This is a genomic window from Xanthobacter albus, from assembly GCF_043194895.2.
GTDB lineage: Bacteria > Pseudomonadota > Alphaproteobacteria > Rhizobiales > Xanthobacteraceae > Xanthobacter.
The window spans coordinates 1142481-1198669 of the sequence record NZ_CM195532.1 but is presented as its reverse complement, the minus strand read 5'-3'; the positions used below and the strand labels follow the sequence as shown (position 1 = coordinate 1198669).

The following is a 56189-nucleotide window of genomic DNA, read 5'->3' as shown; positions in this document are numbered from 1 at the left end:
GGGGAGGTTCCTTTTGCCCCATCGGGCCCATCGCGATATGCTGGATGTGCATTGCATCGCACGCCGCCCCGCGGCGCCCATTGCTCGACCATCCACAGGCCCGGCGCATTGGACGAAGGGACCGATTTCATGACCACCAAGGACGACCTGATCTCCGATTTCGAATTCCTGGACAATTGGGAAGACCGCTACCGCCACGTGATCGAGCTGGGCAAGGCGCTTCCGCCCTTCCCCGAATCCGAGCGCAACGAGACCAACAAGGTGCAGGGCTGCGCCAGCCAGGTGTGGCTCATCGGCGCCCTGAAGACGACGCCCAAGGGCACCGTGCTCGAATTCCAGGGGGATTCCGACGCCCATATCGTGAAGGGCCTCGTGGCGGTGCTGCTCACCCTCGTCTCCGGCCACAGCCCCCAGGAAATCCTGGAAACCGACATTCTCGGCATCTTCCGCCAGATCGGGCTCGAAGGGCATCTGACGCCCCAGCGCTCCAACGGCCTGAGGTCCATGGTGGAGCGCATCCGCGGCCACGCGCGCGCGGCCCTCGCCACCGCCTGATCCGGAGCGAAAGGCGGCGGGCGCATCGGTGCCCGCGCCCGGTTCCCGCCTCGCCACCCTCGCCCGCCCGGCCGCGATGATGCTATCCACGCGGCTCGGCCGCCGCAGCGCCTGCGCGCCGCAACCGGACGAGGGAGGACAAGCCGTGCATCATCCGCGTCGTGCCCTCCTTTTCGGCCCCGCGCGGAAGCCGCGGCCCGCGCCGTTCGATCCCGGACGAACGGCGCGATGAGCGAGGTGCCGACGGCGGAGACCGCCGCCCGGAGCGGCGCAACGCGCGGAAGACGGCGGCGGTGGGCCCTGGGCCTCGGCGCCATCGCCCTGGCGGCGAGCCCGCTGCTGGCGCTCGCGCTGCGGCCGCCGCCGGCCGCGACCGGCCCCGCTCTCGCACCTGCTTTGGCGCCGGGCGTCATCGCCCGGCAGAACGCGCCCGCCGGAACAGTGGCCGAGACCGCCCCCGCGCCGGAAGCCGAAGACCTTGCCGGAGCCGCCGCGCCGGCCGGCCCCTGCCCGCGCGATGCGTTGCCGGCGGACCAGCGCAGCCGCTGCCTGCATGAAACCATCCGCGCCAGCGAGCAGGCGCTGGAAGCCGGGATGGCGAACGCCCTGCGCGCCATCGACGCGCGCTCGGATCTCGCCCCGGTGCAGCGCAACCGCTGGAAGGACCTGCTGGAGGAAGCCCAGTCGCGCTTTCTCCTCTACCGAAACTTCGACTGCCAGAGCGTCGCGCCCTTCGAGGGGCGGCGGGGAATCGGCAATTTCGAGGAGCGGGCGCTATGCCTCATCGGCGCCAACACGCGCCGGGCGGAGGCGCTCGCCGCCCGCTACCCGCCTCCGGCCGCCGCGCCTGCGGGCACTGCCCCGGCGGACGGCCCGCAGCCGAGGCCCGCCAGCTGGACCCACCCCTCCCCGCCGCCGCTCGACTGATCCTCCGGCACCGGGCCCGCGGAGGAACCACGAGAAAAGCCCAAGACCCTTCGGCGCGCCCCGCGCCCGGCCGGAAAGGGAGCCCAAACGAAAACGTCCCCGCGCCTGCGACAGGCACGGGGACGCTCGCGAGAACGAATGACGATGGGCCCGACCGAAGCCGGACTCATGAAGGCACCGCGCGCAAGCCCCCTTGGCCTCAGGCGGCCACGAGGTCCTGCTTCTCCGCCACGGTGGAATCGGCATTGAGGCGGTAGACGATGGGCGCGCCGGTGGCCAGCTCGCGCTTCAGGATGGTGTCGGGCGTGTGCCGTTCCAGCACCATGATGAGGGCGCGCAGCGAGTTGCCGTGGGCGGTCACCAGCGTGCGGTTGCCGCGCAGCACGCTCGGCAGGATCTCCTGCACGTAATAGGGCAGCACGCGGGCCACCGTGTCGCGCAGGCTCTCGCCGCCGGGCGGGGGCACGTCGTAGGAGCGGCGCCAGGCGTGCACCTGCTCCTCGCCCCACTTGGCGCGGGCGTCGTCCTTGTTGAGGCCGGAGAGGTCGCCGTAATCGCGCTCGTTGAGGGCGAGGTTCCGCACCGGCTCCAGCGCGCCCTGGCCCATCTCGCCCAGGATGAGGGCGCAGGTGGTCTGGGCGCGGGTAAGCGCGGAGGTGAAGGCGGCGTCGAACACGAGGCCCTGCGCCTTGAGCAGGGCGCCGGCGCGCTTGGCCTCCACCACGCCCTGCTCGGTCAGCGCCGGATCGCGCCAGCCGGTGAACAGGTTCTTGAGGTTCCACTCGCTCTGTCCGTGGCGGACGAGCACGAGGATACGGTCGGACATCAAAAGCTCCGAAGGCGTTCAGAAGTCGGAAAGGCCGAGCACGTCGGCCATGGAATGAAGGCCCGGTGCGCGGCCCTTCACCCAGCGCGCCGCCACCAGCGCGCCATGGGCGAAGATCATGCGGTCCTCGGCCTTGTGCACCAGCTCGATGCGCTCGGCGGGCCCCGCGAAGATGACCGCGTGCTCGCCCACCACCGAGCCGCCGCGCAGGCTGGCGAAGCCGATGGCGCCGCTCTTGCGCGCGCCGGTCTGCCCGTCGCGGCCGCGCTCGGACCATTCGTCGAGATCGCGATGGCGGCCCGCGGCGGCGGCCTCCCCCAGCAGCAGGGCGGTGCCAGAGGGCGCATCCACCTTCTTGTTGTGGTGCATCTCCAGGATCTCGATGTCGAAGCTCTCGTCGAGGGTCGCCGCCACCCGGCGGGTGAGGGCCGCGAGCAGGTTGACCCCGAGGCTCATGTTGCCGGACTTCACGATGGGAATGCGCCGCGCGGCCTCCACCAGCACCGCCTGGTCGGCGGCGGAAAAGCCGGTGGTACCGATCACCATGGCCACCCCCGCCTCGGCCGCAGCGCCGGCGAGCCGCACGGAAGCGGCGGGCGAGGAGAAGTCCACCACCACATCGGCATGGGCGAGCACCGCGGCGAGGCCCTCGGCATCGCTCGCCACCGGCAGGCCGAGGGCGGGAAGGCCCGCCACCACCCCGGCATCCGAACCGATATGAGCACTTCCAGCGTGCTCCAGGGCGCCGGCCAGCGCCAGCCCCTTCTGCTCGCCGATGGCCTTGATGAGGGTGCGGCCCATGCGGCCGCCGGCTCCGGCGATGACGATGCGCAGATCGGTCACGGGCATGCTCCCAGGAAAGGCGCCGGCCGGCTCACAGGGACGGCTGCTTGCCGGCGTGGCCGGAGATGATGATGAAGTCACCCTCGGCCGCGAGCCTGCGACGGGCGAAGGCCTGCTGATAGGCGAAGGAGTGGTAGCACGCCTTCGCGCTGGCGAGGTCGGGGAAGGCGATGACGATGTACAAAGAGCGCCCCTTGCCCTCCACCACCGTGCTGCGGCCGCCGCGCGCCAGGAACCAGCCGCCGAACTCCGCCAGTGCCTTCACATTGGCGGCGCGGTACGCCTCGTAGGCGACGGGGTCGGTCACGTCCATGCGCACCATCCAGTAGCCGCGGGGGAACTGGGGGCTGCTCGGGGCGGGCGGCTCGGCGCCCGGCTGCTCGCCGTCATAGCCTTCGACGATGGCGAGATCGGTGATGGCGCAATCGCCCCGCAGGGCGGCGACGCGCTGGTATTCCGGAGAACGGTAGGCGGCCAGCGCCGCCTCGTAGGAGGGCCATTCCACGAGCACGTTGCGGTGGCGCTTGATGCCTTCCATGTGCTCGAAATCGCCGCCGGCGACCAGGATCTTGGCCTTGTGCCCGGCCAGAAAGGTCACGTTGGCGTGGGCATAGGTGATGAAATCGACCGGATCGATCGCGTCCACGTTGATGAACCAATATCCCTTGGCCATGCCTGCCCCCCTCTCCCTCATCACGCCCCGGCGAGCTCGGACAGGATCTGAATCGCAGCTTCCCGAGGGTCGGGAGCTGCGATGATCGGCCGGCCCACCACGATCATGTCCGCCCCGGCGGCCAGCGCCTCGGCCGGGCTCGCGATGCGCTTCTGGTCGCCCACGTCGGCGCCGCGCGGGCGCACGCCGGGGGTCACCACGAGGCGGTCGGCCCCCAGGACGGCGCGCACCATGGCGGCATCGGTGGGGGCGCAGATGACGCCGGCCACCCCGGCCGCCCGCGCATCCCCCGCGCGGCGGCGCACGGTGTCGCTCACGCCCGCGGCATAGCCGGCGGCGGCGAGGTCGGCGTCGTCATAGGAGGTGAGGACGGTCACGCCCAGCACCTTCAGCGGGCTGCCGGCGGCGCCGCGGGCGGCGGCGGCCAGCGTCTGCGGATAGGCATGGACGGTGAGCAGGCTGATGCCGCGGGCGGCGGCGGCGGCGGTGGCGCGCTCCACCGTGTTGCCGATGTCGTGCAGCTTCAGGTCCAGGAACACCTTCTTGCCGGAGCCGATGAGGTCGGCGGCGAGATCGAGCCCGCCGGCGATGGTGAGCTCCAGCCCGATCTTGTAGAAGGAGACGTCGTCGCCGAGCTGCCACACCAGCGCTTCGGCGGCGCCCACGTTGGCGTAGTCCAGGGCCACGATGAGGCGCTCGCGCGCCGCGGCCAGACCGGCCCCGCCGCCCTGCTGATCCTCGCCTGAAAGCGCTGCGCTCATGGCCTCTCCTCAATGGCGCCGGCGGGCCCCGCGCGGCGGGGCGCCGCCGCGTCGCCCGATCCTTCTACCGGTTGCAGGAGGCGTAGCCGCCGAAACGGCGGGAGGCAAGCGGCCGCGCCGGAAATCCGGCGCGCGCGGCCTCACGGCCGGTGGTAGACCCACACGCGCGCCGGCGGGATGTTCATCCACACCCGCGGCGAAACCTTGCCCTCGATCCGCCCCGGCACCAGCGGCACCGGAGTGACGACCGCATAGGTGAACTGGACGAAGGGCGCGCCGGGCACCGAAAGGTCGAACGCCTCGTTGACCATGCGGTGGCGCTCGGGCTGCGGCATGGTGAACAGCGGCAGCGAGGAAATGGTGCCCACCGCCTTGCCGGGAAGCTGGTCACCCAGGGTCTTGCGCATGGCGTAGGCATCGCCGTGGATGACCGTGACGCCGGGGTAGCGGCGGCGCAGCAGGGCGCAGAACTCGGGATTGTACTCGATCAGGAACAGCCGCTCGGGGGCGAAGCCGCGCGCGAGCAGCGCCTTGGTGACCGGCCCCGTGCCCGGCCCGAGCTCGATCACCGGGCCGTCCTGGCGGGGATCGAGATAGCTCGCCATCATCTTGGCGAGGCCTGGGCTGGAGGGGGAAACCGCGCCGGTCTTCAGCGGGTTGCGAAACCACGACTGCAGGAAGCGAACCTCGTCGTTGAGGCCCGGCTTGAAGGCGGATTTGCGCGGCTCTCGGGAATGCAGCATCAGTGGCACCTCTGGCGCCCGGTCATCGAAGGAATGTCAGGCGATTAGACGGGAAAGGGAGAATGGTCAAGGCTGGCTGCCGCGGCGCAGCACCCCATGGAGCAGGCTGTCGAGCGCCGATTCCAGAAGCTCCTCTTCCGGAAGCTGCAGGAAGGCGGAGCAGGTGAGGCGCAGGCTGACGATGCCGTGCAGCAGCACCCACAGGTTGATGGTGAGCGCCGCCGGATCGCCCTCCGCACGCAGGCGTCCGGCCGCGGCAAGCTCGCCGAACACCCCGGCCAGAAGCGCGAAGGCGGAAGCCCCCGCCTCGTCCTTGCCGCCCAGCGCGCTGGCCGCGAAGCCCGGTTCCATGAAGATCAGGCGGTAGGTTTCCGGCTCCTCGCGGCCGAAGGTGATGTAGGCCCGCCCCAGCGCCGCGAGCCGCGCCAGCGGGTCCTTCTCCGCTGCCGCCCGCTCCAGCCGGGCATGAAGGGAGCGCATGCCAGCCCCGCCCAGCTCGCGGGCGATGGCCTCCCGGCTCTCGAAATGCAGGTAGAGCGCGGCCGGAGAATAGCCCACCTCGGTGGCGATGCGCCGCATGGTGAGCGCCGGAAACCCCTCCTCCAGCACGATATGCCGCGCCGCCGCCAGGATGCGCGCGCGCGCATCCTCCTTGCGCCGGGCACGCGGGCTCGCGCACGGGGCCGCCGGGTCGCATGCTGGGGATTCGCTCGCCCGGGTGTCATTCACCACGAGGTCCTTCGCCACGGGCTCCTTCACAAAAGGCTCCTTGGACTGCTTGACATAAACGACGTTCATATTATGAACAGTGTTCAGTGAACGTTGTTCAGGAGATGGTTTATGCCTGCCGCCGCCCTCACGCAAGCCGACGCTCCCGCCCCTCTCGCGCGCACGGCCCTCCTGGGCGCCACCGGAGCCATCGGCGCCAGCATCGCCACCGCCCTGTCCGCCGCCGGCACGCCCTTCGCGGCGGTGGGGCGCGATGCCCCCGCCCTCGCCGCCCGTTTCGGCGGCCTCGCCGGCGCCGAAACGCGGGTATGGGACCCCGCCGACGTGGCAGGCATCCGCGCCGCCGTGCGCGGCATGGACACGCTGGTCTACCTCGTGGGCGTGCCTTACGATTCCTTCCAGCTTCACCCGGAGCTGATGCGCCGCACGCTGGAGGCGGCTGAGGCGGAGGGCGTGCGCCGCCTGCTGCTCATCGGCACCGCCTATCCCTTCGGCCGCCCGCGCGCGGCGCGGGTGGACGAGAGCCACCCGCGCGAGCCGCACACCTTCAAGGGGCGCATGCGCAGGGAACAGGAGGACCTGGTGATGGAAGCCGGGGCGCGCGGCCGCATCGCCACCACCATCCTGCGCCTGCCGGATTTCTACGGGCCGGGCGTGGAGCGCAGCTTCCTCGCCGACATCTTCGCCGCCGCCGCGAGCGGACGCCGGGCCAAGGTGGTGGGGCCCATCAACACGCCCCACGAATTCGTCTTCGTGCCGGATGTGGGGCCGGTGGTGTGCGCGCTGCTGGAAACCGGGGGCGCGTTCGCGCCCGCCTACAACCTCGGCGGTGCCGGGACCATCACCGTGCGCGCCGTCGCCGAGCAGGCCTTCATGCTGGCGCGGCGCAACCCGAGCCTGTTCGTGGCGAACAGGACGCTGCTGCGCCTCGCCGGCCTGTTCGATCCGGTGATGCGCGAGCTGGTGGAGATGCACTATCTGGTGAGCGACCCGGTCGTCCTCGACGACACCGCGCTCGAAGCGCGCATCGGGCCGATCCGCAAGACGTCGTATGCGGAGGGCATCGCCCTTTCCATGGACGAAGCCCGGCGCGCCCGGCGCCGGGCCTGAGGGGCGTTCAGGCGCCCTCGCCGGTGGTCCCGGTGGCGCTGCCGGTCGCGCCCTGGAAGAACTCCTTCACCTTGGCGAAGAAGCCGGTGGACTCCGGATGGGTCTCCCCCGAGCACTCCTTGTCGAACTCCGCGAGCAGCTCCTTCTGGCGCTTGGTAAGCTTCTGCGGGGTTTCCACCACCACCTGCACATACATGTCGCCGAAGTTGCGCGTGCGCAGGATGGGCATGCCCTTGCCGGTGAGGCGGAAGCGCTTCTGCGACTGGGTGCCCTCGGGGATCTTCACCTTGGTCTTGTCGCCGTCGATGGTGGGCACCTCCACCTGCCCGCCGAGGGCGGCCGTGACCATGGAGATGGGCACGCGGCAATAGAGGTCCGCCCCCTCGCGCTGGAAGAAGGGGTGCGGCTCCAGCGAAAGGAAGATGTAGAGGTCGCCCGCCGGCCCACCGCGCACGCCGGCCTCGCCCTCGCCGCCGAGGCGGATGCGGGTGCCGTCCTCGACGCCGGCCGGGATCTGCACCGAGAGGGTGCGCTCGCGCGTCACGCGGCCCGCGCCGCCGCAGGCGCCGCACGGGTCCTCGATGACGGAGCCGCGGCCCTGGCAGCTCGGGCAGGTGCGCTCCAGGGTGAAGAAGCCCTGGGCGTGGCGGATCTTGCCGGCGCCGCCGCAGGTGCGGCAGGCCTTGGGCGCGGTGCCGGGCTTGGCACCGGAGCCGTTGCACGCCTCGCAGGTGATGGAGGTAGGGATCTTGATCTGCGCGGCCTTGCCGGAGAACGCCTCCTCGAGGGTGATCTCCATGTTGTAGCGCAGGTCCGCCCCGCGCCCGCGCGCCTGGCCGGGGCGCGCGCCGCCGCCGCCACGGCCCATGGCGCCGCCGAACAGGTCATCGAAGATGTCCGCGAAGGAAGAGGCGAAATCGGAGCCGAAGCCGGGGCCCGCCCCGCCGCCATTCTCGAAGGCGGCATGGCCGAAGCGGTCATAGGCGGCGCGCTTCTGGGGGTCCTTGAGGATCTCGTAGGCCTCGTTGACCTCCTTGAAGCGGATCTCCGCGTCCGCATCGCCCTGGTTGCGATCCGGGTGCCACTTCATGGCCAGCTTGCGGTAGGAGGCCTTGAGCACCGTCTCGTCGGCGCCGCGGTCGCAGCCGAGAATCTCGTAAAAATCGCGCTTGGCCATGCTCACTCTTCACCCGCCGCAACCGGCACTGGGCCGCGGTCCGTCCCGCAGGTCCGCCGGGCCTCGAACGAGGGCGGGGCGGAAGCGGGGAGGCGCCGGAGCAGGGCGCCGCGGACCGGCGGTCACGTTCTCATCGGTCGCTGCGGCCCGGCGCCGGTCGAAGCACGGGGCGGCACAGGGGCCGTGCCGCAGCGGTTGAAACAACAGTCCCCGCCCCCTTGCGAGGGCGGGGCGGCGGCGGGCGCGGACGCCCGCCATTCCCATCGTCAGGCCGACTTCTTCTTGTCGTCGTCCACTTCGGTGAACTCGGCATCCACCACGTCGTCCTGGGGCTTGGAGGCGCCCGCCTCCTCGCCGCCGCCCTGCTGGGCCGCGTACATGGCCTCGCCGAGCTTGAGGGAGGCCTGCGCCAGGGTCTGGGTCTTGGCCTCGATGGCCTCGACATCCTCGCCCGAGAGCACGCCCTTCAGGTCTGCGATGGCGCTCTCGATGGCGCCCTTCTCGGTGGCGCCGATCTTGGTGCCATGCTCGGAGAGCGCCTTCTCGGTGGAGTGCACCAGCGCCTCGCCGTGGTTCTTGGCCTCGGCCAGGGCCTTGCGCTTCTTGTCCTCGGCCGCGTGGGCCTCGGCATCCTTGACCATCTTCTCGATGTCGACGTCATTCAGGCCGCCCGAGGCCTGGATGCGGATCTGCTGCTCCTTGCCGGTGCCCTTGTCCTTGGCGGAAACCTGCACGATGCCGTTGGCGTCGATGTCGAAGGTCACCTCCACCTGCGGCACGCCGCGGGGCGCCGGCGGAATGCCGACGAGGTCGAACTGGCCGAGGATCTTGTTGTCCGCCGCCATCTCGCGCTCGCCCTGGAACACGCGGATGGTCACCGCGGTCTGGCCATCTTCCGCCGTGGAGAACACCTGGCTCTTCTTGGTGGGGATGGTGGTGTTGCGGTCGATGAGGCGGGTGAACACGCCGCCGAGCGTCTCGATGCCCAGCGACAGCGGGGTCACGTCGAGCAGCAGCACGTCCTTCACATCGCCCTGGAGCACGCCGGCCTGGATGGCGGCGCCGATGGCGACCACCTCGTCCGGGTTGACGCCCTTGTGGGGCTCCTTGCCGAAGAACTGCTTCACCACTTCCTGGACCTTGGGCATGCGGGTCATGCCACCCACCAGCACCACCTCGTCGATCTGCCCGGCGGAAAGCCCGGCATCCTTGAGGGCGAGCCGGCAGGGCTCGATGGTGCGCTGGATGAGCTCTTCCACCAGCGCCTCGAACTTGGCGCGGGTGAGCTTCATGGTCAGGTGCTTCGGCCCGGAGGCGTCGGCGGTGATGAACGGCAGGTTGATCTCGGTCTGGGCGGCGGACGAGAGCTCGATCTTGGCCTTCTCGGCGGCTTCCTTCAGCCGCTGGAGGGCGAGCTTGTCGCCGCGCAGGTCGATGCCCTGCTCCTTCTTGAACTCGTCGGCCAGGTAGTTCACCAGCCGCATGTCGAAGTCTTCGCCGCCGAGGAAGGTGTCGCCGTTGGTGGACTTCACCTCGAACACGCCGTCGCCGATCTCCAGCACCGACACGTCGAACGTGCCGCCGCCGAGGTCATAGACCGCGATGGTGCCGGCCGACTTCTTGTCGAGGCCATAGGCGAGCGCGGCCGCGGTGGGCTCGTTGATGATGCGCAGCACCTCGAGGCCGGCGATCCTGCCGGCGTCCTTGGTGGCCTGGCGCTGGGCATCGTTGAAGTAGGCGGGGACGGTGATGACCGCCTTCTCCACCTTCTCGCCCAGGTACGACTCGGCGGTCTCCTTCATCTTCTGCAGGATGAAGGCGGAGATCTGCGAGGGCGAATACTTCTTGCCGTCGGCCTCCACCCAGGCGTCGCCGTTGTCGGCGCGCACGATGTGGTAGGGCACGAGGCCCTTGTCCTTGGCCACGGTGGGATCATCGAAGCGGCGGCCGATGAGGCGCTTCACCGCGAAGAAGGTGCGCTCCGGATTGGTCACGCCCTGGCGCTTCGCGGGCTGGCCGACGAGGCGCTCGCCGTCCTCAGTGAAGGCGACGATGGACGGCGTGGTGCGCGCGCCCTCGGCGTTCTCGATGACTTTCGGGGACGAGCCCTCCATCACCGCAACGCACGAATTGGTGGTGCCGAGGTCGATACCGATGATCTTGGCCATATAGTTTCTCCTTGCCGGCAGACCGGCCGGGCCCTTGCGGCACCCGCCTGGGACGGCCGCGGGCCCCTCCCGCAACCAGTCCGCCGGCCCCCTTTCGCTTGAAATTGGGGTTCGTCGCGAAAACGACGATCGAGGCGGATATAGGGGGGGTGATTTGGCGCCGCAAGGCGTGGTAGCAGGCCGATGCGCCCTTTTTCACGCTCCCGCGAGGATGATGCCCCGATGCCGCCCGCGTCCGCTTCCCGCCCTGCCGGAATCCCGCCCCGCGCCGCCGCCGACCGCGCGGTTCTCCTCGCCGTGGACCTGCAGGTGGACTTCCTGCCGGGCGGTGCCCTGGCGGTGCCCGGCGGCAACGAGGTGGTGCCCCTGGCCAACCACGCCGCGCTCTCCTTCCGCAATGTCGTGCTGACCCAGGACTGGCACCCGGCGGACCATGTCTCCTTCGCCGCCAGCCACCCCGGCAAGGCGCCCCACGACACCATCACCCTGCCCTACGGCGAGCAGGTGCTGTGGCCGGTCCACTGCGTGCAGGACAGCATCGGCGCCCGCTTCGCCACCCGGCTGGAGATTCCCCACGCCCAGCTCATCATCCGCAAGGGCCACCACCGGGACATCGACAGCTACTCCACCTTCTACGAGGCGGATCGCACTACCCCCACCGGCCTCACCGGCTACCTGCGCGAGCGGGGTATCGACACGGTGTATCTGATGGGCCTCGCCACCGACTTCTGCGTGGCGTGGTCGGCGGTGGACGCGGCGCGTCACGGCTTCACCACCTATGTGGTGGAGGACGCCTGCCGCGCCATCGACGTGAACGGCTCCCTCGCCCGCGCCTGGGCGCAGATGAACGCCGCCGGCGTCAGGCGCGCCCGCCTCGACGAGATCGCGGCCTGATATCCCCGGCCCGGTCCCTGACCGGCGCCGGGTGCGGTTCGCGCACAGGCGTTCTTCGTTTCGACGCCGCGCAGCCCTGCCCCAAGGGCCCGTGAGATCGGGCCCATCGGAAAGGCTCGCGGGCCTTTGGAAGGAGCGCCCGCGCCCTCACATTTCGGCGGCGGTCATCCAGCCCATGGCGGCACCGGTGGCATCGGTGACGATGGCGATGCGCCCCACGCCGGGGATCTCGAACGGCGGGCGGATCACGTGGCCGCCATTCTCCTCCAGCAGCTTCAGCCGGGTGTCGAGATTGTCCACGTTGATGTAGGGAAACCAGTGGGGCGGCACTTCCGGCGGCAGGATGTCGGTCTTGTCCATGAGGCCGGCCACAGGCTCCTCGCCGAGGTGGGCCACATAGTAGCTGTGCGGTCCGTCGGTCGGCATCTCGGTGAACGACCAGCCGAGCGTGGCGGAATAGAAGGCCTTGGCCTTCTCCACGTCGTCGGTCATCAGCTCGTTCCAGTAGAATTTGCCGTGCTGGGCCATGGGCGTGTTCCTCCTTGTGGCCAGCCTCCTCTTTACAGTATCGCAGCGGCGGCGGCTTCACCCCATTTCGAGCGTCCACGGGCGCGTGTAAGTTCTTCGGCCAGCAAAGGCACCCCATCCGCCCACCGGAGGACGCAGTGGCCGCACCTCTCGCGCTCGCGCCCGGCGCGCTCTGGTTTCCCGGCGCCTTCGGGCCGGCGGAGCAGGAGGCGCTGCTGGCCGATGTCCGCGCGGTAATTGCTCAGGCGCCCCTGTTCACCCCCACCATGCCGCGTACCGGCCAGGGCTTTTCCGTGCGCATGAGCAATTGCGGGCCGCTCGGCTGGGTCTCGGACGCGAGCGGCTACCGCTACCAGGCCTTCCACCCGGATACCCGCGCCCCCTGGCCGGCCCTGCCCGCGCGGCTCCAGGAAGCCTATGCCCGGTTCGGAGGCCACGGCGCCCCGGCTGAGGCTTGCCTCATCAATTATTACGCCCCCGACGCCCGCATGAGCCTGCACCAGGACCGCGACGAGGCGGACCTCACGGCGCCCGTGGTCTCCATTTCCCTGGGGGACACCGCCTTGTTCCGCCTGGGCGGTGCCGCGCGCTCCGGGCCCACGCGCTCCATCCGCCTCGCCTCGGGCGACGTGTTCGTCCTTTCGGGGGAGAGCCGCCTCGCCTTCCACGGGGTGGACCGCATCCTCGGCGGCTCCTCGCGGCTGCTGGCGGAGGGCGGGCGCTTCAACCTCACCCTGCGGCGGGTCACCTGCCCGGCGTGAGCGGCGGCCGCCCGGGCAGCGGATGGCGGGATTTGGCCATTCGTGCCACCCTGGCGCGAAATCCCGCCGGGCCGATTCGCCCCGTCCGCGCGCCCGGCCGTCTGAAGGGGAGCCTTTGCCATGCTTCGTGGCCTGCTGCGCCGTGGACCCAGGGGGCTCGCCGCCCTGAGCCTCTCGGCCCTGATGCTCGCGTTCGCCGCCGCCACCGCCCTCGCGGGGGAGGTGCTGTTTCCGCGTGGCGCCGTGGTGGGGCTCGCCCCGCCCGCCGGCATGGTGGAAAGCTCCACCTTCTCCGGCTTCGAGGACCGCGCCCGCAACGCCTCCATCCTGATCGTGGACATGCCGGCGGAGGCGTACGAGCAGCTTGAGAAGGGCTTCACCGACGAGGCGCTCGCGGCCAAGGGCATCACGGTGGAATCCCGCGGGCCCTTCACGCTCCAGGGCGCCAAGGGCTACCTCGTCACGGGCACGCAGACCGCCGGCCCCTTCCGCGTGCGCAAGTGGATCCTGCTCGCCGGCAATGACATCGCCACCGCCCTCGTCACCGCGCAGGTGGCCGAGACCGATTCCGCCGCCGTGCCCGACGCGGACGTGCGCGCCGCCCTCGCCACCCTCTCCTTCCGCACGCCGGAGGCGCAGGTGGCGGCGCTGCCCTTCACCCTCACCGATCTCGCCGGCTTCCGGGTGGTGCGCACCTTCGGCGGCGCCACGGTGATGCTCACCGACGGGCCGAAGAATGTGGTGGAGGGCGCGGAGCAGCCCTATTTCGTGGTCTCCGTGGCCCCCGGCGCCCCGCGCGAGGACGAGCGGCGCCAGTTCGCCATGCGCGCCCTCTCCACCCTTTCGGGGCTGAAGGACATGCGCCTGGAGCGGGCGGAGCCGCTGCGCATCTCCCAGATTCCCGGCTTCGAGGTGATGGCCCAGGCGGTGGACATCAAGACCGGCGAGCCGGTGAAGATCGTGCAGTGGCTACGCTTCGGCCAGACCGGCCACATGCGCATGGTGGGCATCGCCAAGCTCGACGCCTTCCCCGAAGCCTATACCCGCTTCCGCGCCATCCGCGACGGCATCGACGCGCGATAGATCGTTTCCGTGTTTCAGGGAGACACGGAAACGATCTATCCTCTTGCGATTATGGGCCGCCTTCACGCGATCCGGGATCCGCTTCGCTCGGAAACACCCTGAGCGCGCGCCGCCCCACCCTCAGGCCACCTTGATGTCGGCGAGGAACTTGCGCACCTCGCCGTTCAGCACGTCGAGCTGGCTGGCGAGATCGGAGGCCGCCGCGAACACGCGGGTGGCGGCGCTGTTCGATTCGGTCATGGCGTCGGTGACCCGGTGGATGCTGGAGGAAACCTCCGTGGTGCCCTGGGAGGCATCGTGGATGTTCCGCGCGATCTCGCGGGTGGCGTTATCCTGCTGGCGCACCGCGGCGGCGATGGATTCGGTGACCTTGTCGATGGTGCCGATGGTGCTGGAAATGCCCTCTATGGTGATGAGGGTGGCCTCGGTATCGGCCTGGACGGTCTCGATCTGGGAGCGGATGTCGGCAGTGGCCCTGCCGGTCTGCTCGGCGAGCTGCTTCACCTCGTCCGCCACCACCGCGAAGCCGCGGCCCGCCTCGCCGGCGTGGGCGGCCTCGATGGTCGCGTTCAGGGCGAGCAGGTTGGTCTTGCCCGCGATCTCGCTGATGAGGCCGACGATGCTGCCGATGCGGCCGGTGGCCTCCGCCAGGGTCTTCACCTTCTCGCTCGCCTGCCCCACATCGACCACCGCGCGGGAGGAGACCTCGGTGGACTGGACCACCTGGCGGCTGATCTCCCGCACCGAGGCGGACAGTTCCTCGGTGGCGGCGGCGACCGTCGCCACGTTGTTGGAGGCCTGCTCGGAGGCTGCCGCCACCGACTGGGAGCGGGTGGAGGTCTCCTCCACGAAACGCGTCATGCCCTGGGCGGTGGCGTGCAGGTCGGCCACCGAGGACGACACCAGCGAAACCACCGAACCCACCGAGGCCTCGAACGACTGGGCGAGGCGCGCGAGGGTCGCGTGCCGGTCGCGCAGGCCGGCCTGCAGGTAGACGTGGATGGCGAGGTCCATGTCGAGGATCGCCACCCGGATCACCGCCGTCTGGAGCTTCAGCGCGTGCTCCGCCTTGCGCCGCGCGAACAGGGAACGGCCGAGGTCGCCGCCGATAGCCGCCACAAGATGGCTGATGAGGAAGCTGTAGCCGCCGATGTACCAATGGGGGTCGAGGCCGAGCTTGTTGTGCATCTCGCCGATGCGCGTAACGGAGGCCTCGTATTCCTGGTCGAACCGCGCATCCAGGATCACGCCCCAATGGGTGATCTGCATGCTCTTCGCGCGCTTCATCTGCTCCGGCCCACCGAAGAAGCGCCGCGTCTCCGCGAGAGCGCCCACATGCGTGTAAAACCGGTCCAGAACTTCATCCAGAAGATGGAGAACCTCTTCCTTGGACGACTTCAACAAAGAGACAGTTTCTGCATCGATAAGATTGAAATTCAACCTGTCGCGCATATTCAGATCGGACGACATATCAATCCTCACCCTGCCTCCGCCATCGGCAGGAAAACGAAACACGATTTCTTCAAGTCACGACGCTGCTCGACGCCCCGCGCAAGGCGAACCACGGCGCAGAACAAAACACTCCAGCGCCAACGCAATAACAGGATGAGGCGCGGAGATATAAACCTAGCACACCTTTTGGACGTTTCAATATGGTTAAGCACCAGATGAAACGCTCTATACTTCAGCCTTATCACAAAATGGATACCAGAGCCCACGCGACCGCGAGCCACCACACGCAGGAGTGGGCGGGAACACTAGAACTTCCGCGGGATACTCATCACGCGGCTGCGCGCACCTCGCTCGCAGAAGCCTGCTTAGCACTCATGACAATCCGGAGATTTTCCACAGGTCTCGCAACACCCTACATATTGTATGCAATTCGCTTCGAAGGAAGTCCGGCGGCACGCGGTGTTATTCCCCAATGACTCCGGCAGAGCCCTCCGCCGGCCGCCAGCAATGCCATCACGTTACGCGTTCGAATACCTGTAGTCACCTATCAATCGGTCGGGGGCGGCGGCGCGGCCAAAAAGCCCCACGTATACTGTCGCCCACGCATTCATACATGCGGCCGCCACGTGCCTCACGCCATGAGGCGCGCGGCGGCCACCACCGCCTGGCCCAGGGCGAGGCCGCCGTCGCCGGCCGGCACCTGCGTGGGCGAAAGCACCCGCAGCCCGTGGCCGGCGAGGCGGCCCTCCGTCTCTTCCAGCAGCAGGGCGTTCTGGAACACCCCGCCCGAGAGCGCGACGGCGCCGATGCCGCCCCGCCGCGCCACCCGTGCCGCGGCATCGGCGAATGCATGGGCGAGGCCGCGATGGAAAGCGCCGGACATGGCGCCCGCCGGCCGTCCGGCCGCCCGGTCCGCCAGCAGCGCCCGCCACAGGGGCGTGGGGTCGATGTCCAGGATGCCTTCCGGCTCGCGCACGGCGAAGGGATAGGGCTCGGCCGTCATGTCCGCGCAGGCTTCCAGCGCCATGGCCGCCTCGCCCTCGTGGCTGAGCCGCTCCGGCGCGAGGCCGAGCAGGGCCGCCACCGCATCGAACAGGCGGCCGGCGGAGTGGGCCTGGGGCGCGTTCAGCCCCTTGTCCGCCATGGCCCTGAGGGTGGCCGCCGGCCGCCCCGCGAACAGGGCGGCGAGCGCGGGGTCGCCGTCCACCGCATGGCGGCCGAGGGCGCGGTCGAGATGAGCGAGCAGCACCCGCCAGGGCTCGCGGCTCGCGACATCGCCCCCCATCAGCGCAATGGCGGAGAGGCTTCCCGCGCGCTGCGCGGCGACATAATCCCCCACCAGGATCTCGGCCCCGCGCAGGACTCCGTCCTCGCCGAGGCCGAGCCCATCGAGCACCAGCCCCACCACCGGCCCGTCGCCGCGCCGCCAGCCGGCTTCCGCCATGGCGGCGGCCATGTGGGCATGGTGGTGCGCCACGCCCACGAGCGGCAGGCCGAGCGCCTCGGCCCGCCCAGCGCCCACCCGTGTCGCGCGGTAGCCGGGGTGGAGGTCCACCGCCACCGCGGCCGGCGCATGGGCGAACAGGGCGGCATAGTCGCTCAGGGCCGCCTCGAAGGCGTCGATTGTGTCGGGCGCGTCCAGGTCGCCGAGATGGTGGGAAAGCAGCGCCTTCGCCCCGTGGGTGAGGCAGATGGCGCTCTTCAGCTCGGCGCCGAGGGCGAGCACCGGCCGCGCCCCGGCGAAATCCTCCGGCAGGGCGAGCGGCATGGGCGCGAGCCCCCGCCCCCGCCGCAGCACCCGCACGCGCCCGGCCGCGAGGCGCACCACGCTGTCGTCGAGCCGCCGGGCGATGGGCCGGTCGTGCATGAGAAAGCCGTCCACGATGCCGGCAAGGCTTGCGCGCGCGTCCGCCGCCTCGATCGCCTGCGGCGCGCCCGCCCGGTTGCCGGAGGTCATCACCAGCGGTCGCCCCGCCGCTTCCAGCAGCAAGTGATGGAGCGGGCTGTAGGGCAGCATCACTCCCACGTGCCGCTGGCCGGGCGCGATGCCGGGCGCCAGCGCCGCGGGATCCCTCATCTCCAGCAGCACGATGGGGGCGGAGGGGGCGGCGACCGCCTCGGCCTCCGCCGGGCCGATGAAACACAAGCGGGCGGCCATTTCGCGCGTGGCCATCACCGCCAGCGGCTTGGTGGGGCGATGCTTGCGGCGGCGCAGCTCGGCCACCGCCACGGCATCGGTGGCATCGCAGGCGATGTGGAAGCCGCCGATGCCCTTCACCGCCAGGATGGCGCCCCGGCGCAGCAAGGCGGCGGCGGCCGTGATGGGCTCTTCAGCCGGGGCGGCCTGGGCCGCGCGCATTTCAGCCGACAGCGTGGAAACGCCGGGCTGCGGAGAAGCGGAACCGTCCGGCGCCGGCCCGCCGGCCGGTGGGGAGCACCCTTGCGCGCGCCGCGCGCGAACATCGGCGGCGGCCGCCCCCTCTTCGGGCACGGAGCTCCCGCACGGTGTTTTGGGCGCGGCCATGCGGCCGGTGAACAACGGCTTAGCGGAGAGGGCTCCGTCCGCCGCAGAAGCGGCGCGGCGCGGGCTTGCGGCGTCGACCGCGCCCAAGGTCGTGGCATCCGGCCCGGCGGCGCCGGGCTCCGCGTCACAAGCAGCCGGCGCGCCGGGAAACGGGGGCATCGCGGCAAAGGCCCGGTCCGGTCCTGCACCGGCCACGGGCGCGGCCTCGCGCGCCGCCGATGGGCCCGAGGACGGGCGCACTCCCGGAAAATCCCGACCGGACGCGGGGGCGTCGGCATCACCCGCCACGGCCGCAGCGAAGCTGCCCTCCGCCCCTTCCAGCCACACACGCGGGCCGCAGCGCGGGCAGGCGATGGGCTGGGCGTGGAAGCGCCGGTCGGCCGGGTCCGCATATTCCGCAGCGCATTCCGGGCACATGGCGAAGGCGGCCATGGTGGTCGCCGGCCGGTCGTAGGGCAGGCCGGCGACGATGGAGAAGCGCGGCCCGCAATCGGTGCAGTTGGTGAAGGCGTAGCGGAAGCGGCGCGCCTGCGGATCGGCCATTTCGGCGAGGCAGGCCGGACAGGTCGCGACATCCGGTGCCACCCCGGCGGAAACCGTGCCGGCCCCGCTCGCGAGAATGCGGAAATCCTCTTCCGCCGGGACGGACGCCGGCGCGCGGGAGAGCTGTTCGACCCGCGCCAGCGGCGGCGCCTCGGCCCGCAGCGCGGCGGCGAAAGCGTCGAGGTCTGCGCGCGCGCCCGCCGCGCGGATCACCACCCGGTCGCCCACGTTGCGCACGTGGCCCGCGAGCCCCAGGCGCCGCGCGAGGCGGTAGACGAAGGGGCGGAAGCCCACCCCCTGGACGATGCCGGAGACGGTGATCTCCTCCGCTTCCCGCCCGCCCGCCACCTCAGTGCACCGTGCAGACCATGCAGGGGTCGAACGAGCGCACGATGTGCTGCACGCTCACCGGCGTGGTCTCGCCCTGGCGCACGGGCGCGCCCGCCAGCGCCGCCTCCAGCGGGCCGGGCATGCCGGCCGCGTCGCGGGGGGAGAAGTTCCAGGTGGTGGGGGCGATGATCTGGTAGCGGGCGATGCGGCCGCGCTCCACCACCAGCCAGTGGCCGAGGGCGCCGCGCGCCGCCTCGGTGAGGCCGAAGGCGCGGCCCTCCTGCGGCATCGCCCCCTGGGCGCACCAGGGCGCGGCGGGCGTGATCTCACGCACCCAGTCGGCCATGGCGAGGAGGGTGCGGGCGGTTTCCAGGAGGCGGGCCACCACCCGCGCCCGCACGCTCGCCCCTTCGCGCGCGACGAGGTCGCGGGCGAGCGGGTGCCCGTCCACCACCTGCCGGGCGAGGGCCCCGGTCTCGAACGGGCGGCCGGCGAGGCGCGGCGCCTTGCACCAGGTGTAGCCGGTCTCGTCCTCGGTATCGGGGAAGGTGGAGCCCTCGAACGGTGGATGGGGCACCGCGCGCCCCTCCATGCGGGCGAAGGTGTGGTCCTCGGCGATGGCCTCCACGTCGAGCCCGCCCGGCCGCCCCTCCGCGAAGGTGCCGGCGGCATAGAGTCTGCCCTCCTCCTGGGGGTAGGCGCCATAGGAGAGGAAGCGGTCGTAGGCCCGGCCCATGCGGTCGAGGCCGAGATCGGCGGCGATGGCGAGGAACAGGGCGAAGTCCCCCGCCCGTCCCTCCGCCCAGCGTTCCAGCTCCTCGACGTCGGCGAGGGCGGCGACCTCCTCCAGCGGCGCGGCGAACAGGTGCTCCTCCAGGGCCGCGCGCACCGCCGCGAGGGTGGCGAGAAGGCGCATCTGGTCGCGCGCGTCGGCGCTGCGGCTCACCCCGCCGGGCTGCAGCGCCAGGGTGTGCGGCCAGCGCCCGGCCAGGAGGCCCATCACGTGCAGCAGGCCCGCGCGGGTCTGCAGCGCGCGCGCCACGCCCGTCCCCCGCGCCGCCTTGAAGCGCCGTTCCGCCTCCAAGAACCAGGGGCGGTCCTCATAGATGGCGCGGGCGAAGTCCGGCATGAAGAAGACGTGGAAATGGGTCAGGTGGTCGGCCACGTTCTCGGTGGCGACCATGAGGTTGGTGGCGATGCGCCCGTTGCGGGTAGGCGCGAGGCCCTGGAGCCCGGCCAGCGCCAGCGCCGCCGCGTGGGACTGAGACACCGAGCAGATGCCGCAGATACGCGGCGCGATCACCAGCGCGTCGCGCGGGTCCCGCCCCTCCAGGATGCGTTCGAACCCCCGGAACAAAGGCGAGGAGACATGGGCCGCGCGCACGGCGCCGTCGGCAACCTCGAGGCGCACTTCCAGGTCGCCTTCCACCCGGTTGAAGGGGCCGACGACGAGACGGGTGGGGGTATCGCTCATCTCTTCCGGATGTCCCGCACCATGGGCGGCGTCAGCATGTGGTCGGCGGTTGCGTTGCGGCGCAGGCGCTCGGGCGTCGCCGCCTTGGCGAGGGAGGAGAGGGCGATGAACCACGCCTTCGGCATGTCGGTGGGCAGGCCCACGGGAATGCCGCCGATCTTCGGCGTCTCCAGGAAGGCGTGGCCCGGCTCCTCGAACTCGGGCGCCGTGCAGTTGATGCAGGCGTAGCCGCCCCGCGTGCAGGAGCCCTCGCCGTTCCACAGGCGGGTGTTGCAGTCGGCGTGGGCCTGGGTGCCGAGGCAGCCCAGGTGCTCCATCATGCAGCCGAGATCGCTCATCTTCTCGGCGCTGGCCTTGTATTCGTAATATTCGTTGCGCGGGCAGCCGTGGTGCACCAGGTGATCGGCATAGAAGCGGGGCCGGCCGTAGATGTCGAGGTCATCGGCGCCCATGAGGCCGGCGGACAGCAGCATCAGCGTTTCCGTCACCCAGTTGGGATGGGTCGGGCAGCCGGCCACGTTGACGACGGGTAGCCCGCCGGCGGCGCGGAAGTCCGTCCCCAGCGCCCCGCCCTTGCGCCGCCCGTCATATTGCAGGCCGCAGGCGTCGGAGGGGTTGACCCCGGCGGCGGTCACCCCGCCATAGGCCGCGCAGGTGCCCACCGCCACCACATGGCGCGCGACGCCGGCAAGCGCCCTTGCCCATTCCAGCATGGGCCGGCCGGTGCCGGCGAGGATGTGGAAGCGCCCCGTGCCGTTCGGCCCGCGCAGCAGCGCGCCTTCCACGCACAAGGCGTCGAGCACCACCTCGCCCGCAAGGATACGCTCGAACAGGGCCATCGCTTCCGCCCCCGTCTCCTCCGAGAGGGTGGGGTGCCAGAGGATGCGGATGCCCGCGCCCGCGAGCGTCGAGAGCAGGTCCGGCGCCTCGGCACACAGCAGCGACATGGTGCAGCCGCCGCAGCCACCGGATTGCAGCCAGAGGATGTTGAAGGGCGTCGTCGTCATCGCGCGCTCCGCCCCACCGGCCGGGGCAAGGTGAGAGTGGCCACCGCGCCGCCGCCGGGGGCGTTCTCCACGGTGAGGCGGCCCTCGTGCTCCTCCACGATGCGATAGCAGATGGCAAGCCCGAGCCCGGTGCCCTTGCCCACGGGCTTGGTGGTGAAGAAGGGATCGAACACCCGGCCGAGTACCTCCGGCGGCAGGCCGGGCCCGCTGTCGCGCACCTCCAGCACCAAAGCGTCGGCGGTGCGGCTGCCGTGGATGTCGAGACGCGACGCGGGGCGCCCTTCCATGGCGTCGATGGCGTTCTGGACCAGGTTCATCACCACTTGGTGGATGTGGCCGGGGTGGCCGACGGTGTCGAACCCCTCCGGCAGGTCCACGCGGGTTTCCAGGTCCGGCATCTGCGATTTCGCCACCCAGTCCACCGCCGCCCGCGCCACGGAGGCAAGGTCGAACGACTCGCGGGCCTCCCTCCGGTCGGAGGAGAAGCGGCGCAGGTCCGCCACGATGTCGCGCACCCGCTCCGCCCCCTCCAGCATGCCGGCGAAGGCGGAGGGGATGTCGGCCAGGGCACGGTCCACCCGCAGCTCCGCGCGCGCAGCCGCGGCGGCGGCCGGCTCGCCGGCGTGGACAGCGTCGAGATAGGCCATCAGCCGGTCCACGTAGCGCTTGAGGGCGTGGGCGTTGCCGTAGACGAAGGAGATGGGGTTGTTCAATTCGTGCGCCACCCCGGCCACCAGCCGGCCGAGGGAGGCCATCTTCTCCGAATGGACGAGCTGCTGCTGGGTGCGCTTCAGGTGCTCGTGGGCGCTGGCGAGGTCGGAATAGGCCTGCTTCAGCTCGCCGATGGGCCGCCCCACCAGCACGATGCCCACCGCGCGCCCGCGCGGATCGAACCGCAGCGCGCCGTTCACGGCCACCGGCTCCGGCCCCTCGGGGGTGGCGAGGAAGAACTCGCGGTCCACGATGCGGGCCCGGCTCGCCATGGTGGCGAGCACGTCGGCCGCGCTGGTGGGCGAGGCGGGCGCGATGAGCGCGGCAAGCGGGCGCCCCACCAGCGCCTCCGCGTGCTGGCCGAAGGCGCGCTCGGCGGCACGGTTCACCTGCTCGACGCGCCCGGAGAGATCGCAGGCGACCAGCACGTCGGTCATGGCGCCGAGCACGCCGGCGATGAAGCCCTGGGCCTCCTCCAGCGCGGCGTTCTTGGCCTCCAGCTCCACCTGCTGGCTCACCAGCTCGGCATAGGCCTCGTCCATCTTCTGGATGACGGAGATCCAGGCCTGGTCGGCCTCGGCCGCGCCCGGATCGCCCGAGACCCCGCCCTCCCCTCCAAAGGCCGGGAGCGGAGGCATCAGCGGAATGTCCTCCCCCGCAGGCATGGCGTGTCCTCGAGCGTTGCGGTTCCGCGCGTGGCGCGCAGGCGGCATGCTAATCCCGGCCATCCCCCCGGCGCAACGGCGGCCGCACGGCGCTCCCATTCGCGCCCGTCCGGCGCTATGGTCGCGCCATGAGCACCATCGCCCCCCCGCACGCACGCGCCGCCGCCGGCAGTGACCATCCGCGTACCTTCCTTCTCGGCACCGCCACCGTCACGGCGCCGGCGCTGGCGGGCGGCCTGCACGTGGTGGCGACCCCCATCGGCAACCTGGGCGACATCACAATCCGCGCCCTGGAGACACTGGCGGCGGCGGACGTCATCGCCTGCGAGGACACCCGCGTTTCCCGCCGGCTGCTGGACCGCTACGCCATCCGCACCCCGCTGGTGGCCTATCACGACCACAACGGCGCCAGCGCCCGGCCGAAGCTGCTGGCGCGGCTCGCCGCCGGGGAGCGGGTGGCGCTGATCTCCGATGCCGGCACCCCGCTCGTGTCCGATCCCGGCTTCAAGCTGGTGGTGGAGGCGGCCGCCGAGGGGCACACGGTGCACCCTTTGCCCGGTGCCTCCGCTTTGCTGGCGGCGCTGGTGGCCGCCGGCCTGCCCACCGACTGCTTCCTGTTCGACGGCTTCCTGCCGCCCAAGGCCGGGCAGCGGCGCAACCGCGTCACCGCCCTGGCCCAGGTGCCGGCCACCCTCGTCTTCTATGAAAGCGGCCCGCGCCTCGCGGAGAGCCTCGCCGATCTCGCCGCCACCCTGGGCCCGCGCCGCGCCGCCGTGTGCCGGGAGCTGACCAAGACGTTCGAGGAGGTACGGCGGGGCGAGCTGCCCGCCCTCGCCGCCCATTATGCCGCCGTCGATGCCCCGAAGGGCGAGATCGTGCTGGTGGTGGGCCCGCCGCTGGAGGAAGCGGCCGGCGACGATGCCGTGGACGCGGCGCTCACCCGCGCCCTGGAGGAAGCCTCGCTCAAGGATGCGGTGGCCGCTGTCGCCACCATGACCGGACGGCCGAAGCGCGAGGTCTACGCCCGCGCCCTCGCCCTTACCGAGGGACGGCACGCCCCCAACCCCGACGCTGCCGCCCACGACACCCCCGAAAGCGATGCCTGAGCCGCGCCCCGCCCCCCGCACGCCGGCCCAGCGCGCCGCTCATGCCCGCGGCATCGCAGCGGAGGCGCGCGCCGCGCGCCTGCTGGAGGCGCAGGGCTTTTCCATTCTCGCCCGCCGCGCCCGCACCAGGGCCGGCGAGATCGATCTGATCGCCCGGCGCGACGACCTCCTGGTGTTCTGCGAGGTGAAGCGACGCGCCAGCCTCGCGGCGGCGGCGGAATCCCTCCAGGCCCGCCAGCAGCGGCGCATCGCCGCCGCGGCCGAAGCCTGGCTTGCCGGTCAGGCCGGGCTTGGGGGCCTCTTCATGCGCTTCGACGCCATCCTGGTGGCGGGCGAGGCGGCCGAGCACCTGCCCGGCGCCTTCGAGGCCGGGTGAGGGGTGAGCTGACGCGCGTGAACTGGCGGGCGGCAGCGCCGCGCTATAGATAGAGGCGCAGAGGCCCCGGACAGCACCGCGCGGGGCGCCGGAGATTGCCATGACCCTACAGGTCGCGGTCCAGATGGACCATATCGCCACCATCAACGTGGCCGGCGATTCCACCTTCGCTTTGCTGCTGGAAGCCCAGCGGCGGGGCCATGAGCTGTTCCACTACACGCCCGACCGCCTCGCCATGCGCGACGGCATCGTCTACGCCACGGTCGAGACCCTGAGCGTGAAGGACGAGGCCGGCGCCCATTTCGTGCTGGGGGAGAAGCGGCGCGTCGCCCTTTCGGAGATGGACGTGGTGCTGCTGCGCCAGGACCCGCCCTTCGACATGGCCTATGTGACCACCACCCACCTGCTGGAGCGTATCCACCCGAAAACCCTGGTGGTGAACGACCCCGCCCACGTGCGCAACGCGCCGGAGAAGATCTTCGTCACCCACTTTCCGGAGCTGATGCCGCCGACGCTCATCACCCGCGACCTCGACGAGATCAAGGCCTTCCGCGCCGAGCACGGCGACGTGGTGATGAAGCCGCTCTACGGCAACGGCGGCGCCGCCGTGTTCCGCCTCACCGCCGACGACCTCAACTTCGGCTCGCTCTACGACCTGTTCTCCACCACCTTCCGCGAACCTTGGGTCATCCAGCGCTTCCTGCCCCAGGTGAAGCACGGCGACAAGCGCATCATCCTGGTGGACGGCGAGGCCGCCGGCGCCGTGAACCGGGTGCCGAACGAAGGGGACCTGCGCTCCAACATGGTGCGCGGCGGCGCCGCCCGGCCCACCGACCTCACCGACCGGGAGCTGGAGATCTGCGCCCGCATCGGGCCCTCGCTCAAGGCCATGGGCCTCATCTTCGTGGGCATCGACGTGATCGACGGCAACCTCACCGAGATCAACGTCACCTCCCCCACCGGCCTGCGCGCCATCAAGCGCCTCGGCGGGCCCGACATCGCCGTCCAGGTCTGGGATCGGATCGAGGAGAAGCGCGGCGCCTGAGCGCGCCCCGCCACCGCCGGAGGACCCCCCATGGGACACGCCAAGACTCGTAACGCCCCGAAGGCGGGCCGCGCCCTGCCCCTCGTGCTCGCGCTCCTCGCCGCCCCGGCCCTGGCGCAGACCCCGTCCGAGGCGCAGTGGCGCCCGGCCTCGGAAATCGCCACCCACCTCGCGGAGAACGGCTTCCGCGTGATGAAGCTGGACCGCGAGCACGACGGCTACGAGGCCGACCTCATCGACCGCCAGGGCAACCGGGTGGAGGCGCGGGTGAACCCGGTCACCGCCGAGCTGGTGAGCACGAAGTCCGAGGGCCGCGCCGGGCCGGTGCAGGAACAGTGGCTCACCCTCGCCCAGGTGGCCCGCCACCTGGAGGGCAAGGGCTTCACCGTGCGCAAGATCGAGACCGAGGCCACCGGCTACGAGGTCGATCTCACCGATCGCGCCGGCGCGCGGACGGAAGCGAGGATCGACCCCATGAGCGGAGAGACCCTCTCCTCCAAGCCCGACTGACGCCGCCGGCCGACGCGCGGGCCGCTTCAGGCTGCCCGCGCCACCAGGCTCAGCGTATCCACGGTGAAGCTGCCATCGGGCTCGATCTCGAAATGGCGGGCCACCTCCGCGCTCGCCCCCTGCTGGAGGCTGCGGATCGCGTCCGCATGCAGCGCGCTGGTGCGGATGCGCGCCACCCAGGATGAGAACTCCAGCCTGAGCCGGTGCTCGCGCGTCTCCTCCACCACGAAGCCGGCGGCGGCGAGGTGCGCCTCCCATTCGGGCCGCGAGAAGTCGCGCCCGTGGGAGGGATCGCGCAGCAGCTCCACCGCCTGGAGGAAGGTGTCGGCCACCGGCCACACCGGCGCCGCCACATCCATGAACACCGCCCGGCCGCCGGCCTTCAGCACGCGGCGCGCCTCGCTGAGGCCGCCGTGCAGGCTGCGCCAGTGGTGGGCGCTGTAGCGCGAGGCCACGGCATCGAAGCTCCCGTCGGCGAAGGGCAGCGCCTCCGCCACGCCGCGCGCGGTGGCCACGTTGCCGAGCCCGCGGCGCGTCGCCTCCTCCGCCACCGCCGCCAGCATGGCGCCGGAAAGGTCATAGGCCACCGCCTCCGCCACGAACGGCGCGGCGGTGAAGCTCACATGGCCGCCACCGCAGCCGAGATCGAGCAGCCGCCCGGGCCGCTCGCGCTCCAGAAGGGCGGCGAGGGCGGCGAGATCAGGCCCCTGCGCGTGCACGGGGCTCGCCACATAGGCCGAAGCCTGGGGCCCGAACTGCTGCGCCACCAGATCCGCAAGGCTGGCGGCGCGCGTGGTGTCCTCGGTCATGGCGTGTCCTCCCTCGTTCCGCGTGCACCAGTGCCAAACCCGGCACCCGTGGGCAACCTGCCGCAGCGGCAATGCCGGCTACCCGCCGGGTGGCGCTTCGGAAAGCCCGCGCGGCGCCTGAACCCCGCTCGGCACCGACCGAAGACCGGGACCTCAGGCGGCTGCGCGGTCCCGGTCCGGGTGGTGGAAGGCGAGCACCAGGATCACCGAGGACGCGCCAAGGGCGGCCATCAGCCAGAAGCCGTCGTCGAACGAGCCGCGCAGGTGCAGCACCCAGCCGGTGAGCGCCGGCGCGAGGAAGCCCGCCACGGCGAAGGCGAAGTCCATGATGCCGAGCGCGGTCGCCGCCCGTTGCGGCACGATGTCCACGTTCACCGCGTAATAGGCCGCGTTGGCGCCCATGGAGGCGGCCACCGCCACCGTGATGCAGGCCACCGCCAGCGGCAGGCTGACCCCGAACGCCACCGGCACCACCGCCACCGCCGCCACCAGCTGCGTGCCGGCGATGAGGTAGGAGCGCGCCACCCTGAGCCGCCCGGTGGTCTTCAGCAGATGGTCCGACCAGTGGCCGAGCGCCCACAGCACCACCGCCGCCGCCAGCCACGGCAGCACGGTGAAGGCGCCGACCGTGGTGAGATCGAGCCCGTAGACCTGGTGCAGGTAGCTCGGCAGCCAGGTCATGAAGAAGAACAGGAAATAGCCGAAGACGAAGAAAGCCCAGTAATTGACCAGCAGGGTGGGATTGGTCAGCAGCAGCCGCGCGATCCCGCGCCCGCCGGCCGGGGCGTCCTGCGCCTCGCGCCCGCCCACACCATGCCCGCCCGCCCCGCGCGCGCCGGAGGCCGGCGCACCCGCGCGGATATGGGCCAGCTCCTCCGCGTTCACGTGGCGCGAGCGGGCGGGATCGTTGCGGAACAGCACCAGCCACAGCGGCACCCACACCACGGAAATCAGGAACAGCACGCCGAAGGTCCAGCGCCAGTCCAGCAGCGCCAGCAGCTGGGTGACGATGGGGCCGCCGATGGCGAGGGCCAGCGGCACCGACACCAGCGCGTAGCCGAGGGCGCTCGCCTGCTCCTGGGGCGGCAGCCAGCGGCTCACCGCGCCCGTGAGCGCGGGAAAGTTCGGCCCCTCGGCCACCCCTAGCAGCACCCGCGCCGCATAAAGCGCGGCAAAGCCCGTGGCCGCGCCCGTGAGGCCGATGGAGAAGCTCCACAGCACCGCCGCCGCCGCCAGCACGCCGCGCGCCCCCCAGCGGTCCACAGCGATGCCGCCGAGGAGGGTCGTGACCGCATAGCCGAGACCGAAGGCGCCGAGGATGGTGCCCGCATCCAGCTTGGAGAGCCCGAGCGCCTGCTCCATCAGCGGGATCGCATAAGAGATCGCGGCCCGGTCGACATAGTTCACCACCGTGATGGCGAACAGCAGCAGGACCACCACGAACCGGAAACGTGTCGCCGCCATTGCGGGCCTCCTCAGCGGGCCTTCTCGTCCCGGCCCGATCCTAGCCCTTTCCGCCCGCGCCGGGTATCGCGATGCGCGAGAGACCTGCACACGGGCAGAGTTCCGCGCGAATCCGTGCCGCCGCGCCGAAAGCGGCACCGTTCATACTCTGTTCTTGCCCCTGGGACAGCCGTTCGGTAGGATTTTGCAATCCACGGCTGAACAGGGGGCGCAGCGGTGATCCAGCGGGTGGCGACGGTGGCGTTCCAGGGGGTGGAGGCGCGCCCCGTGGACGTGCAGGTGCATGTGGCGGCGGGCCTGCCCGCCTTCACCATCGTCGGCCTGCCGGACAAGGCCGTGACGGAAGCCAAGGAGCGCGTGCGCGCGGCGCTGATCGCCTCCGGCCTCGCCCTGCCGGCGCGGCGCATCACCATCAATCTCGCCCCCGCAGACCTGCCGAAGGAAGGCTCCCACTACGACCTGCCCATCGCGCTGGGGCTCATGGCCGCCATCGGCGCCATCCCGGCGGATGCGCTGGCGGGCTTCACCGTGGTGGGCGAGCTCGCGCTCGACGGCACCATCGCCGCCGTCGCTGGAGTGCTGCCGGCGGCCATCGGCGCCAATGCGCGCGGCCACGCTCTCGTCTGCCCCGCGCCCTGCGGGGCGGAAGCCGCCTGGGCCAGCCCCGAGATGGAGATCCTCGCCCCCGCCACCCTCCTGGAGCTTGCCAACCACATGAGCGGGCGCCAGGCCCTCGCCCGCCCCGAGCCGCGCATGCGGACCGATGGCCCCGCCACCCTCGACCTTCGGGACGTGAAGGGCCAGGAAACGGCGAAGCGCGCCCTGGAAGTGGCGGCGGCGGGGGGCCACAATCTTCTGTTCATCGGCCCGCCGGGCGCCGGCAAGTCCATGCTGGCGCAGCGCCTGCCCTCCATCCTGCCGGCGCTCGCGCCCGCCGAGATGCTGGATGTCTCCATGATCGCCTCGGTGGCGGGCGCCATCGGGGACGGCGGGCTGGTGAGCCGGCGCCCGTTCCGCGCGCCGCACCACTCCGCCAGCATGGCGGCGATGGTGGGCGGCGGCGCCAAGGCCCGGCCCGGCGAGGTCTCTCTCGCCCACAATGGCGTGCTCTTCCTCGACGAGCTGCCGGAATTCTCGCCCCAGGTGCTCGATTCCCTGCGCCAGCCGCTGGAGACGGGCGAGGTGCTGATCGCCCGCGCCAACAACCGGGTCACCTATCCCGCCCGGTTCCAGCTCATCGCCGCCATGAACCCCTGCCGTTGCGGACACGCCGGGGAGCCCGGCTACACCTGCAAGCGCGGCCCCCGCTGCGCGGACGAGTATCAGGCCCGCCTTTCCGGCCCCTTCCTCGACCGCATCGACATCCACCTGGAAGTGCCGGCGGTGAGCGCCGCCGATCTCGTCCTGCCCGCGCCGGCGGAAGGCTCGCGGGAGGTGGCGGCGCGGGTGGCGCTGGCGCGGCAGCTACAGGCGGAGCGCTACGCCGCCCTCGGCCGGCCGGACGTGCGGACCAATGCGGAAGCCTCCGGCCCGCTGCTCGAAACCGTGGCGCAGCCGGACGCCTCCGGCGCCGCCCTGCTGCGCGACGCCGCCGACGCCATGCGCCTCACCGCCCGCGGCTACCACCGCGTGCTGAAGGTGGCGCGCACCCTCGCCGATCTCGACGGCGCGGACAGCGTGAGCCGGCGCCATCTCGCGGAAGCCCTGGCCTACCGCGCCGCCGCGGAGCGCCCCCGTGCCGCCGCCTGACGCCGCCCGCTCAACCCAAAGCGGGCCGCGCGTTCGGGCCTGCGCCCCGATCGGGAAGGAAGGGGCGAGCCGCCGCCACTCGGCCATTGATCACGGGGCCGCGGAGCGAATAGCATTGCGGCACCAGCTACCGCCACGCGGACAGCTGGACGCACGGGCCGCACAGTTCTCACGTGTTTAAATCGTAATTTACTACGTCCTGAAGTAGAGATAACAGCAATGCCTCTCATTCCACACAACCGGAACGAGCGGCACAGACAGCATGGCGGCGGGACATGACGCCCAGAGTCGACGCTCCCCTCCCTCCCCTCCTCTTCGGGAACAGGGAGCGAGTACGGATCCGCTCCGTCCTGCAGATGCAGGAGCAGGTGCAGCGCGCCCTGGGCTGGAGCGCTGAATACGACGCGCTCGACGATCCCTCCGCCTTCGCCACCCAGCAGTCCTCCATCACGGTCAATGGCCTGCGGGTGACGGCCCTGGCGCACACGCCCATCCACACCCGCGTCGATTCCGATGAATTCTCGTTCTTCATGCCGGTGGACGGCGGCGCCATCCAGTCGGTGGTGAACGGCGAGCCGGTGCGGTGCGATCCCATGCGCACGGCCCTCCTTGCCCCCGAAGGGGAGCGCATCGGCACCGGCCGTTCGCGCTCCATCGTCGTCGCCGCCCTGGACAAGCCGCGCCTCCTTTCGACCGCCCGCGCCATGCTGCGTGATGACGAGGCACGGCTCGACCTTCAGCGGCCCACCGTCCTGCCCCTCGCCGCCGGCCCCGTGAACTTCGATCTCGTGCTGCGCAGCGCCTGCAGGACCTTCGATGCCTGTGGCATGAATCCCGAAGCCGCCGCGGCCCTGGCGGTCGACGACGCCCTCTACCGCGCCATCTGCGCGATGCTGCTGCGTGACCGCCTCTTCGCCGAGGCCGCGCCAACCGTCACCCGCACCGGCATCGACGCCGGCCTGGACCAGGCCTGCGAATATGTCCTCGCCAATCTCGGCGGCCGCATCAGCATGACGGACCTGGAACGCATCAGCGGCCTGTCCACGCGGACCCTGCAATACGCCTTCCAGAAGCGTTTCGGCTGCACCCCCGTCACCTGGATCAGGAACGAGCGGCTGACCGCCGCCCGCGCCCTGCTGCTCACGGCCGAGGAAAAGACCAGCGTGACCGATGTGGCGCTGGCGTTCGGCTTCTCAAACCTGGGCAACTTCTCCAAATACTATTCCGACAGGTTCGGAGAATACCCCTCACAGACCCTCGGCGACGCCCGCGCGCGGATGTAGCGCGCCGCTCCCCTTCTCACTCAGCAGACCCGATGCCGCCCGCCCGCGGCATGGTCGGAGCGGTCGAGTGCAAACACATCGGGGCCGAATGCGGCGCCGACCACACCTTCCGGCACACCTGCGCCTCCCGCCTTGTTCAAAAGGGCGTGGATATCCTGCGTGTCCGCTCCCGGATGGGGCACATGACGGTGCAGACACCCCTTCGCACCGCCCCTCTCGCTCCGCAGCACCTTGACGACGTGCTCAAGGTGTTGGAAGGAGGGGGAGGAAACCGGTGGCAGGAATGGTGATGATCCGCCACTGATCGGTGACGCGGATGTGGCGAAATTGGTAGACGCACGGCACTCAAAATGCCGCGCCCGCAAGGGCTTGTCGGTTCGAGTCCGACCATCCGCACCATATTCTCCCACTTAATCGAATATTTCGCGGGCGAAGCGCCACCTTGCGCAGGCATCGGGGGTTCCGCTGATGTGCGGAGCGCGCGGGCCCTGGAGAAACGGCATCCGGGGCGCGATCCTCGGGGCCTCGTGGCGAAAAGCCCGTGAGCCTGGCCCATGGCCTTCGGCCCTGCCCTCGCGGCGTCTGGGCCGAACCTGCTCGGCGCAGTTCGAGGATCGGAGCCGTGCCATCAGCCAAGGCCAGCAGCAAGGCGAGGCACGGGGCGGGCCCGTCCAGCGGAGCACGGCGCGCCAGTCATGCAAAGGCCCCGCGAGCGCGGCTCGCGGGGCCTTTGGGGAAACCTGCCCGGCCTCGGATGAAGACCGAGGCCGATGGCGTCAGTTCTTCAGGTAGGCTTCCATGGAATCGTCCAGGGCGTCCTTCCAGGGGGTGTGGTGCACCGGCGCCATGGTGCCGGTCATGAGCGAGCGGTAGGAGTTGTTGCGGAAGCCCATGATGTCTTCCACCTTGTGCTTCTTCCACTCGAAGAAGGCTTCGCAGGCACCGTCCACGTTGAAGCTGGGATAATCGGTGTCGGCGATCAGCTCCTTCACGTAGTCGCCCTGGTACTTGATGGCGTACTTCACCTCTCCCGAGGCGTCCTCGCGGGCCACGCGCTCGGTGACGTCGGCAAGGAGCACCTCCTTGTCGGCGGGCACGGTGATGCGGCCGAGGATGATGTCGCGCACATACCAGGCCTGGGCGTCGAACATGTTGAAGGTGAACCACTGGTCCTGCATTCCGAGATAGAACATCTTCGGATTGTGGACATAGACCACGCCCTTGTAGAGGTCGTTGGTGGCGAGGCGGTTGGCGGTCTTCAGGCGCAGGTCGTCCGGCAGGAACGGGAAGTAGTGCTTGTAGCCGGTACACAGGACAATGGCGTCCACGTCCTTTGTGGTGCCGTCCTTGAAGTAGGCGGTCTTGCCGTCCACCTTCACGAGGGAGGGCTTTTCCTCCCAGTTCTCGGGCCACTTGAAGCCCATGGGCGCGGTGCGGAAAGCGGTGGTGATGGACTTCGCGCCATACTTCCAGCACTGCGAGCCGATGTCCTCGGCCGAATAGGACGAGCCCAGCAGCAGCACGTCCTTGCCGGAGAACTCGCGCGCGTCGCGGAAGTCGTGGGCATGCACGATGCGGCCGCTGAAATGCTCGAAGCCGGGGAATTCCGGCGTGTTCGGGCTCGAGAAGTGGCCGGAGGCGCACACCACGTGGTCGAAGCGCTCCTTGTAGACCCGGTCATTGACCATGTCGTGCACGGTCACGGTGAAGTCGTCGGCGTCCTTGTCGTAATCGATCCAGCGCACCACGGACGAGAAGCGGATCCAGTCGCGCACGCCGGCCTTGATGACGCGGCCTTCGATGTAGTCGAACATCACCTCGCGCGGGGGATAGGAGGCGATCTGCTTGCCGAAATGCTCCTCGAAGGAGTAGTCGGCGAATTCGAGGCCCTCCTTGGGGCCGTTGGTCCACAGGTAACGGTACATGGAGCAGTGGACCGGCTCACCATTCTCGTCCACGCCCGTGCGCCAAGTATAGTTCCACAGGCCGCCCCAGTTCGCCTGCTTCTCGAAGCAGACGATCTCCGGAATCTCGGCGCCCTTCTTGGCGGCGGACTGGAACGCCCGCAGCTGCGCCAAGCCAGACGGACCCGCGCCGATGACGGCAACGCGCTTGCTCATTCCCCTCTCCTCTATTCGGTCTGGACCAGTTTTTAGAACCGGTTCTTTCGGCTTGAACCAGTCCGGACATTAGCGCATTCGCCGGATGTGTCGACGGGCTGAGGCATTTTCGGCTGACGAAAATATGGGCGAAGACAGTATAATCCCTAGGCGATACTGGTACCTACAGAGGCAACTGGGCCTAAACTGGTCTATTCGCGTGCAGCGCGGACATCTCGCCCTCCACGGCACGGCGACCGCCATGCGCCGCGAAGCGACGGAGGCCGTGACGGCTCCCGGCCCGCGGAAGGCCTTTTTCACGGCCCGAAGAGCGTTTTTCCGTCTGGAATCGCGCCACGGCCCCATCACACGCGCCACGGACAGGCGCACGCAAACACCCCTCATAGGCAGACTATTTTCTGCTGAAGAAAAAGGCACCGGCATGTGCCGGGCGCACGGGCGCCGCGCGGGGACCGATCTGGATTTCCGCCCCCCATCCGGCCTAAGAAGCCCCCGCGACCTTCCGCAGGGACCACACAGAGGACCTCAATCGTGGCCACTTCCCCCCGCCGGACCGCCGCCGGCGCGCACGCCGAGCCCGTCGTCGGCGCCACGGTTCAATATGTCCTGGACACGCTGATGCTGCGGATCACCACCCAGGAATACGGGGTGGACGAGCGCCTGCCCTCCGAGCGCCAGCTCGCGCAGGATCTCGGAGTGGCGCGCAACACGGTGCGCGAGGCCCTGGACCAGCTGGAGGAGCGCGGGCTCATCCGCCGCCGCGCCGGCTCCGGCTCCTTCGTGACCTACGACCCCAACGGCGCGGCCGATTCCGTCTCGGCGGTGGCAGCAGAGACCGGCCCGCTCCAGCTCCAGGTGGTGCGCTCCATCCTGGAGCCCGAGATGGTGCGCCTCGCCATCATCACCATGTCGCCGCGCCAGATCGAGGCGCTGGGCGAAATCCTCTCGCAGATGGAGACGGTGCAGACCGATGCCATCGCCTTCGTGCGGCTGGAGGAGGAGTTCCATCGGCAGATCGCGGCCGGCACCGGCAATCCGCTGCTCGTCGCCTGCTACAATCTGGTGATCGACGCGCGCCACCAGTCCTTCCGCGCCGCCATGTACCGGCGCCACCTCACGCCCAACCGCATCGCCGCCTACCAGCGCGGCTACAATGCGCTGTTCAACGCCATCGCCGCGCGCGACGTGGAGGAGGCGAGCGAGTTCATGAAGCTGACCCTCATCGAGGACCAGAAGCTGCTCATGCAGGAAGACTGAGCGCCGGCGGCCGCGCCGCCAGCCGCTGCTGCCAGGACTGGCCGAGCTCCGTGAGGTGGCGCAGCAGGGTCGGCGTGTGGCGGTCCAGCCAGTCGGGCACCGAGCCGAATTCCATGATCCGCGCCCGCCCGTCGCGGATGGACACCACCGGCCAGCGCCCCAAAAGCACATTGTCGATGCCGTAGAGCTCGTTTCCCCACCAGCGCGCGGGGCCGAAGGCATGGGACATCTGCCGCCCCCGCTTCATGGCCGCCAGCACCGAGACCGGCTCGGTGGTGTCGGCCCGCTCCACCGCGTTGTGCCACAGGTCCAGCATGGAGGCGTATTCCCAGCTCACCGCGCTCCACGTGCCGGGAAACCGCGCGTTATAGGCATCGAAGAAGGCCTTCGGCCGGTGAAAGAAGAAGGCGGTGTCGGTCAGCTCCGGGTCGTCGAAATCGGGAAACTGGAAGGTGAAGCGCTCCATGAAGCGGGGCGAGGTGCGCGCGATCATGCGCGGGTAGTCGTCGCCGGTGCTGGAGAGCATCTGCCCCGCGAAGCCGCGCGCGTGGGCGGCTTCCGTCAGGGCCTGGGTCATGGGCGGGGTGGAGGAGCACCAGCAGCAGATGTCCGGCTGCTCCGCCAGCATGGCGTCGACGATCCCTTCCGCCTCGGTGGTGTCGGGCGCGTAGCGGATCTCCTTCACCACCGCATGGCCGGTGACCTCGAAGGCGGCGCGATAGACCGCGAGCGAGGGCAGGCCGAGGCTGTCCGCCTGGCTGCAGAGGGCGACGCGGCGGGCGGCCGGAAAGCTCCGGGCCAGCCACTCCACCCCGGTGACGTTGAACAGCGGATGTACCTCCGCCGGAGCGATCAGATAGGGCGTGTCGGGCGAGAGGTCCGAGGGCAGCAGCGTCGCCACCAGCACGCGCCGCCGCATGAGCTGGTGCAGCACCGGCGCGAAGCTGTCGCCGCCCAGGGTGAGCACCAGACGCACCCGCTGGCGCTCCACCATGTCGCGCGCGGCGGCGACGGTCTCCTGCGGATCGCGCGCGCTGTCGTGGGCGACGATTTCCACCCGGTGGCGCTTGCCGGCCACCATCATGCCGCCGTGCTCGTTGATCCAGTCGATCCAGATGCGGCAGCCGTCGAGCCCCGGCTCCCCCCAGCACGCTTCCGGCCCCGACAGCGGCGTGAGCACGCCGATGCGCACCGGCGCCCGGTTCTGCGCGCCGAGGCGCGGGAGCGCGCCCGTGACGGCAAGGCGCTGCGCGAAGGATGAGGCGGTCATGTCCCATCTATAGCGGCGCGCCCCGCGCCTCGGATGCCTCAAATAACGCCACCATCCGCCGCTGAAAACGGCGCCGGCGGCGCCCCCGGATGAGGGGCCGACAAGGAACGCCCGCGCGATCGGAAGCGGCGGGCGCCGCAGGCGCGCGGCGCGCCCCTCCAGGCATCGGAATCCGCCTCGGCGAACCATGTGACGTCGCCGAGGTCGAACATGCGATGGAGCTTGCAGGTGCCGGACTCCGCGTCGATGGCCACCTCGAGATCCTCCGCGAGGCCCGTGGCCGTCATCGGGCGGTTGACCATTCCGCTGTATGCGGAAACCCTGGCGACGGCGCGGGGCTCCCAGGCGGCGGCCCACCATTGCGGAGATCGGAATGACCCTCACGGTGATCCAGCATGTACTCGAACGCCTCAAGGCGATCGGCATCCGGGACGTGTTCGGCGTGCCGGGGGACTATGCCTTCCCCGTCAACGACGCCATCTGCAACGATCCCAGCCTGCGCTGGATCGGCTGCGCCAACGAGCTGAATGCCGCCTACGCCGCCGATGGCTACGCCCGCATCAAGGGCATGGCGGCGCTGTGCACCACCTACGGCGTGGGCGAGCTTTCCGCCATCAACGGCATCGCGGGCGCCTATGCCGAGCACCTCCCCATCTTCCACCTGGTGGGCATGCCCAAGATGTCGGTGCAGCACAGCCGGGCGGCGATGCACCACACGCTGGGCGACGGCGAATACGGCATCTTCGCCCGCATGAGCGAGCCGGTGGTGTGCGCTTCCGCCATCCTGACCCCGCAGAACGTGGCCTATGAGACCGAGCGGCTGATCGCCCAGGCGCTGTACCACCGCCGCCCGGTCTACATGGCGTTTCCTGCGGACTTCGCGGACGCGCCGGTGCTGAGCACCGCCGCGCCCTTCTCTCCCCCCGCCAGCGACCCGGCGAAGCTGGAGGCCGCCGTCGCGGCCATTCTCGCGGCGCTGAAGGATGCCGGCACCGCCTGCGTGCTGCCGGGCGTCGTGATCCACCGTTGCGGCCTCGTGGGCGAGATGCAGGCCATCATCGACCGCTCGGGCCTGCCGTTCGCCACCATGTTCATGGACAAGTCGGTGCTGAACGAGCAGCAGCCGGGCTTCGTGGGCATGTACGACGGCGCCATCATGACCGAGGACGTACGTGCCTTCGTGGAAAGCCGGGACCTGGTGCTGGTGATCGGCTCGCTCGCCACCGACTTCAACACCGGCGCCTTCACCTCCCGGCTCGATCCGGCCCGGACCATCGACATCGCCCATCACCATGTTCGCGTGGGCGCCAGGACCTATGACAACGTGGAGCTGCCGGATGTGCTCGCCGCTCTCGCCGGCGGCGTGACGAAGCGCGACTGGCCGCTGATCCCCGCCACCAGCCTCGGCGGGAAGAGCGGCAGCGGGGCAGACCCCATCACGGTCGAGGCGCTCTATCCGCGCTGGGCGGAATTCCTGAAGCCTGAGGACATGGTGGTGGCCGAGACCGGCACCGTCTCCATGGGGCTCGGCTTCGCGCTGATGCCGAAGGGCGCGCGCTTCTACAACCAGACCCTGTGGGGCTCCATCGGCTGGGCGACACCGGCCGCCGTGGGCGCGGCCGTCGCCGCGCCCGAGGGGCGCGTGGTGCTGCTCACCGGCGAGGGCTCCCACCAGCTCACGGCCCAGGAGATCGGCCAGTTCGGCCGGCTGGGCCTCAAGCCGGTGATCTTCGTGCTCAACAACAACGGCTATCTGATCGAGCGCCTGCTCTGCAAGGACCCGGAGATCGCCTACAACGACATCGCGCCCTGGCGCTACACCGCGCTGCCCCACGCCTTCGGCTGCGAGGGCTGGTTCACCGCGCGCGTGACCACCTGCGCCGAGCTCGACGCGGCGCTGGAGGAGGCCGGCAAGGCGGAGCGCGGCGCCTATGTGGAGGTCGTCACCGACACCTACGCCGCCTCTCCCCTCGCCCTGAAGCTGCATGACGCCCTGAAGGCGCTCTGAGCCCCGCAGCGCCGGGGCGCATCCCCCGGCGCGAGCGGCCATCCGGATCGCGGACGCACGAAAGGGCGCCCGCGATCACGAGGCCCTTTCAGCCTTCCTTCAGAAACTTGGAGCAGTGCGAAAGCTCCCAGGTGCCGGGCATGTCCTTGAAGATGGAGATGTCCGTGATCCGGCCGTTCGCCGCCGCGACGATCTTGAACTGGCACTCGACGGGAATGACCTGGTCCGGTCCCGGGACGGTCGAGGTGATGTTCTGGCCGTTCGGCAGGCGGGTGTTGACGGTGCGGGTGGTCTGGTACACCTCCGTCTCCATCCCCGAGGTCCAGATGTAGACCGTCTCGCCGCCGTCGGCGCGATATTGGGAGGCGGGGGGTCCATTGCGCATGAAGAAGCGGTCGGCAGGCATGCCGATCCATGTCTCGCGCGCCGCGTTGTTGGCTTCTTCGGTTGTCTGGCACCCCGCCAGCGCCAGCACCCCAAAGAGCAATGCCATCCGTCGCATCATTCCGTTACCGCCCCCAGTGAATGCGTGCGCGTACCATTACCAGATGAAGCGCGAATGTAAGAGGCTGTTTGAAAACGGCCGAAGCATGTCGCCCGGTCACGGCTCCTTCTCGCCGCCGGCGGCGAAACCGGGCCAATAGAAGGCATCGCTGGTCGGGCGCGCCCCGAAGATGGCCTGCCCCACCCTCACGACCGTCGCGCCTTCCGCGATGGCGGCCTCGAAATCGCCGGACATGCCCATGGACAGCTGCTCAAGGCCGGGGTGGATCGCCACCGCACGGTCGCGCAGATCGCGCAGCAGCCGGAAGCAGGTGCGCACGCGCCCGGCATCGGCGCTGAAAATCGCCAGAGTCATGAGGCCGCGCGGCTTGAGCCGGGGATATTCGGACAGACGTTCGATGAAGGGAACGAGATCGTCGGGATGGAGGCCGTACTTGCTCTCCTCCTCCGAAGTATTGACCTGCACGAACACGTCGAGGTCCCGTTTCTCCGCTTCGAGGCGGCGGTTCAGCTCCTCCGCCAGCCGAAAACTGTCGAGCGCATGGAACTCCGAGGCGAATTGAACGAGATACTTGACCTTGTTGGTCTGGAGATGGCCGATGATGCTCCAGCGGATCGGCAGGTCAGCCAGCGCCGCCCGCTTGCCGCGCGCCTCCTGGAGCTTGTTCTCGCCGAAATCGGAGATGCCGGCGGCATAGGCGAGCCGCAGGACAGGGGCGGGAACCGTCTTGGTCACCGGCAGGAGGCGCACGTCATCGGGGCTCCGCCCGGCGCGACAACAGGCGGCCGCGATGCGCTCCCGCACAACCTCCAGGTTCGCGGCGAAGGCGGTGGCGGGATCTTCCCCGAAGCGGGCGATATCCTCCTGCGGAAGCTCGATCTTCGACGGCGCGTGCATCGTGGTCTCGCCTCCGGTCAGTAGGGCAGCGGAAAGCGCGCGGCGAGCGCGCGCACGCGCGTGTCGATCGCCTGCCGGCGCGCATCGAGCGTTCCGGCCCGGACGGCATGAAGGGTATCGAGAATGAGCGTGGCGATCTCGCGATAGTCGTCCGCGCCGAAGCCGCGCGCGGTGCCGGCGGCGGTCCCGACGCGGATGCCGGACGTCACCATCGGCTTTTCCGGGTCGTTCGGAACCGCGTTCTTGTTCACCGTGACGGCCACGGATTCCAACGCCTTCTCGGCGACATTCCCGGTCACGCCGAGGGGGCGCAGATCGACGACGGCCAAATGGCAGTCCGTGCCGCCGGACGTGATTTTCAGCCCGCCGTCGGAGAGGGCCTGCGCCAGCACGCGGCAATTCTCGACGACCGCCCGCGCGTAGGTCTTGAACGACGGCTGCAGCGCCTCGCCAAACGCCACGGCCTTCGCCGCGATGACATGCATGAGCGGTCCGCCCTGAAGGCCGGGGAACATCGCCGAATTGATCTTCTTCGCGATCTCCGCGCTGTTGCTCAGGACGAATCCGCCGCGAGGCCCGCGCAGGGTCTTGTGCGTGGTCGAGGTCACGACATCGGCGAAGGGGACCGGCGAGGGATAGGCACCGCCCGCGACGAGCCCGGCGAAATGCGCCATGTCGACCAGCAGGATCGCGCCCACCTCGTCCGCGATCCGGCGGAAGCGTGCAAAGTCCAGGATGCGCGGATAGGCCGACCCGCCGGCGATGAGGAGCTTCGGCCGGTGTCGGCGGGCCAGCTCGGCCACCTGCTCCATGTCGATGAGGTGGGTTTCCGGGTCCACGCCGTAGCTCACGACATTGAACCAGCGGCCGGACATGTTGACCGAAGCTCCGTGGGTGAGGTGGCCGCCGGCCTTGAGGTCCAGCCCGAGGATGGTGTCGCCGGGCGCGAGCAGCGCGAGGAACACCGCCTGATTGGCCTGGCTGCCGGAATGAGGCTGGACATTGGCATGGGCGCTGCCGAACAGATGGTTCACGCGCGCGATCGCAAGATCCTCGACCACGTCGGCATTCGCGCAGCCGCCGTAATAGCGGCGGTGCGGATAGCCCTCGGCATATTTGTTGGTGAGCACGGACCCCTGCGCATCGAGCACCGCCTGGCTCACGAAATTCTCCGAGGCGATCAGCTCGATGGATTCACGCTGCCGCGCCGTCTCGCTGGCGATCGCGAGGGCGACGGCGGCATCGGCGGAGGCAAGGCGGGCAGCGCTCACGCCTGCGTTCTGGACGTTCTGAACCGTGCGCGGCGCGACCGGCGCTTCCATGGCGGATCTCCCTGAAGATGCTGGCAAGGTGGCTCCCCGCCACGCGGGTCACGCGCGGCGACATCCGCCAGCATCTATCATCGAGATGGTCTGCCACTCCCATCCACTTGTAGCGAATATACCAGACCATTCACGTGAGGGAGGCGGCGCCTCCTGACGCCGCGCGGCGTCAGGCGAGGCCCTGGAGCCATTCAGCCAGCATCCTTTGCCCGGCTTCGCGCAGGTCCGGTCCGATCTGCGCCGCGCGGACCCGCAGCACGCGGGGATCGATGCCGGCCGCGGCCAGCTCGGCGGCATGCCCCGTCAGCCAGCGCTCGATACCGGCGGCCACGTCCACCTCCGGGTGGAATTGCAGGGCCAGGACGTGGCGGCCGAGCGAAAACCCCTGGGTTGGACAGAGCGGCGTCGACGCAAGGTTCTCCGCTCCGTCGGGAATCCGGAAGGCATCCCCATGCCAGTGCAGCACCGGAATGCCTTCCAGATGCCGAAGCGGCCCGGTCCGGCCGGCGGGGTTCAGCGTGAGCGGGCCAAATCCGATCTCCTTGTGGCCCATCGGCCCCACCTCGGCGCCGAGCGCCTTGGCGATCTGCTGCGCCCCGAGACAGATGCCGAGCGTCGGGCGACCGGCCGCCAGCCGCGCCGCCAGGATGGAGGCCTCTTCGGCGAGGTAGGGATAGGCTTCGGCTTCATAGACGCCCACGGGACCGCCGAGGACGATCAGCAGGGCCGGCTCCAGCGGATCGAGCGCCGCGAAGGGGTCCGCGTCGAGGTCATGATAGCGGACGGTGTAGCCGGCATCCGAGAGCACGGCTTCGAATATGCCGAGGTCTTCGAAATGGACGTGCCGGATCGCCAGCGCTGTCTTGTGCATGGGGGGTCTCTCTCTTCCGGCGCGGGCGCGCCGTGGATCTGCCGCGCCGAGGATGCCGGAGGAGCAGATCGCCGTGTCCAGCCATTCGCGGGCACCGAGCCAGACCAATCGCCCCGGCGCTCCATCGCCGGGCTACGGCTTCGCCGCCGCGCGGAGCGCACGCTCCAGGCTCTTCACCGCAGCCTCGATCTCGAGAGGCGTGTAGGCGGCGAAGCCCATCAGGAAGCCGGCTTCGCCATCGCCGGCCGCGTGCAGCGCCGACAGGCCGAGAAGCTCGATCCCGGCACGTTTCGCCGCGTCGAGGGCCATGCGCTCGGGGAGATCGCAGGTCAGCACGCAGGGCATCTGCAGCCCCCCGGCGGGAACACGCGGCGCGACGAAATCCGACAGGTGGCGGCTGACGAGCCCGGCCAGCACATCGAGACGGTCGGCATAGACACCGCGCATGGCGCGAACGTGGGCGCCGAAATGGCCGCCTTCCATGAACCGGGCCAGCGTCAGTTGCGCCATGGACGCCGTATGACCATCCAGCAGCGTGCGCGCGACGATCATGGACTTTACGAGCTGAGGCGGCGCCACGACATAGCCGATCCGCAGGCCCGGACACAGCGATTTCGTGAAGGTGCCGATGTAGATGGTCCTGTCGTGCGGATCGAGGCCCTGGATGCAGGCCGTGGGCTTGCCCGCGTAGTGGAACTCGCTGTCGTAGTCGTCCTCGATGATCCAGGCTTGATTGCGGGCCGCCCAGTCGATCAGGGCGAGGCGCCGGTCGAGCGCCAGGGTGGCGCCGGTCGGAAACTGGTGGGAAGGTGTCAGGAACACCGCCTTGGCCCGGCGCGGCTCGGCCATGATCTGCGCGACGACGAGGCCCTGCCGGTCGACGCGGACCGGAACGCATTCCAGCCCCGCCGCGTCGAACGCCTTGCGCGCACCGTAATAGGCCGGATCCTCGATGAAGATCCGGTCGCCCGGATCCAGCAGCATGTTCGCGCACAGCGACATGGCCTGCTGCGAACTGGTGAGCACCAGCACGCGATCGGCCGTGGCGCGGGCGCCGCGTTCGAGGTTCACGTAGTCGGCGATGGCCTGGCGAAGCGGTTCGGCGCCCTGCGGATCGCCGTGAAGCAGAGTCCGCGTGCCGAACTCCTTGCGCACCTGCCGCTCCAGGCGCTCCCAGAGCTGAAGCGGAAAGGTGCGCGTTTCCGGCACGCCGTGCGCGAAGGGGCGCGGTGAAAGCAGTTCGCGCACCCCGCCGCCGCGGAACATGGCGGCGCCACGCCTGCTGAGATTCGGCGCCGGGTCGCGCGAGAGCGCGTCCCGCTGCGGGAGACGGCGGCCGGGCGTGAACGTCTTCATCTCCGCGACGAAGCTGCCGCTGCCCACGCGCCGCTCGATGAATCCCTCGGCATGAAGCTGGGCGTAGGCCGCTTCGATCGTGTCGCGCGAGACGCCGAGCGACTTGGCGAGCGCGCGCGAGGCCGGCAGAGGCTTGCCCGGCCCGAGCGCGCCATCGACGATCAGCTGCCGGATCGCCCGTTGAATCCGCGCGTGCAGCGGCATCGCCGCATGGGCGGGGTGGGCCACCCACGCCTTCACGGATTCGAGTTGTGGCTGCCTGAACAATTGGTCTGAGCTTCCAAGAAAAAGTGGATGGGAATATCAGGCCATTGAGCCGCTAGATGTCAATGCGCCCTCCCGTCCGTACGCGCCGCGCCGTCACCCAGGCGATCCTGGGCCGGCCTCGCGCGGGAACTCGCCCTGCCCCAGAGGCTGCGGCGCAGGGCGGCCGGGAGCGCGCACGGAACGCAGCGCGCCGGCGCCATCGAAGCGCAGGGCCCCGCCTGCACGGAGCCTTCTCAATGACCCATTTCAATTATCGGGATTTCTTCGCCGGCGCGCTGGCGCAACTGCACCAGGAAGGGCGCTACCGCATCTTCGCCGATATTGAACGCGAGCAACGGAGCGGCATTCACGCATTCGATCATCGGACCGGCCGCCGCATCACCATCTGGTGCTCGAACGATTACCTGTCCATGGGCATCCACCCGCACGTCATCGGCGCGGCGCGGGAGGCCCTGGAACGGTATGGAGCCGGCGCCGGCGGCACGCGTAACATCTCCGGCACCAGCCACGAGCACGTCCTGCTGGAGCGCGAGCTTGCCGACCTGCACCGCAAGCAATCCGCCCTGCTGTTCACATCCGGCTATGCTGCGAACGACGCCGCGCTTTCAGCGCTCGGCCGCATGCTGCCCGGATGCGTCATCTTTTCCGATGCGCTGAACCATGCCTCCATGATCGAGGGCATGCGCCGCTCCGGCGCGGAGAAGCGGGTTTTCGCGCACAATGACTGGCGCGATCTCGAGCGCCAGCTCGCCGGCGTCTGCAAATACAGGCCGAAGCTGATCTGCTTCGAGAGCTGCTATTCCATGGATGGCGACTTCGCGCCGATGGAGGCGATCTGCGATCTCGCCGACGCGCACAATGCGTTCACCTATGTCGATGAGGTCCACGCCGTCGGCCTCTATGGCGCGCGCGGCGCCGGCATCGCCGAACGGAACGGCCTGCTCGGCCGCATCGACATGTTCCAGGGCACGCTCAGCAAGGGCTTCGGCGCGATCGGAGGCTACATCGCCGGCGATGCCGATGCGGTCGATTTCGTTCGCAGCTTCGCGCCCGGTTTCATCTTCAGCACCGCATTGCCGCCGTCCGTCGTCGCCGGCATCCGTGCGGCCCTGCGTCATCTGAAGGAGAACGGCTCGGCCCGGCTGGCGCTCGCACGGCGCGCGGCATCGCTCAAGGCCAAGATGCTGGCGGCCGGCATCCCGGCTCTGCCGAGCCCCAGCCACATCCTGCCCGTGATGATCGGCGACGCGGCGCTGGCCAAGGCGATAACCGACCGGCTCATGGCCGAATACGGCATCTACATCCAGCCCATCAACTACCCGACCGTGCCGCGCGGGACCGAGCGTCTGCGGATCACGCCGACCCCGCTTCACACCGACGACGAAGAAGACGCCCTCGTCGCGGCGCTCGCCGCCATGCGCCGGGAATTTCCGCTGTGGCGCGAGCTGGCGCAGCCGGGCGGCACCCCCCTCGCCAGGGAGAACGTGGCATGACCGATGCGCTTCTTCCGGTGTTCGAGCGGGCATCCCTGCTGTTCGACCATGGCGAGGGGGCCTGGCTGGTCGCGGCCGATGGCGAGCGCTACCTCGACTTCGGCGCGGGCATCGCGGTCAACGCGCTGGGCTATTCGCACCCACATCTGATGGAGGTGCTGGAACGGCAGGCCCGCAAGCCCTGGCATCTCTCCAATGTCTACCGGATTCCAGAAGCCGAGCGGCTGGCCCGGCGGCTGACGGCCGCCTGTTTCGCCGATGTCGCATTCTTTGCGAACTCCGGGGCGGAGGCCAACGAATGCGCGATCAAGATCGCGCGCCGGCATCACCACGCGCAGGGCCATCCCGAGCGCTGGCGCATCGTCACCTTCCAGGGCGCGTTTCACGGCCGAACGCTGGCCACCATGGCGGCCGGTGGGAACCGCAAGTATCTCGACGGCTTCGGCCCCGCCGTGGACGGCTTCGACCAATGCCCGATCGAGGACATGGAAGCCGTCCGCGCCTGCATCGGGCCGCACACCGCCGCCATCATGGTCGAGCCCGTTCAGGGCGAAGGTGGAATCAGGCCGGTTTCGCACGCCTTCCTGCGCCGGCTCCGCGAGCTTTGCGACGCGCGCGGCCTTCTCCTGATCTTCGATGAGATCCAGTGCGGCATGGGCCGCACCGGCTATCTGTTCGCGCATCAGGAATCGGGCGTCGCTCCCGACATCATGAGCCTGGCGAAGGGGCTCGGCGGCGGCTTTCCCATCGGTGCGTGCCTTGCCACGCGGAACGCGGCCTTCGGCATGGCGCCCGGCGCGCACGGATCGACCTTTGGCGGCAATCCCCTCGCCGGGGCGGTCGCCAATGCGGTGCTCGACATCGTGACGGATGCCGCGTTGCTCGCCGAGATCAGGCGCAAGGGCGATGTGCTGCGCACGCGGCTGGAGGCTATGGCCGAACGCCACCCCGGCCTCATCGTCGCGGTGCGCGGCCGCGGCCTGATGCTCGGCATCAAGACGACGCGCGCCCCGCAGGACATCGTCGAGGCCCTGCGCGTGCAGGCGAAGGTGCTGACCATTGCCGGCGGCGACAACGTGACCCGCGTGCTGCCGCCGCTGATCGTCACCGACGAGGACATCCACCTGTTCGCCCAACGCTGCGACGAAACCTTCACCCGCCTTGAGGGGCGCGCCTGAAAAGGGACGGCCGCGAGCGAGCATGGCCGGGCTGCGCGGCAAGCAGGGCGGATGGAAAGGCTCCGGACCGTGGGGGCCGGGCTGAGGACCGATCACTCAGGGATGAGCAGCGATTCACCGTCTCCATGGAGGAGGCCGGCATGGGTGATGTGTTCCTGTTGAGCGCGCGGCAGATGGCGCGGATCGCGCCATTCTTGCCTCTGATCCCATGGCATGCCGCGGGTCGATGACCGTCGGGTCGTCAGCGGCATCGTCCATGTCATCAGGCACGCCCTGCAGCGGAAGAAGCGCCCCAGGGCCATGGTCCCCACAAGGCGACGGCGGGCCCGGCATGATCCGCGGCGGTTTCAGTCGTCGTCATGCTGCCCGGGGATCGGCTCGAGCCGCGCCGGATCGAACTTCGCCTTCAGGCGCGCGCCCTGCACGTTGGTGGCGCGGACCTTGTAGCAGCCGTCGTCGGCGCGGATGGACTGCACCGTCCAGCCCTCCGCCTCCAGCTTCTTCTGCAGCGCCTCGCGCGGCTGCCAATCGGCCAGGGGCACGTTGCAGTCGCGGTCGGCGGCAGCCGGCGTCGCGGCCAAGCTGGCCAGAGAGAGGCTGGCTGCCACGAGCCAGAATGCGAACCTTGGGCGTCTCACCCTGCGACCTCCTTCCGCCCCGGCCCCATGAACAGCATGCCAGGCTGACACCCACCTGAACGCAGCAGCAGATTCCTTCGCCCCTTCCACCTCAGGCCGCGCTAGATTGCCATGCGGCGCGCCGAGGTGACAGATGCGTATCCTTCTCATCGAAGACGATCCCGTCCTGGGCATGGCCGTGCGCGACCAGATCGTCGCCGACGGCCACGGCGCCGACTGGGTCACGCGCCTCGCCGATGCCGGGCACGCCGTCCGTGCCGCCGCCTTCGACCTGATCCTCCTCGACCTGATGCTGCCCGACGGGCGCGGCTCCGACTTCCTGAAACGCCTGCGCAGCGCGGGCGACGCGACGCCGGTGATGGTGCTGACCGCCCGCGACCAGATCTCCGACCGCATCGCCGCCCTCGATGCCGGGGCCGACGACTATCTGGTGAAGCCGTTCGACCTGTTCGAGCTGTCGGCGCGCATCCGCGCGGTGGGCCGGCGCTATGCCGGCAATCCCAACCCGCTGGTCACGCTCGGCGACATCGAGGTGGACCTCGCCGCCCGCTCGGTGCGCCGCGCCGGGCAGCAGGTCGCCCTCACCGCGCGGGAATGGGCGCTGTTCGAGGCCTTCGTGCAGCGACCGCACCAGCTCATGTCGAAACCGCAGCTTGAGGAACGGCTCTATTCCTTCGATGCGGAGGTGGAGAGCAACGCCATCGAGGTCTATGTGGCGCGCCTGCGCAAGAAGCTCGGCGCCGACGTGATCGAGACCGTGCGTGGCATGGGCTATCGCCTCGGTACGCCGGGAGGCGGCGCGTGAGTCCGCCGCGACGGTGGAGCCTGGGCCGGCGCCTCGGCCTGTGGCTCGCGCTGTCGGTGGCGGCGCTGTGGCTCGCTGCGGCCACCGTGGCGGGGCTGGTGCTGCGGCACGAGATCGACGAGGTGTTCGACAGCGCGCTGCAGGAAGTGGCGCAGCGGGTGCTGCCGCTCGCTTATTCCGAGCTGCTCGCGCGCGAGGACGGGGCCGGCACGCAGCACATGGCGCCGGTGGGGCCACACCGCGAATTCATCACCTATGTGGTGCGCGACGCCGAAGGCCGCGTGCTGCTCCAGTCCAGCGATGCGGAGCAGATGGCGATTCCCGCCGGCCTCGCCCCCGGCTTCCACACCACCGCACGCCTGCGCACCTACACGGAAGCGGCGGTGAGGGGCACCATCATCGTGACCGCGGCCGAGGAACTGGACCATCGCGCCGCCGCGGTGCGGCGGGCGGTGATGGCGCTGATCTGGCCGCTCATCGCCCTGGTGCCCATCGCGCTCGCCGGCGTCTGGCTCACGCTCCGCCTCACCCTGAAGCCGGTGCTCGCCTTTCGCCATGCCATCGCCGAACGCGGGCGGGGCAATCTCGCGCCGGTGCCCGAACAGGGACTGCCGGAGGAGATGGCGCCCGTCGCCGGCGCGGTGAATGCGCTCATGGAACGGCTGCGCGGCGCGCTGGAGGCGGAACGGGGCTTTGCCGCCAACAGCGCCCACGAGCTGCGCACCCCCATCGCCGCCGCCTTGGCGCAGACCCAGCGCCTCGTGGCCGAACTGCCCGGAGGAGCGGAGCAGGAGCGCGCACGGACCATCGCGGGCGCGCTGCGCCGCCTCTCGCGCCTGTCCGAAAAGCTGCTGCAGCTCGCCAAGGCGGAAGGCGGCGGCCTCCTGGCGGAGGCGCCGGCCCCCCTTGCGCCGGTGCTGCGCCATGTCATCGCCGACCTCGACCGCCAGACCGCCCGCGCCGGCGACATCGAAATGACCATCGCGCCGGAGGGCGGCCCCGTCAGCGATCTCGACCCCGACGCCTTCGCCGTGCTGGCGCGCAATCTCATCGAGAACGCGCTGAAACACGGCACGCCCGATGCGCCCGTCCATGTCCGCCTCACCGCGGACCGGCTCGAAGTCTCCAACCCCGGTGCCGTCGTGCCGGCCGAACGGCTCGCCCTGCTGCTGCGCCCGTTCGAGCGGGGGCCGACGGGGGCGGACGGCTCCGGCCTCGGCCTTGCCATTGCCGCCGCCATCTGCCGCGGGGCGGGACTGATGCTGGAGATCGCCTCGCCGATCCCGGGCGCGGCGGACGGCTTCAGCGCCATCGTGCGCTTTGCGGAGGCGCCCCGATCCTGACGGGAAGCTGAACGCCATCGCGCGTGCGGTTCAGGCGGCTGTCAGGTTCGGGCGCGAGGGTGCCGGCGTCATCAATCGCCGGGAGCTTCCCATGAAGACGCGCACCCTGATCGGAACAGCCCTTCTCCTGTCCACCGCCGGCCTCGGCGTGGCGCTGGCGGCCACGCAGATCGACCACCTCGACCCGCCCTTCCACAGCCGGGACGAAGCCGTTCGGGCCACGGACCGGCCTGTCCGGCTCGCGGACAACGACCACCGGCGCGAACAGGGAGATCGCCATCACGGCCGCCACGACGACGATGATGATGATGACGATCGTCCGGGCGCACGCCCCGGCGCGGTTCAGCCGACGGGCCCGGCCGATCCGGCGGCCCCGGTGCCGGACAACGGCCTGTTCCAGGGCAAGGCCCGGCCCAAGGTCGAGGTGCAGTGAGCCCCGGCCGAACGTCCCGCTCCTTCAAAGGAATAGCCAGATGAAGCTCGTTCTTCCCGCCGTTGCGGCCACCGCCACCCTGCTTTCGCCCATGCTTGCCGAGGCCCGGCAGGTCACGTTCGAGACCACGCTCAAGAACTACGGCGGCAACGGCGCCTATGTGGTGCTCTATGTCACCGATGCGGCCGGCGCCTACAAGGGCACGCTGTGGATGGCCGGCGGCAAGGCGAAATACTATCGCCACCTCTCCGACTGGCAGCGCGCCTCAGGCGGACGCGCGACCGAGATCGACGGCATCACCGGCGCCAGCATCGGCGCCGGCAAGACGCTGAAGATCACCCTCGATCTCGCCGACGCCATGATCGATGCCGGCTACACGGTCCATGTGGATACGGCGGTCGAGGACGGGATGGACAATCCTTCCGAAGTGGTCGCGCCGCTCGCCGCGGCCGCATCCGGCAAGCCCGTCGCCGGCAAGGGCTATGTGAAATCCTTCACCGTCACGTTCTGAACCTCTCGGACACGCCCATGCTTCGCCGCCTCCATGGCCTGCCCGGCATCGTGCTGGCGCTCGCCCTCACCGTCACCGCCCTCAGCGGCGCCGCCCTGTCCGTGCAACCGGCGCTGGACCGCGCAGCCTTCCCGGCGATCCCGGCGGCGGACAGCGTCGCGGACCTCGCCGCGCGGGTCGCCGCGCGCCATCCCGGCGTCAGCGCCATCCGGCTGCGGGCAGACGGCAGCCTCACCGCGACATTCGACGATGGCGCCGCGCGCGGCGTGGAGCGGATCGACCCCGCCACAGGGGCCGGGCTGGGGCCGTATGCCGTGTCCGAGGCGTCCCGCTTCATCACCAGCCTGCACCGCGCCTTCCTTGCGGGCGATGCGGGCCGCGTGGCGGCGGCCATCGGCGCGCTGGCCATGCTGGGCCTGAGCGTTTCCGGCCTCATGCTGCTCGCCCGCCGGCTCGGCGGCGCGGGGGCGCTGCTGCGGCCCATCCGCGGCGCTCCCGCGCAGCGCTGGCATGGCGAGCTCGGCCGCCTCGCCGCCGTGGGCCTGCTTTTGTCGTCGCTGACCGGCCTGTGGATGTCGGCCGGCACCTTCGGCCTCGTGCCCGAGACGCAGGGCGCGGGCGCCGCCGTCACCGCGAGCGGCGGCGCGCCGGCTCCGGTGGATACGCTCGCCGCGCTGAGGGCCGTGAAGCTCAGGGACCTGCGCGAGCTCTCCTTCCCCGATCCCGCCGACCCGGCCGATGTCTTCACCCTCGTCACCACCGAGGGCGAAAGGCTGGTGGATGCCGCCACCGGCGCCACCCTTGCCCTGACGCCGCCGACGGCGGTGGAGCGGATCAACGATCTCGCGCGCATGCTGCACACTGGACGCGGCGCGTGGATGCTCGGCCTCCTTCTTGGCCTTGCCTCGGCCGCCGTTCCGGTGCTGGCCGGCACCGGCCTCCTGCTCTGGCTGCGCCGGCGCGCGGCGCGGCCCCGCATCGCCGCCAACGTCCCGGCGCGGGCGGCCGACACGGTGATCCTGGTGGGCAGCGAGGGCAATTCCACCTGGGGCTTCGCGGGCACGCTGCACGCGGCTCTCACCGCCGCCGGCCACAAGGTTCACACCGCCGCCATGAATGACGTGGGCGCCGCGCATCTTTCCGCCCCGCGCCTGCTGGTGCTCGCCGCCACCTATGGGGAGGGCGCGGCGCCCCAGTCGGCCAGGCACTTCCTCGCCCGCCTCGCGCGCCTGCCGGGGCGACCGGCGGTGGCCGTGCTCGGGTTCGGCGATCGCGGCTTCCCGCATTTCTGCCGGTTCGCGCGCGAGGTCGCCGATGCGCTCGACGCACATGGGTGCCCGCAGTTCCTGCCCATGAAGAGGGTGGATCGCCGCTCGGCACAGGAATTCGCCCAATGGGGCCGGGATCTCGGCGCCGCGCTGGGGCACGACCTCGAGCTTGCCCATGTGGCCGAGCCGCCGAAGACCCTCCCCCTCGTGCTCGTCGGACGCGAGCTCTACGGCGAGGCGGTGGGCGCGCCCGTGGCCATCCTGCGCTTTCATGCGCCGTCTGACCCGCGCACCGGCGCCCCCGGCCGCCTGCCTGCCTTCGAGGCCGGTGACCTCGTGGGCATCGTGCCGCCGGGGGACGGGATGCCGCGCTTCTACTCGCTCGCCTCCTCCACCCGCGACGGCGTGCTGGAAATCTGCGTGCGGCTGCGCGAAGGCGGGCTGTGCTCCGGCTTCCTGCATGCGCTTCAGCCCGGCGCGCCCATCGACGCCTTCATCCGCGAAAACCCGGCCTTCCGCCCGGCGAAGGGACGGGGCCCGCTGATCCTCATCGGCGCGGGAGCCGGCATCGGTCCGCTGGCCGGCTTCGTGCGGGCCAATGCGGCGGGACGACCCGTACACCTCTACTGGGGCGGGCGGAGCGCCGCGTCGGACTTCCTCTATGAGCACGAGCTGGCCCAGCACCTGGCCGAGCGGCGCCTGACCACGCTGCGCACCGCCTTCTCGCGCGACGCGGACGGCAGCGCCTATGTGCAGGACCGCATCGCCGCCGATGCCCCGCGCCTGCGCGAACTGGTGAAGCAGGGCGCGCAGATCCTGGTCTGCGGCGGCCGCGACATGGCCGAGGCCGTGACCCGCGCGCTGGAGCCCGTGGTGCGCCCGCTGGGCCTCGACCTTCCCACCCTCAAGTCGAGCGGACGCTATGTCGAAGATGTCTATTGATCCGGGTGCGACGGCATTCCGGCGCCACGCCCTGAGTGGTCCGGCCATGGGCGCGCGCTGGTCCGCCGTATTCTTCGCGGGCGAGGGGGTGGACGAGGCGGCGCTCACCCGCCGCCTCCAGGGGGCCGTCGAACAGGTGGAGCAGCAGATGTCCACGTTCCGGCCCGGCTCCGATCTGGAACGGCTGAACGCCGCGCCCATCGGGGCTTGGTGCGATATCCCTCGCGAGCTGATGCACGTGCTCACCGCAGCGCTGGAGATCGGCCGGCTGTCGGGCGGCGCGTTCGACATTGGCATCGGCGATCTGGTGCAGGCGTGGGGCTTCGGCGGGGCGCGCGCGCCCGATGGCGGACGCATCGCCGCCCTCGCCGGCCGCCCGTCCTTCGAGCCGCCGAAGACGCTGCAACTCGATCCGGCCGGCTGCCGCGCCCGCCGGCTGGCACCGCTGCGGCTCGACCTCGCCGGCATCGCCAAGGGCTTCGGCGTGGACGAGCTGGCCCGCGAGATGCACGCGGCCGGGCTCTCCTCCTGGCTGGTGGGCATCGACGGCGAGATGCGCGCCCAAGGCCTGAAGCCGGACGGTCGCCCCTGGACGCTCGCCCATGAGCGGCCGTCTGAGGGTCGGCGGGACATCCTCGGGGTGCTGGAACTCTCCGGCGCCGCCGTCGCCACCTCTGGCAATTATCGCCATCGGGTGGAGGTGGCGGGCCGCAGCCTCTCCCACACCATGGACCCATCCCGCGGCGCGCCGCTGGAGAACGACCTTTCCGCCGTCACCGTGCTCGGCGAGACCTGCATGGCCGCCGATGCCTGGGCGACGGCGCTGCTGGTGCGGGGGGCAAGCGAAGGCGCCACCCTCGCCCGCCGCCTCGGCCTCGCGGCGCTGTTCGTGCACGCCGACGGGTCGGTGGAGGCGACGTGGCCATTGGCTCCGCCGCCTGGCGTGACGACGGAAGCCATGGGCGGCCGCTAGGCCCAGGACTGGGCAGGAGGCGACGGTGGCGGCGATACAGATGGCGGAGAAGAAGGTGTGGGCGCACCGCGCCATAGCAGGTGGCGATGCGACGCCAGTCTTTCAGCCTCAGGTTCATCCCGCCCCTGGTGCGCCCCACACGACGGGGAACAGCTCCCTTATTAAAAGGCTGGCCGCGGTGCGGTGTGCTTTGAGATGGGTGGCATCGATCATGATGCGTTCCGGTCTGGGCCCTTCGCCGGCGAGGCTGGCGAAGATGCGATCGAACACGCCAAACCGGCTCCAGCGGATGACGTGGTTGTCGAACGCCTTGTGGGGACCATGGCCCTGGGGCGCGTCTTCCACTGCAGGGCGTGCCTGATGACATGGACGATGCCGCTGACGACCCGACGGTCATCGACCCGCGGCACGCCATGGGATCAGGGCAAGAATGGCGCGATCCGCGCCATCTGCCGCGCGCTCAACAGGAACACGTCACCCATGCCAGCCTCCTCCATGGAGACGGTGAATCACGACATTCGGCCTGTCGGGAGCTGATGCTTCCTTCGTTCAGCCCCTCTTCGGCTGCGGCTCGATGGGTGCGATGCCGGAGACAAGGCACGGCGAGAAGAAGAGATAGCCGCGCCACGCCCCATGGAGCGTGCGGGACATCACCAGCAGCCAGAACCCCGCCAGACAGACGATGAGAACACCACCCGCCACATGGAAGAATCCGAGATGGGTGGCCCGCGCCAGTGCAAGGGTGGCGAGCGAATAGACGCCGAGCGGGAAGGTGAAGGCCCACCAGCCGATATTGAACGGCATGCCTTCCCGCGTGTAGCGCAGCGTCTTCAGGATCGCGAGCATCAGCCACCACGCGCCGTAGCCCCACAGGATGGTTCCGCCGATGATGCCAATGCCGAGCCCGACATCCCCCAGAATGGGCACGTCCCTGGCCGCGAAGACCGCCGGCCCGTTGCTTCCCAGCAAAAGGAGACCGAGCGCGCCTGTGCCAATGGGGCCGAGCGCCAGCCAGGAAGAAGCCGCCATGTCGCGCGTGGGCAGCTTGTAGAGGATCAGGCGCAGCAGGAGGATCACCAGAATGCTCATGGCGATGGGCACGGAGAAGGCCCACAGGGCGTAGCTGATGATTTGGATTGCGTACCCTTCGGCGGGATCGAGCAGCGGCACGAGAAGCGCGCCGGACGCAGCCGCCACTTCGGACGCCACGATCGGCAGCAGCCAGACCGCCGTCATCTTCTCCAGGCTGTGCTCCTGGCGCGTGAACATGAGAAAGGGGATGAGCAGGCCGCAGGCGATGGCCATGGCCACGTCCAGCCACCACAATCCATGGGCGATGCCGAGGGCCGTCTCGCCCCACATGGGGATACCGAAGGCGATGAAGCCATTGATGATGGTCGCAAGGCCCATGGGAATCGTGCCGAAGAACATGGACACCACGGGGTGCTGGAAGATGCGCTTCGCCTCGTGGAAGAAGAAGACCCAGCGCGCCGCGTACATGGAGCTGAGCAGGAGAAAGAGCGCGATGTTCAAGAACCAGAGGCCGCGCGCAATCTCGTGGAGGCCGGGAACGTTCATCGGGAATTGATTGAGGGCAAGGGCGAGCACCCCTGTCCCCATGGTGGCGCCGAACCAGTTGGGCGTGAACTGGCGCACCATCTCGCGCAGGTTCCCAGCCGGTGCCGGCCCGGTTGGGATGGCGATGGAAGAGGTCTCGGCCACAACGGAACTCCCACTGGTCTCGGCCCATGTTCCGAGCCGTGATGCCGTGCAATATCCCAAATCCAAGACATTCACACTATGCAATTTAAATGAATGCGCCATTCATGCTCTTGGCACGACGGATAGAAATGACGATCCTACATAAAATTTAACCGTAATTCACGCCGGAAAAATTCAGCAACACAATGGAATAAAAACAATAATTACATCATTTTATATCTTTATATATAATCCATAATCGGCTCATTTATTAAATGTGAATTTAACGACGACCAGATTCACAGACATCAAGAACACAATCAAGGTGGATTTTGATCCATTCGCGGCCGCCTACAAGCGAAAACCGATCATATCGGCTCACATCCCGCAGCTCAAAAGGAGTCTTGACACCCCTGCGAGGTGACGAGGCTGAGATGAGCCCGATGACAGCCCACAGTCCCTCAAGGATGCAGGCAGCGACTTTGCGCAGGTGGGCCCTGAGCTTGGCGAAGGCGTTCTCGGTCGGATTGAAGTCAGGGCAGCAGGGGAGCAGAAACAGGAGGTCGGCGCCGGCAGCCCCAATCATCTGGCGCACGCGCGGCCCCTCGTGGCAGCCCATATTGTCCATCACGACAATGTTGGTCTTCCCCCGAAAAGTGGACGGGGTTAAACCGCTCCGCGCTCCATCTCGGCAGGGCCGATATCGCCGAGAGCCCCGTGCCGGCGAAGCGTCGCCCTCAGCCAGAAGGCACGATGGAACCTGAGCACGAATTGATCCTGGAGTTTATGGACCGCAGCGTGGAGGCATTGGAGAAGGCCGCCAGCGAGAAGGGGCCCATCTATTGCGGCTTCGGTCCGGTGCTGAACTGACGGTCTGTCAGAACGGGAACTTCGCAGAAATGACGGACAAGAAGGACATGCGCTTCAAGAAGTGGTCGGTCCGGTCATCCAGCCGCGCGGAAGGCGCGCATGCGGCCGAGTGGCCCAGCTCCGCGTGGCGAGCCGCCAGAACAAAGGCTGATCGCGATAGGGAACGGCATGGGAAACGGATATTCCCGAGACGTTCCTGAGCATTTGATTTAGATGGCGCGCCGGGGAAGATTCGAACTCCCGACCCCCAGATTCGTAGTCTGGTGCTCTATCCAGCTGAGCTACCGGCGCATCATCCCTCGGAACGTTCGGCCATTGAGGCCTAGCGTGGAGGCGGGGAGCCTCCGGAGGGCTGCCGGTGGATCTCTCCGCCGGCGAGGTCCGTGTGCTACTCCCTTTCCTTGCCGTGTGCAAGCGTCGAACGGCAAAGCCCATGCCTGCCCCACGCCAAGCTGTGGATAACGCACCATCGGCACAGACGCGCCGCGCCTCAGGCCCGCAGCCGGTCGCGGCGCTGGCGGCCCTCCTCCGGCTGGTCGGGCAGGGTGATGCGGAAGGCGGTGCCCACCGCGCTGTCGATCAGCGCGATGTCGCCGCCATGGGCGCGCACCAGCTCGGCGGCGATGGGCAGGCCGAGCCCGGTGCCGCCCCGCCGGGCCGACGACACGAACGCCTCGAACAGGTGCGCCCGCCGCTCGGGCGGGATGCCTGGGCCCGTATCGGCCATCTCGATCTGCACCGTGTTGCCGAGCCGCTTCGCCTTGAGGCGGATCTGGTCCCGCTCGGGATCGAGCGGCGCGCGCGCCTCAAGCGCCTGCACCGCGTTGCGCGCGAGGTTCAGGATGACGCGGAACAGCTGGTCGGGGTCGGCGTCCACCTTCAGCCCCGGCTCCAGCGCCGCCACCCAGCCGATGCCCGCGCCGCCGCCAAGGCCGAGGGTCTCGCGCACCTCATCGAGCAGGTGGGCGAGGTCCACCTCGCGCCGGTCCGGCAGGGGCTCCATGGCGCGGCCATAGGAGAGGGTCTGCTCGCAATAGGTGATGGCGCGGTCGAGGGCCGCCAGCAGCTTGGGCGCGAAGCGCTGCACGGTGGGATCCGGCAGCGCCGCGAGGCGATCCGACAGGAGCTGCGCGGAGGCGAGCAGGTTGCGCAGGTCATGGTTGATCTTCGAGACCGCGAGGCCGAGCGCGGCAAGGTGGCTCTTCTGGCTCAGGGTCTGCGAGAGCGCGCGCTGCAGCTCCTCCAGCGTTTCCTCGGCGGTGCCGATCTCGTCGCGCCGGCCGGAGGGTACGATGATGCGCGTGGCGTCCTCGGGACTTTCCCGAAAGGCCGACA

Annotated in this window: 50 protein-coding genes, 2 tRNA genes and 1 pseudogene (1 of these 53 only partly in view); 23 read left to right on the top strand and 30 right to left on the bottom strand. The window is 70.0% G+C overall.

Annotated features, from left to right (window positions below; genetic code table 11):
* Positions 1-129: 129 nt before the first annotated feature.
* Both V5F75_RS05320 and V5F75_RS05315 read left to right on the top strand, forming a co-directional pair.
* Positions 130-555, top strand: coding sequence for a SufE family protein (locus V5F75_RS05320; RefSeq protein WP_394033437.1), 426 nt, complete (start codon positions 130-132; stop codon positions 553-555).
* Between the two features lie 228 nt (positions 556-783).
* Entirely contained in the window at positions 784-1482 is a 699-nt protein-coding gene (locus tag V5F75_RS05315; protein WP_394033436.1) for a lysozyme inhibitor LprI family protein, read from the top strand.
* 199 nt (positions 1483-1681) lie between these two features.
* Here V5F75_RS05315 and V5F75_RS05310 read toward each other — a convergent pair whose 3' ends face one another.
* The 6 genes from V5F75_RS05310 to V5F75_RS05285 form a co-directional block, all read right to left on the bottom strand.
* Positions 1682-2308, bottom strand: a complete 627-nt coding sequence (locus tag V5F75_RS05310; RefSeq protein WP_394033435.1) for a 2,3-bisphosphoglycerate-dependent phosphoglycerate mutase — start codon at positions 2306-2308, stop codon at positions 1682-1684.
* An 18-nt stretch (positions 2309-2326) separates the two neighbouring features.
* Entirely contained in the window at positions 2327-3151 is an 825-nt protein-coding gene (dapB, locus tag V5F75_RS05305) for a 4-hydroxy-tetrahydrodipicolinate reductase (RefSeq protein ID WP_394033434.1), read from the bottom strand.
* A gap of 31 nt (positions 3152-3182) precedes the next feature.
* Positions 3183-3824, bottom strand: a complete 642-nt coding sequence (locus tag V5F75_RS05300; RefSeq protein WP_394033433.1) for a DUF1330 domain-containing protein — start codon at positions 3822-3824, stop codon at positions 3183-3185.
* Between the two features lie 20 nt (positions 3825-3844).
* Positions 3845-4585: an orotidine-5'-phosphate decarboxylase gene (gene pyrF, locus V5F75_RS05295; protein ID WP_394033432.1), complete on the bottom strand. Its 741-nt coding sequence runs from the start codon at positions 4583-4585 to the stop codon at positions 3845-3847.
* A 140-nt stretch (positions 4586-4725) separates the two neighbouring features.
* Positions 4726-5328, bottom strand: coding sequence for a class I SAM-dependent methyltransferase (locus V5F75_RS05290; protein ID WP_394033431.1), 603 nt, complete (start codon positions 5326-5328; stop codon positions 4726-4728).
* 66 nt (positions 5329-5394) lie between these two features.
* Positions 5395-6126 (bottom strand): TetR/AcrR family transcriptional regulator, encoded by a 732-nt coding sequence (locus V5F75_RS05285; protein ID WP_394033430.1) that lies wholly within the window; start codon positions 6124-6126, stop codon positions 5395-5397.
* Between the two features lie 42 nt (positions 6127-6168).
* Here V5F75_RS05285 and V5F75_RS05280 point away from each other — a divergent pair, with 42 nt between their 5' ends.
* A complete protein-coding gene (locus V5F75_RS05280) occupies positions 6169-7167 on the top strand; it encodes an NAD-dependent epimerase/dehydratase family protein (protein ID WP_394033429.1) in 999 nt (332 codons plus the stop codon).
* Between the two features lie 7 nt (positions 7168-7174).
* Here the strand turns inward: V5F75_RS05280 and dnaJ are convergent, their stop codons facing one another.
* Positions 7175-8344, bottom strand: a complete 1170-nt coding sequence (dnaJ, locus tag V5F75_RS05275) for a molecular chaperone DnaJ (protein ID WP_394033428.1) — start codon at positions 8342-8344, stop codon at positions 7175-7177.
* Positions 8345-8610: 266 nt separating this feature from the next.
* Positions 8611-10512: a molecular chaperone DnaK gene (dnaK, locus tag V5F75_RS05270; RefSeq protein ID WP_394033427.1), complete on the bottom strand. Its 1902-nt coding sequence runs from the start codon at positions 10510-10512 to the stop codon at positions 8611-8613.
* Positions 10513-10734: 222 nt separating this feature from the next.
* Between dnaK and pncA the strand changes: the two genes are divergently transcribed.
* Positions 10735-11406 (top strand): bifunctional nicotinamidase/pyrazinamidase, encoded by a 672-nt coding sequence (gene pncA / locus V5F75_RS05265; protein ID WP_394033426.1) that lies wholly within the window; start codon positions 10735-10737, stop codon positions 11404-11406.
* A 147-nt stretch (positions 11407-11553) separates the two neighbouring features.
* Here pncA and V5F75_RS05260 read toward each other — a convergent pair whose 3' ends face one another.
* Positions 11554-11934 (bottom strand): VOC family protein, encoded by a 381-nt coding sequence (locus tag V5F75_RS05260; protein WP_394033425.1) that lies wholly within the window; start codon positions 11932-11934, stop codon positions 11554-11556.
* 137 nt (positions 11935-12071) lie between these two features.
* Here V5F75_RS05260 and V5F75_RS05255 point away from each other — a divergent pair, with 137 nt between their 5' ends.
* Together V5F75_RS05255 and V5F75_RS05250 are read left to right on the top strand one after the other, a co-directional pair.
* Complete coding sequence (locus V5F75_RS05255) at positions 12072-12695, top strand: alpha-ketoglutarate-dependent dioxygenase AlkB (protein ID WP_394033424.1); 624 nt, start codon at positions 12072-12074, stop codon at positions 12693-12695.
* Positions 12696-12815: 120 nt separating this feature from the next.
* Positions 12816-13778: a hypothetical protein gene (locus tag V5F75_RS05250; RefSeq protein ID WP_394033423.1), complete on the top strand. Its 963-nt coding sequence runs from the start codon at positions 12816-12818 to the stop codon at positions 13776-13778.
* A gap of 120 nt (positions 13779-13898) precedes the next feature.
* Here V5F75_RS05250 and V5F75_RS05245 read toward each other — a convergent pair whose 3' ends face one another.
* The 5 genes from V5F75_RS05245 to V5F75_RS05225 form a co-directional block, all read right to left on the bottom strand.
* Positions 13899-15230, bottom strand: a complete 1332-nt coding sequence (locus V5F75_RS05245; protein WP_394033647.1) for a protoglobin domain-containing protein — start codon at positions 15228-15230, stop codon at positions 13899-13901.
* 631 nt (positions 15231-15861) lie between these two features.
* Positions 15862-18645, bottom strand: a complete 2784-nt coding sequence (hypF, locus tag V5F75_RS05240; protein WP_394033422.1) for a carbamoyltransferase HypF — start codon at positions 18643-18645, stop codon at positions 15862-15864.
* A gap of 1 nt (position 18646) precedes the next feature.
* Positions 18647-20101 carry a nickel-dependent hydrogenase large subunit gene (locus tag V5F75_RS05235; RefSeq protein WP_394033421.1) on the bottom strand — a complete coding sequence of 485 codons (1455 nt, stop codon included), beginning with the start codon at positions 20099-20101 and terminating at the stop codon, positions 18647-18649.
* Entirely contained in the window at positions 20098-21108 is a 1011-nt protein-coding gene (locus tag V5F75_RS05230) for an NADH-quinone oxidoreductase subunit B family protein (RefSeq protein ID WP_394033420.1), read from the bottom strand. Before V5F75_RS05230 ends, V5F75_RS05235 begins: the two co-directional genes overlap by 4 nt.
* Positions 21105-22484 (bottom strand): sensor histidine kinase, encoded by a 1380-nt coding sequence (locus V5F75_RS05225; RefSeq protein ID WP_394033419.1) that lies wholly within the window; start codon positions 22482-22484, stop codon positions 21105-21107. Before V5F75_RS05225 ends, V5F75_RS05230 begins: the two co-directional genes overlap by 4 nt.
* Positions 22485-22612: 128 nt before the next feature.
* On the opposite strand from V5F75_RS05225, the gene rsmI reads away from it, so the two are divergent.
* The 4 genes from rsmI (at position 22613) to V5F75_RS05205 (ending at position 25521) form a co-directional block, all read left to right on the top strand.
* Positions 22613-23590: a 16S rRNA (cytidine(1402)-2'-O)-methyltransferase gene (gene rsmI, locus V5F75_RS05220; RefSeq protein WP_394033418.1), complete on the top strand. Its 978-nt coding sequence runs from the start codon at positions 22613-22615 to the stop codon at positions 23588-23590.
* The gene (locus V5F75_RS05215; RefSeq protein WP_394033417.1) at positions 23583-23966 is read left to right on the top strand and encodes a YraN family protein; all 384 of its coding nucleotides are present in this window, start codon (positions 23583-23585) and stop codon (positions 23964-23966) included. The genes rsmI and V5F75_RS05215 overlap by 8 nt, the downstream gene beginning before the upstream one ends.
* A gap of 100 nt (positions 23967-24066) precedes the next feature.
* On the top strand, positions 24067-25011 hold the full coding sequence (gshB, locus tag V5F75_RS05210; RefSeq protein ID WP_394033416.1) for a glutathione synthase: 945 nt from the start codon (positions 24067-24069) through the stop codon (positions 25009-25011).
* Between the two features lie 30 nt (positions 25012-25041).
* Positions 25042-25521 carry a PepSY domain-containing protein gene (locus V5F75_RS05205; RefSeq protein ID WP_394033415.1) on the top strand — a complete coding sequence of 160 codons (480 nt, stop codon included), beginning with the start codon at positions 25042-25044 and terminating at the stop codon, positions 25519-25521.
* 26 nt (positions 25522-25547) lie between these two features.
* On the opposite strand, the gene V5F75_RS05200 is transcribed toward V5F75_RS05205, so the two are convergent.
* Positions 25548-26330 carry a class I SAM-dependent methyltransferase gene (locus tag V5F75_RS05200; protein ID WP_394033414.1) on the bottom strand — a complete coding sequence of 261 codons (783 nt, stop codon included), beginning with the start codon at positions 26328-26330 and terminating at the stop codon, positions 25548-25550.
* 153 nt (positions 26331-26483) lie between these two features.
* A complete protein-coding gene (locus V5F75_RS05195) occupies positions 26484-27794 on the bottom strand; it encodes an MFS transporter (protein ID WP_394033413.1) in 1311 nt (436 codons plus the stop codon).
* A 216-nt stretch (positions 27795-28010) separates the two neighbouring features.
* On the opposite strand from V5F75_RS05195, the gene V5F75_RS05190 reads away from it, so the two are divergent.
* From V5F75_RS05190 to V5F75_RS05180, 3 genes are all read left to right on the top strand, one after another.
* Positions 28011-29543, top strand: coding sequence for a YifB family Mg chelatase-like AAA ATPase (locus V5F75_RS05190; RefSeq protein WP_394033412.1), 1533 nt, complete (start codon positions 28011-28013; stop codon positions 29541-29543).
* A 356-nt stretch (positions 29544-29899) separates the two neighbouring features.
* Complete coding sequence (locus V5F75_RS05185; protein ID WP_509212143.1) at positions 29900-30826, top strand: helix-turn-helix domain-containing protein; 927 nt, start codon at positions 29900-29902, stop codon at positions 30824-30826.
* Positions 30827-31138: 312 nt separating this feature from the next.
* Positions 31139-31225: transfer RNA gene (locus tag V5F75_RS05180), tRNA-Leu, on the top strand.
* Between the two features lie 377 nt (positions 31226-31602).
* Here V5F75_RS05180 and V5F75_RS05175 read toward each other — a convergent pair.
* Entirely contained in the window at positions 31603-32946 is a 1344-nt protein-coding gene (locus V5F75_RS05175) for a trimethylamine monooxygenase (RefSeq protein WP_394033410.1), read from the bottom strand.
* Between the two features lie 531 nt (positions 32947-33477).
* Between V5F75_RS05175 and V5F75_RS05170 the strand changes: the two genes are divergently transcribed.
* A complete protein-coding gene (locus V5F75_RS05170) occupies positions 33478-34203 on the top strand; it encodes a FadR/GntR family transcriptional regulator (RefSeq protein ID WP_394033409.1) in 726 nt (241 codons plus the stop codon).
* Here the strand turns inward: V5F75_RS05170 and V5F75_RS05165 are convergent.
* Together V5F75_RS05165 and V5F75_RS05160 are read right to left on the bottom strand one after the other, a co-directional pair.
* Positions 34187-35473, bottom strand: coding sequence for an ABC transporter substrate-binding protein (locus tag V5F75_RS05165; RefSeq protein ID WP_394033408.1), 1287 nt, complete (start codon positions 35471-35473; stop codon positions 34187-34189). The two genes, V5F75_RS05170 and V5F75_RS05165, sit on opposite strands and share 17 nt — an antisense overlap.
* Positions 35474-35511: 38 nt before the next feature.
* Positions 35512-35727: a hypothetical protein gene (locus V5F75_RS05160; protein ID WP_394033407.1), complete on the bottom strand. Its 216-nt coding sequence runs from the start codon at positions 35725-35727 to the stop codon at positions 35512-35514.
* A gap of 119 nt (positions 35728-35846) precedes the next feature.
* Here V5F75_RS05160 and V5F75_RS05155 point away from each other — a divergent pair, with 119 nt between their 5' ends.
* The gene (locus V5F75_RS05155) at positions 35847-37481 is read left to right on the top strand and encodes an alpha-keto acid decarboxylase family protein (protein ID WP_394033406.1); all 1635 of its coding nucleotides are present in this window, start codon (positions 35847-35849) and stop codon (positions 37479-37481) included.
* A gap of 88 nt (positions 37482-37569) precedes the next feature.
* On the opposite strand, the gene V5F75_RS05150 is transcribed toward V5F75_RS05155, so the two are convergent.
* From V5F75_RS05150 to pdxR, 5 genes are all read right to left on the bottom strand, one after another.
* Complete coding sequence (locus V5F75_RS05150) at positions 37570-37974, bottom strand: hypothetical protein (protein WP_394033405.1); 405 nt, start codon at positions 37972-37974, stop codon at positions 37570-37572.
* 108 nt (positions 37975-38082) lie between these two features.
* On the bottom strand, positions 38083-38883 hold the full coding sequence (locus tag V5F75_RS05145; protein ID WP_394033404.1) for a YggS family pyridoxal phosphate-dependent enzyme: 801 nt from the start codon (positions 38881-38883) through the stop codon (positions 38083-38085).
* A 17-nt stretch (positions 38884-38900) separates the two neighbouring features.
* Positions 38901-40205 carry a serine hydroxymethyltransferase gene (glyA, locus tag V5F75_RS05140; protein ID WP_394033403.1) on the bottom strand — a complete coding sequence of 435 codons (1305 nt, stop codon included), beginning with the start codon at positions 40203-40205 and terminating at the stop codon, positions 38901-38903.
* A 169-nt stretch (positions 40206-40374) separates the two neighbouring features.
* Positions 40375-41076 carry a glutamine amidotransferase gene (locus V5F75_RS05135; RefSeq protein WP_394033646.1) on the bottom strand — a complete coding sequence of 234 codons (702 nt, stop codon included), beginning with the start codon at positions 41074-41076 and terminating at the stop codon, positions 40375-40377.
* Between the two features lie 132 nt (positions 41077-41208).
* Positions 41209-42699, bottom strand: coding sequence for a MocR-like pyridoxine biosynthesis transcription factor PdxR (pdxR, locus tag V5F75_RS05130; protein WP_394033402.1), 1491 nt, complete (start codon positions 42697-42699; stop codon positions 41209-41211).
* A 236-nt stretch (positions 42700-42935) separates the two neighbouring features.
* Here pdxR and hemA point away from each other — a divergent pair, with 236 nt between their 5' ends.
* The gene (gene hemA / locus V5F75_RS05125) at positions 42936-44192 is read left to right on the top strand and encodes a 5-aminolevulinate synthase (protein ID WP_394033645.1); all 1257 of its coding nucleotides are present in this window, start codon (positions 42936-42938) and stop codon (positions 44190-44192) included.
* On the top strand, positions 44189-45370 hold the full coding sequence (locus V5F75_RS05120) for an aspartate aminotransferase family protein (RefSeq protein ID WP_394033401.1): 1182 nt from the start codon (positions 44189-44191) through the stop codon (positions 45368-45370). Before hemA ends, V5F75_RS05120 begins: the two co-directional genes overlap by 4 nt.
* A gap of 347 nt (positions 45371-45717) precedes the next feature.
* Here V5F75_RS05120 and V5F75_RS05115 read toward each other — a convergent pair whose 3' ends face one another.
* Entirely contained in the window at positions 45718-46008 is a 291-nt protein-coding gene (locus V5F75_RS05115; protein ID WP_394033400.1) for a PepSY domain-containing protein, read from the bottom strand.
* A gap of 133 nt (positions 46009-46141) precedes the next feature.
* Here V5F75_RS05115 and V5F75_RS05110 point away from each other — a divergent pair, with 133 nt between their 5' ends.
* The 6 genes from V5F75_RS05110 to V5F75_RS05085 all read left to right on the top strand — a co-directional run bounded on the left by V5F75_RS05110 (position 46142) and on the right by V5F75_RS05085 (position 52283).
* Positions 46142-46813, top strand: coding sequence for a response regulator transcription factor (locus tag V5F75_RS05110; protein WP_394033399.1), 672 nt, complete (start codon positions 46142-46144; stop codon positions 46811-46813).
* On the top strand, positions 46810-48156 hold the full coding sequence (locus tag V5F75_RS05105) for an ATP-binding protein (RefSeq protein ID WP_394033398.1): 1347 nt from the start codon (positions 46810-46812) through the stop codon (positions 48154-48156). The genes V5F75_RS05110 and V5F75_RS05105 overlap by 4 nt, the downstream gene beginning before the upstream one ends.
* A 91-nt stretch (positions 48157-48247) precedes the next feature.
* The gene (locus V5F75_RS05100; protein ID WP_394033397.1) at positions 48248-48589 is read left to right on the top strand and encodes a hypothetical protein; all 342 of its coding nucleotides are present in this window, start codon (positions 48248-48250) and stop codon (positions 48587-48589) included.
* Between the two features lie 40 nt (positions 48590-48629).
* Positions 48630-49100: a DUF2271 domain-containing protein gene (locus V5F75_RS05095; protein WP_394033396.1), complete on the top strand. Its 471-nt coding sequence runs from the start codon at positions 48630-48632 to the stop codon at positions 49098-49100.
* Between the two features lie 17 nt (positions 49101-49117).
* Positions 49118-51310 (top strand): PepSY domain-containing protein, encoded by a 2193-nt coding sequence (locus V5F75_RS05090; protein ID WP_394033395.1) that lies wholly within the window; start codon positions 49118-49120, stop codon positions 51308-51310.
* Positions 51291-52283 carry an FAD:protein FMN transferase gene (locus V5F75_RS05085; protein WP_394033394.1) on the top strand — a complete coding sequence of 331 codons (993 nt, stop codon included), beginning with the start codon at positions 51291-51293 and terminating at the stop codon, positions 52281-52283. The genes V5F75_RS05090 and V5F75_RS05085 overlap by 20 nt, the downstream gene beginning before the upstream one ends.
* A gap of 114 nt (positions 52284-52397) precedes the next feature.
* Here the strand turns inward: V5F75_RS05085 and V5F75_RS05080 are convergent, their stop codons facing one another.
* From V5F75_RS05080 to V5F75_RS05060, 5 genes and pseudogenes are all read right to left on the bottom strand, one after another.
* On the bottom strand, positions 52398-52553 hold the full coding sequence (locus tag V5F75_RS05080) for a hypothetical protein (protein ID WP_509212142.1): 156 nt from the start codon (positions 52551-52553) through the stop codon (positions 52398-52400).
* A 279-nt stretch (positions 52554-52832) separates the two neighbouring features.
* A complete protein-coding gene (locus tag V5F75_RS05075; RefSeq protein WP_394033392.1) occupies positions 52833-54107 on the bottom strand; it encodes a TDT family transporter in 1275 nt (424 codons plus the stop codon).
* 316 nt (positions 54108-54423) lie between these two features.
* Positions 54424-54624 (bottom strand): annotated as a pseudogene (locus tag V5F75_RS05070) (transposase); the annotation flags it as partial.
* 444 nt (positions 54625-55068) lie between these two features.
* Positions 55069-55145: transfer RNA gene (locus V5F75_RS05065), tRNA-Arg, on the bottom strand.
* Positions 55146-55344: 199 nt separating this feature from the next.
* Positions 55345-56189 carry the 3' portion of an ATP-binding protein gene (locus V5F75_RS05060; protein WP_394033391.1) on the bottom strand. It continues 631 nt past the right edge of the window, so the window shows 845 of its 1476 coding nt (coding positions 632-1476); its start codon lies beyond the right edge, outside the window — the gene reads right to left on this strand; it ends in the stop codon at positions 55345-55347.

What these genes read in the sequence shown, in the direction of transcription:
- V5F75_RS05320 (WP_394033437.1), top strand. Translation starts at nt 130, where the DNA reads ATGACCACCAAGGACGACCTGATCTCCGATTTCGAATTCCTGGACAAT.
- V5F75_RS05315 (WP_394033436.1), top strand. Translation starts at nt 784, where the DNA reads ATGAGCGAGGTGCCGACGGCGGAGACCGCCGCCCGGAGCGGCGCAACG.
- V5F75_RS05310 (WP_394033435.1), bottom strand. Translation starts at nt 2,308, where the DNA reads ATGTCCGACCGTATCCTCGTGCTCGTCCGCCACGGACAGAGCGAGTGG.
- V5F75_RS05300 (WP_394033433.1), bottom strand. Translation starts at nt 3,824, where the DNA reads ATGGCCAAGGGATATTGGTTCATCAACGTGGACGCGATCGATCCGGTC.
- pyrF (WP_394033432.1), bottom strand. Translation starts at nt 4,585, where the DNA reads ATGAGCGCAGCGCTTTCAGGCGAGGATCAGCAGGGCGGCGGGGCCGGT.
- V5F75_RS05290 (WP_394033431.1), bottom strand. Translation starts at nt 5,328, where the DNA reads ATGCTGCATTCCCGAGAGCCGCGCAAATCCGCCTTCAAGCCGGGCCTC.
- V5F75_RS05285 (WP_394033430.1), bottom strand. Translation starts at nt 6,126, where the DNA reads ATGAACGTCGTTTATGTCAAGCAGTCCAAGGAGCCTTTTGTGAAGGAG.
- V5F75_RS05280 (WP_394033429.1), top strand. Translation starts at nt 6,169, where the DNA reads ATGCCTGCCGCCGCCCTCACGCAAGCCGACGCTCCCGCCCCTCTCGCG.
- dnaJ (WP_394033428.1), bottom strand. Translation starts at nt 8,344, where the DNA reads ATGGCCAAGCGCGATTTTTACGAGATTCTCGGCTGCGACCGCGGCGCC.
- dnaK (WP_394033427.1), bottom strand. Translation starts at nt 10,512, where the DNA reads ATGGCCAAGATCATCGGTATCGACCTCGGCACCACCAATTCGTGCGTT.
- pncA (WP_394033426.1), top strand. Translation starts at nt 10,735, where the DNA reads ATGCCGCCCGCGTCCGCTTCCCGCCCTGCCGGAATCCCGCCCCGCGCC.
- V5F75_RS05260 (WP_394033425.1), bottom strand. Translation starts at nt 11,934, where the DNA reads ATGGCCCAGCACGGCAAATTCTACTGGAACGAGCTGATGACCGACGAC.
- V5F75_RS05250 (WP_394033423.1), top strand. Translation starts at nt 12,816, where the DNA reads ATGCTTCGTGGCCTGCTGCGCCGTGGACCCAGGGGGCTCGCCGCCCTG.
- V5F75_RS05245 (WP_394033647.1), bottom strand. Translation starts at nt 15,230, where the DNA reads ATGCGCGACAGGTTGAATTTCAATCTTATCGATGCAGAAACTGTCTCT.
- V5F75_RS05235 (WP_394033421.1), bottom strand. Translation starts at nt 20,101, where the DNA reads ATGAGCGATACCCCCACCCGTCTCGTCGTCGGCCCCTTCAACCGGGTG.
- V5F75_RS05230 (WP_394033420.1), bottom strand. Translation starts at nt 21,108, where the DNA reads ATGACGACGACGCCCTTCAACATCCTCTGGCTGCAATCCGGTGGCTGC.
- V5F75_RS05225 (WP_394033419.1), bottom strand. Translation starts at nt 22,484, where the DNA reads ATGCCTGCGGGGGAGGACATTCCGCTGATGCCTCCGCTCCCGGCCTTT.
- rsmI (WP_394033418.1), top strand. Translation starts at nt 22,613, where the DNA reads ATGAGCACCATCGCCCCCCCGCACGCACGCGCCGCCGCCGGCAGTGAC.
- V5F75_RS05215 (WP_394033417.1), top strand. Translation starts at nt 23,583, where the DNA reads ATGCCTGAGCCGCGCCCCGCCCCCCGCACGCCGGCCCAGCGCGCCGCT.
- gshB (WP_394033416.1), top strand. Translation starts at nt 24,067, where the DNA reads ATGACCCTACAGGTCGCGGTCCAGATGGACCATATCGCCACCATCAAC.
- V5F75_RS05205 (WP_394033415.1), top strand. Translation starts at nt 25,042, where the DNA reads ATGGGACACGCCAAGACTCGTAACGCCCCGAAGGCGGGCCGCGCCCTG.
- V5F75_RS05200 (WP_394033414.1), bottom strand. Translation starts at nt 26,330, where the DNA reads ATGACCGAGGACACCACGCGCGCCGCCAGCCTTGCGGATCTGGTGGCG.
- V5F75_RS05195 (WP_394033413.1), bottom strand. Translation starts at nt 27,794, where the DNA reads ATGGCGGCGACACGTTTCCGGTTCGTGGTGGTCCTGCTGCTGTTCGCC.
- V5F75_RS05185 (WP_509212143.1), top strand. Translation starts at nt 29,900, where the DNA reads ATGCAGGAGCAGGTGCAGCGCGCCCTGGGCTGGAGCGCTGAATACGAC.
- V5F75_RS05175 (WP_394033410.1), bottom strand. Translation starts at nt 32,946, where the DNA reads ATGAGCAAGCGCGTTGCCGTCATCGGCGCGGGTCCGTCTGGCTTGGCG.
- V5F75_RS05165 (WP_394033408.1), bottom strand. Translation starts at nt 35,473, where the DNA reads ATGACCGCCTCATCCTTCGCGCAGCGCCTTGCCGTCACGGGCGCGCTC.
- V5F75_RS05155 (WP_394033406.1), top strand. Translation starts at nt 35,847, where the DNA reads ATGACCCTCACGGTGATCCAGCATGTACTCGAACGCCTCAAGGCGATC.
- V5F75_RS05150 (WP_394033405.1), bottom strand. Translation starts at nt 37,974, where the DNA reads ATGGCATTGCTCTTTGGGGTGCTGGCGCTGGCGGGGTGCCAGACAACC.
- V5F75_RS05145 (WP_394033404.1), bottom strand. Translation starts at nt 38,883, where the DNA reads ATGCACGCGCCGTCGAAGATCGAGCTTCCGCAGGAGGATATCGCCCGC.
- glyA (WP_394033403.1), bottom strand. Translation starts at nt 40,205, where the DNA reads ATGGAAGCGCCGGTCGCGCCGCGCACGGTTCAGAACGTCCAGAACGCA.
- V5F75_RS05135 (WP_394033646.1), bottom strand. Translation starts at nt 41,076, where the DNA reads ATGCACAAGACAGCGCTGGCGATCCGGCACGTCCATTTCGAAGACCTC.
- hemA (WP_394033645.1), top strand. Translation starts at nt 42,936, where the DNA reads ATGACCCATTTCAATTATCGGGATTTCTTCGCCGGCGCGCTGGCGCAA.
- V5F75_RS05120 (WP_394033401.1), top strand. Translation starts at nt 44,189, where the DNA reads ATGACCGATGCGCTTCTTCCGGTGTTCGAGCGGGCATCCCTGCTGTTC.
- V5F75_RS05110 (WP_394033399.1), top strand. Translation starts at nt 46,142, where the DNA reads ATGCGTATCCTTCTCATCGAAGACGATCCCGTCCTGGGCATGGCCGTG.
- V5F75_RS05100 (WP_394033397.1), top strand. Translation starts at nt 48,248, where the DNA reads ATGAAGACGCGCACCCTGATCGGAACAGCCCTTCTCCTGTCCACCGCC.
- V5F75_RS05095 (WP_394033396.1), top strand. Translation starts at nt 48,630, where the DNA reads ATGAAGCTCGTTCTTCCCGCCGTTGCGGCCACCGCCACCCTGCTTTCG.
- V5F75_RS05090 (WP_394033395.1), top strand. Translation starts at nt 49,118, where the DNA reads ATGCTTCGCCGCCTCCATGGCCTGCCCGGCATCGTGCTGGCGCTCGCC.
- V5F75_RS05085 (WP_394033394.1), top strand. Translation starts at nt 51,291, where the DNA reads ATGTCGAAGATGTCTATTGATCCGGGTGCGACGGCATTCCGGCGCCAC.
- V5F75_RS05075 (WP_394033392.1), bottom strand. Translation starts at nt 54,107, where the DNA reads ATGGCGCATTCATTTAAATTGCATAGTGTGAATGTCTTGGATTTGGGA.